51 protein-coding genes and 1 pseudogene (2 of these 52 cut by a window edge) are annotated in these 57506 nt (G+C 72.0%); 32 read left to right on the plus strand and 20 right to left on the minus strand.

Features of this window, described 5'->3' with window-relative positions:
* Positions 1–368: the 5' portion of a DUF2975 domain-containing protein gene (locus KBY47_RS15270; RefSeq protein ID WP_210921644.1), read on the minus strand. The gene continues 124 nt to the left of window position 1, outside the view; only the first 368 of its 492 coding nucleotides appear in the window; it begins with the start codon at positions 366–368; its stop codon lies off the left edge, out of view.
* Positions 369–1111: 743 nt separating this feature from the next.
* On the opposite strand from KBY47_RS15270, the gene KBY47_RS15275 reads away from it, so the two are divergent.
* From KBY47_RS15275 to KBY47_RS15320, 10 genes are all read left to right on the plus strand, one after another.
* A complete protein-coding gene (locus KBY47_RS15275; protein ID WP_210921645.1) occupies positions 1112–2974 on the plus strand; it encodes an AfsR/SARP family transcriptional regulator in 1863 nt (620 codons plus the stop codon).
* A gap of 101 nt (positions 2975–3075) precedes the next feature.
* Positions 3076–5289: a TOMM precursor leader peptide-binding protein gene (locus tag KBY47_RS15280; protein WP_210921646.1), complete on the plus strand. Its 2214-nt coding sequence runs from the start codon at positions 3076–3078 to the stop codon at positions 5287–5289.
* Positions 5279–7204 (plus strand): TOMM precursor leader peptide-binding protein, encoded by a 1926-nt coding sequence (locus tag KBY47_RS15285; RefSeq protein ID WP_210921647.1) that lies wholly within the window; start codon positions 5279–5281, stop codon positions 7202–7204. The genes KBY47_RS15280 and KBY47_RS15285 overlap by 11 nt, the downstream gene beginning before the upstream one ends.
* A gap of 53 nt (positions 7205–7257) precedes the next feature.
* Positions 7258–8844, plus strand: coding sequence for a nitroreductase family protein (locus KBY47_RS15290; RefSeq protein ID WP_210921760.1), 1587 nt, complete (start codon positions 7258–7260; stop codon positions 8842–8844).
* 12 nt (positions 8845–8856) lie between these two features.
* Entirely contained in the window at positions 8857–11586 is a 2730-nt protein-coding gene (locus KBY47_RS15295; RefSeq protein ID WP_210921648.1) for a lantibiotic dehydratase, read from the plus strand.
* Positions 11574–12629 (plus strand): lantibiotic dehydratase C-terminal domain-containing protein, encoded by a 1056-nt coding sequence (locus KBY47_RS15300; protein ID WP_210921649.1) that lies wholly within the window; start codon positions 11574–11576, stop codon positions 12627–12629. The genes KBY47_RS15295 and KBY47_RS15300 overlap by 13 nt, the downstream gene beginning before the upstream one ends.
* Before the next feature lie 17 nt (positions 12630–12646).
* Positions 12647–13741 (plus strand): site-2 protease family protein, encoded by a 1095-nt coding sequence (locus KBY47_RS15305; RefSeq protein WP_210921761.1) that lies wholly within the window; start codon positions 12647–12649, stop codon positions 13739–13741.
* A 29-nt stretch (positions 13742–13770) separates the two neighbouring features.
* Entirely contained in the window at positions 13771–14769 is a 999-nt protein-coding gene (locus KBY47_RS15310; protein ID WP_210921650.1) for an ABC transporter ATP-binding protein, read from the plus strand.
* Positions 14766–15521: an ABC transporter permease gene (locus KBY47_RS15315; protein WP_210921651.1), complete on the plus strand. Its 756-nt coding sequence runs from the start codon at positions 14766–14768 to the stop codon at positions 15519–15521. The genes KBY47_RS15310 and KBY47_RS15315 overlap by 4 nt, the downstream gene beginning before the upstream one ends.
* Positions 15518–17449: a TOMM precursor leader peptide-binding protein gene (locus KBY47_RS15320; protein WP_210921652.1), complete on the plus strand. Its 1932-nt coding sequence runs from the start codon at positions 15518–15520 to the stop codon at positions 17447–17449. Before KBY47_RS15315 ends, KBY47_RS15320 begins: the two co-directional genes overlap by 4 nt.
* A 71-nt stretch (positions 17450–17520) precedes the next feature.
* Here the strand turns inward: KBY47_RS15320 and KBY47_RS15325 are convergent, their stop codons facing one another.
* Positions 17521–17697, minus strand: coding sequence for a thiazolylpeptide-type bacteriocin (locus tag KBY47_RS15325; protein WP_053760578.1), 177 nt, complete (start codon positions 17695–17697; stop codon positions 17521–17523).
* Between the two features lie 167 nt (positions 17698–17864).
* Between KBY47_RS15325 and KBY47_RS15330 the strand changes: the two genes are divergently transcribed.
* Genes KBY47_RS15330 through KBY47_RS15340 form a run of 3 tightly spaced genes read left to right on the plus strand, consistent with a single transcriptional unit; the run spans position 17865 to position 20245 of the window.
* A complete protein-coding gene (locus KBY47_RS15330) occupies positions 17865–19169 on the plus strand; it encodes an amidohydrolase (protein WP_374103082.1) in 1305 nt (434 codons plus the stop codon).
* Positions 19170–19196: 27 nt separating this feature from the next.
* Positions 19197–19532, plus strand: coding sequence for a helix-turn-helix transcriptional regulator (locus KBY47_RS15335; protein ID WP_210921653.1), 336 nt, complete (start codon positions 19197–19199; stop codon positions 19530–19532).
* Between the two features lie 2 nt (positions 19533–19534).
* Positions 19535–20245, plus strand: coding sequence for a cation transporter (locus KBY47_RS15340; RefSeq protein WP_210921654.1), 711 nt, complete (start codon positions 19535–19537; stop codon positions 20243–20245).
* Positions 20246–20340: 95 nt separating this feature from the next.
* Here the strand turns inward: KBY47_RS15340 and KBY47_RS15345 are convergent, their stop codons facing one another.
* The 11 genes from KBY47_RS15345 to KBY47_RS15395 form a co-directional block, all read right to left on the minus strand.
* Complete coding sequence (locus KBY47_RS15345; RefSeq protein ID WP_308405165.1) at positions 20341–21324, minus strand: sugar kinase; 984 nt, start codon at positions 21322–21324, stop codon at positions 20341–20343.
* Positions 21321–21998 (minus strand): bifunctional 4-hydroxy-2-oxoglutarate aldolase/2-dehydro-3-deoxy-phosphogluconate aldolase, encoded by a 678-nt coding sequence (locus KBY47_RS15350; protein WP_210921655.1) that lies wholly within the window; start codon positions 21996–21998, stop codon positions 21321–21323. Before KBY47_RS15350 ends, KBY47_RS15345 begins: the two co-directional genes overlap by 4 nt.
* Positions 21999–22183: 185 nt before the next feature.
* Positions 22184–22963, minus strand: coding sequence for a polysaccharide lyase family 7 protein (locus KBY47_RS15355; RefSeq protein WP_210921656.1), 780 nt, complete (start codon positions 22961–22963; stop codon positions 22184–22186).
* Between the two features lie 47 nt (positions 22964–23010).
* Positions 23011–24087, minus strand: coding sequence for a nitrous oxide reductase family maturation protein NosD (locus KBY47_RS15360; protein ID WP_210921657.1), 1077 nt, complete (start codon positions 24085–24087; stop codon positions 23011–23013).
* On the minus strand, positions 24084–24671 hold the full coding sequence (locus KBY47_RS15365; RefSeq protein ID WP_210921658.1) for a hypothetical protein: 588 nt from the start codon (positions 24669–24671) through the stop codon (positions 24084–24086). Before KBY47_RS15365 ends, KBY47_RS15360 begins: the two co-directional genes overlap by 4 nt.
* Positions 24672–24680: 9 nt before the next feature.
* Complete coding sequence (locus tag KBY47_RS15370) at positions 24681–26723, minus strand: heparinase II/III family protein (protein WP_210921659.1); 2043 nt, start codon at positions 26721–26723, stop codon at positions 24681–24683.
* Between the two features lie 8 nt (positions 26724–26731).
* Positions 26732–28486, minus strand: coding sequence for a heparinase II/III family protein (locus tag KBY47_RS15375; protein WP_210921660.1), 1755 nt, complete (start codon positions 28484–28486; stop codon positions 26732–26734).
* Positions 28474–29241: an SDR family NAD(P)-dependent oxidoreductase gene (locus KBY47_RS15380; RefSeq protein WP_210921661.1), complete on the minus strand. Its 768-nt coding sequence runs from the start codon at positions 29239–29241 to the stop codon at positions 28474–28476. Before KBY47_RS15380 ends, KBY47_RS15375 begins: the two co-directional genes overlap by 13 nt.
* Before the next feature lie 98 nt (positions 29242–29339).
* Positions 29340–30266: a carbohydrate ABC transporter permease gene (locus KBY47_RS15385; protein ID WP_247694741.1), complete on the minus strand. Its 927-nt coding sequence runs from the start codon at positions 30264–30266 to the stop codon at positions 29340–29342.
* Positions 30256–31071: a sugar ABC transporter permease gene (locus KBY47_RS15390; protein WP_308405166.1), complete on the minus strand. Its 816-nt coding sequence runs from the start codon at positions 31069–31071 to the stop codon at positions 30256–30258. The genes KBY47_RS15385 and KBY47_RS15390 overlap by 11 nt, the downstream gene beginning before the upstream one ends.
* A 179-nt stretch (positions 31072–31250) precedes the next feature.
* A complete protein-coding gene (locus tag KBY47_RS15395; protein ID WP_210921663.1) occupies positions 31251–32540 on the minus strand; it encodes an ABC transporter substrate-binding protein in 1290 nt (429 codons plus the stop codon).
* A gap of 183 nt (positions 32541–32723) precedes the next feature.
* On the opposite strand from KBY47_RS15395, the gene KBY47_RS15400 reads away from it, so the two are divergent.
* The 7 genes and pseudogenes from KBY47_RS15400 to KBY47_RS15430 all read left to right on the plus strand — a co-directional run bounded on the left by KBY47_RS15400 (position 32724) and on the right by KBY47_RS15430 (position 41709).
* Complete coding sequence (locus tag KBY47_RS15400) at positions 32724–33761, plus strand: LacI family DNA-binding transcriptional regulator (protein WP_308405174.1); 1038 nt, start codon at positions 32724–32726, stop codon at positions 33759–33761.
* A gap of 255 nt (positions 33762–34016) precedes the next feature.
* The gene (locus tag KBY47_RS15405) at positions 34017–35372 is read left to right on the plus strand and encodes an MFS transporter (RefSeq protein WP_210921665.1); all 1356 of its coding nucleotides are present in this window, start codon (positions 34017–34019) and stop codon (positions 35370–35372) included.
* Positions 35373–35966: 594 nt separating this feature from the next.
* Positions 35967–36226: pseudogene (locus KBY47_RS15410) on the plus strand (TetR-like C-terminal domain-containing protein); the annotation flags it as partial.
* Positions 36227–36553: 327 nt separating this feature from the next.
* The gene (gene uppS / locus KBY47_RS15415) at positions 36554–37237 is read left to right on the plus strand and encodes a polyprenyl diphosphate synthase (protein ID WP_247694764.1); all 684 of its coding nucleotides are present in this window, start codon (positions 36554–36556) and stop codon (positions 37235–37237) included.
* Positions 37234–38709, plus strand: coding sequence for an oxygenase MpaB family protein (locus KBY47_RS15420; RefSeq protein ID WP_210921667.1), 1476 nt, complete (start codon positions 37234–37236; stop codon positions 38707–38709). Before uppS ends, KBY47_RS15420 begins: the two co-directional genes overlap by 4 nt.
* Positions 38710–39649: 940 nt before the next feature.
* A complete protein-coding gene (locus tag KBY47_RS15425) occupies positions 39650–40453 on the plus strand; it encodes an alpha/beta fold hydrolase (RefSeq protein ID WP_210921668.1) in 804 nt (267 codons plus the stop codon).
* Positions 40453–41709, plus strand: coding sequence for a PP2C family protein-serine/threonine phosphatase (locus KBY47_RS15430; RefSeq protein ID WP_210921669.1), 1257 nt, complete (start codon positions 40453–40455; stop codon positions 41707–41709). Before KBY47_RS15425 ends, KBY47_RS15430 begins: the two co-directional genes overlap by 1 nt.
* 30 nt (positions 41710–41739) lie before the next feature.
* Here KBY47_RS15430 and KBY47_RS15435 read toward each other — a convergent pair whose 3' ends face one another.
* Both KBY47_RS15435 and heR read right to left on the minus strand, forming a co-directional pair.
* Entirely contained in the window at positions 41740–42753 is a 1014-nt protein-coding gene (locus tag KBY47_RS15435; protein ID WP_210921670.1) for an MHYT domain-containing protein, read from the minus strand.
* Positions 42754–43023: 270 nt separating this feature from the next.
* Entirely contained in the window at positions 43024–43806 is a 783-nt protein-coding gene (gene heR, locus KBY47_RS15440; protein ID WP_308405167.1) for a heliorhodopsin HeR, read from the minus strand.
* A 504-nt stretch (positions 43807–44310) separates the two neighbouring features.
* Between heR and KBY47_RS15445 the strand changes: the two genes are divergently transcribed.
* Positions 44311–44481: a DUF5670 family protein gene (locus KBY47_RS15445; protein WP_011113206.1), complete on the plus strand. Its 171-nt coding sequence runs from the start codon at positions 44311–44313 to the stop codon at positions 44479–44481.
* A 144-nt stretch (positions 44482–44625) separates the two neighbouring features.
* Here KBY47_RS15445 and KBY47_RS15450 read toward each other — a convergent pair whose 3' ends face one another.
* The 4 genes from KBY47_RS15450 to KBY47_RS15465 all read right to left on the minus strand — a co-directional run bounded on the left by KBY47_RS15450 (position 44626) and on the right by KBY47_RS15465 (position 46679).
* Positions 44626–45072, minus strand: a complete 447-nt coding sequence (locus tag KBY47_RS15450) for a multidrug efflux SMR transporter (RefSeq protein ID WP_210921671.1) — start codon at positions 45070–45072, stop codon at positions 44626–44628.
* Positions 45073–45114: 42 nt separating this feature from the next.
* Positions 45115–45438, minus strand: coding sequence for a multidrug efflux SMR transporter (locus KBY47_RS15455; protein ID WP_210921672.1), 324 nt, complete (start codon positions 45436–45438; stop codon positions 45115–45117).
* A 96-nt stretch (positions 45439–45534) separates the two neighbouring features.
* Positions 45535–46191 carry a DsbA family protein gene (locus KBY47_RS15460; RefSeq protein WP_308405168.1) on the minus strand — a complete coding sequence of 219 codons (657 nt, stop codon included), beginning with the start codon at positions 46189–46191 and terminating at the stop codon, positions 45535–45537.
* The gene (locus KBY47_RS15465) at positions 46188–46679 is read right to left on the minus strand and encodes a nucleoside deaminase (RefSeq protein ID WP_247694742.1); all 492 of its coding nucleotides are present in this window, start codon (positions 46677–46679) and stop codon (positions 46188–46190) included. Before KBY47_RS15465 ends, KBY47_RS15460 begins: the two co-directional genes overlap by 4 nt.
* 332 nt (positions 46680–47011) lie before the next feature.
* Here KBY47_RS15465 and KBY47_RS15470 point away from each other — a divergent pair, with 332 nt between their 5' ends.
* The 10 genes from KBY47_RS15470 to KBY47_RS15515 all read left to right on the plus strand — a co-directional run bounded on the left by KBY47_RS15470 (position 47012) and on the right by KBY47_RS15515 (position 56516).
* On the plus strand, positions 47012–47458 hold the full coding sequence (locus tag KBY47_RS15470) for a MarR family winged helix-turn-helix transcriptional regulator (protein WP_210921673.1): 447 nt from the start codon (positions 47012–47014) through the stop codon (positions 47456–47458).
* A 351-nt stretch (positions 47459–47809) separates the two neighbouring features.
* Positions 47810–49288: an AMP-binding protein gene (locus KBY47_RS15475; protein WP_308405169.1), complete on the plus strand. Its 1479-nt coding sequence runs from the start codon at positions 47810–47812 to the stop codon at positions 49286–49288.
* Complete coding sequence (locus KBY47_RS15480) at positions 49285–49542, plus strand: acyl carrier protein (protein ID WP_210921675.1); 258 nt, start codon at positions 49285–49287, stop codon at positions 49540–49542. Before KBY47_RS15475 ends, KBY47_RS15480 begins: the two co-directional genes overlap by 4 nt.
* A 113-nt stretch (positions 49543–49655) precedes the next feature.
* Positions 49656–50030 (plus strand): ectoine synthase, encoded by a 375-nt coding sequence (locus KBY47_RS15485; RefSeq protein ID WP_210921676.1) that lies wholly within the window; start codon positions 49656–49658, stop codon positions 50028–50030.
* Between the two features lie 91 nt (positions 50031–50121).
* On the plus strand, positions 50122–51285 hold the full coding sequence (locus tag KBY47_RS15490) for an acyl-CoA dehydrogenase family protein (RefSeq protein WP_210921677.1): 1164 nt from the start codon (positions 50122–50124) through the stop codon (positions 51283–51285).
* Positions 51286–51303: 18 nt separating this feature from the next.
* On the plus strand, positions 51304–51990 hold the full coding sequence (locus KBY47_RS15495) for a transglutaminase family protein (protein ID WP_210921678.1): 687 nt from the start codon (positions 51304–51306) through the stop codon (positions 51988–51990).
* 45 nt (positions 51991–52035) lie between these two features.
* Positions 52036–52845 carry a maleate cis-trans isomerase gene (locus KBY47_RS15500; protein WP_210921679.1) on the plus strand — a complete coding sequence of 270 codons (810 nt, stop codon included), beginning with the start codon at positions 52036–52038 and terminating at the stop codon, positions 52843–52845.
* Entirely contained in the window at positions 52842–53078 is a 237-nt protein-coding gene (locus KBY47_RS15505) for a DUF6253 family protein (protein WP_210921680.1), read from the plus strand. The genes KBY47_RS15500 and KBY47_RS15505 overlap by 4 nt, the downstream gene beginning before the upstream one ends.
* Positions 53079–53321: 243 nt before the next feature.
* Positions 53322–54995, plus strand: a complete 1674-nt coding sequence (locus KBY47_RS37055) for a helix-turn-helix transcriptional regulator (RefSeq protein ID WP_210921681.1) — start codon at positions 53322–53324, stop codon at positions 54993–54995.
* A gap of 135 nt (positions 54996–55130) precedes the next feature.
* Positions 55131–56516 (plus strand): FAD-binding oxidoreductase, encoded by a 1386-nt coding sequence (locus tag KBY47_RS15515; protein WP_210921682.1) that lies wholly within the window; start codon positions 55131–55133, stop codon positions 56514–56516.
* A gap of 33 nt (positions 56517–56549) precedes the next feature.
* Here the strand turns inward: KBY47_RS15515 and KBY47_RS15520 are convergent, their stop codons facing one another.
* Entirely contained in the window at positions 56550–56996 is a 447-nt protein-coding gene (locus KBY47_RS15520; RefSeq protein ID WP_210921683.1) for a helix-turn-helix domain-containing protein, read from the minus strand.
* Between the two features lie 144 nt (positions 56997–57140).
* Here KBY47_RS15520 and KBY47_RS15525 point away from each other — a divergent pair, with 144 nt between their 5' ends.
* On the plus strand, positions 57141–57506 hold the 5' end (the start) of the coding sequence (locus KBY47_RS15525) for an aldo/keto reductase family oxidoreductase (RefSeq protein ID WP_210921684.1). Its footprint extends 507 nt past the window's final position; only the first 366 of its 873 coding nucleotides appear in the window; the start codon lies at positions 57141–57143; its stop codon lies beyond the right edge, outside the window.

Raw genomic sequence — 57506 nt, forward strand, 5'->3', positions numbered from 1 at the left:
CCGCCCATGATGAGGGTGACGCCCGGGTCGTCCTGCTGGCCGGGCGCGTTCAGGGTCGTGGCCGCGAACCAGGCGAGAGCAGCCGCGACGATCGCTCCGATGGTGACATCCACGTACCGGAAGGCGGCGTGGGAGAACACAGTTCCGCGTCGCACCATCGTCACCAGTCGCCACACACAGACCAGGGCGACCTGGGCCGCCCCGATGCCCAGGATCGTGATCACGCGCAGCGGGGTCAGTGGGAGCGCCCCGTCCTCCGGGTCGCTCCCACTGACCAACGCCCAAACCATCACCGCCTGTACGAACACGGTACCGGTGAGCACCGCTACGAGCACGGCGCGGAGCGCGCCCACCGTCAGCTTTCCCACACCTAGTCCTCCCATCGAGTCGCGATCGGAATCTATCGACTCTCGATAGATCACGCAAGCGTCGAAGGGGCGGGCGAGCAACGGCCTCCGCACCACGGCAGGATGCCGTCACCCCCCTCCCACCGCATGGCGCGCCGGATCGGACACCATGCGAATACGGCGAATTACCGCCCGACAGCATGGGCCACCCGCGCACGGCCAAAGACCGGCTTGCCATTCCAGGCAGCTCACGGAGAATTAGCGCGTCGCAATGCCGTCGCACGGTCACGGCGGTAATGAAGCGGAGCTGTATTCGCGTTTCCGTTTCCAGCGAGGCGCTGCCGGCCGGGGCGGCAGCGAGCGGCGGCAGCACCGAGGGACGGGTCATGTCCGCAACTTCCCTCTGTTTGCGGGGACTTCATAATCTCCAAGACAGGCGGGACAAACGGATCAAGGTGCGGCATTCGAGGAATGCGACATAAATCCGGCGCCCGCTTGAATTTCCCTCAGGCGGGGATCGACGTGGCCGGAGGCCGTCACTAAGGTGTCCGCTGGCACCTGCACGGCACCCCAAAAGGTGGCCTGATGTCTGGTGCCGCAGAGTCGTCCCCGTTCCGCGTTTCCACTCTGGTCATCGAGCGTTCAAAAAAGGCCGTCAGCACCCCCAAGACCTCGCACACTCGTATTCCTGACCGGTCCCGGCAGCGAGCTAGACCAGCCGCCCGCCCGTACCGTCAGCAGACAAAGACGGAGCGATAAAGAGGATGCGGTTCCAGCTGCTCGGGCTGCTCAGCATCGCCGATGGCGAGCATGCCGCCGTCCTTCAGCCGTCCAAGCCGACGAGCCTGCTGGCGGCCCTGCTCATCCACTCCGGCGCGGCCGTGTCGACCGAGTACCTGGTGCGCGCCGTCTGGGACACCGAACCCCCCGCCACGGCGCGGGCCGCGCTGCAGAGCTGCGTTCTGCGGCTCCGGCGGATCTTCGCGAAGTACGGGGTCGCGAACGACGCGATCGAGGCGGTCCCGGGCGGATACCGGATGCGCATGGACCGCGAGAGCCTGGACCTGGTCCGCTTCCGCGACCTGGTCCGCTCGGCGGATGCCACCGGTGACGCCGAGACGGAGTCGTACGTGCTGAAGGAGGCGCTCGCGCTGTGGCACGGGCCGGTACTGGCGAACGTGTCGTCGCAGCTGCTGCACCGCGACGAGGCACCCCGGCTGACCGAGGAACGGCTGAGGGCACTGGAACGCCTGTGTGACATCGAACTGGCGCGCGGGCGGTGCCGCGAGGTGCTGGCGGAGGTCTGGGAGGCGGCGAGACGCCACCCGGAGCGGGAGCGGTTCTCCGAGCAGCTGGCCGAGGCTCTTTACCGGACCGGCCGCCAGACCGAGGCCCTCGCGGAGATCAGGGCCGTCAAGGAGCGGCTCAAGGAGGAGTTCGGGATCGACCCGGGCGCCAGCCTGCAACGCCTGGAACTGGCGATCCTGCGCGGTGAGCAGCTCGGTGTCCCTCAGGTCCCCGCCGTCGCCGCGATCGCGGCGGCCCGCCCGCGGGCGGTGCTCCCGCCGGGCGAGACGGGTGCGCGAAGACCAAAGGCGCCGCTGCCCGCCGCCGCGTCACGGCTCCCCGCTCCCCCGGCGCGGGCCCCCGCCCCGTCGCCGGCGGCGGTGCCCGCACGGCCCGCGGTGCCGGCCGCCGCGGTGGCCCCGGTCCCCTGCTTCACCGGCCGCACGGAACAACTCGACGCCGTACGGCGTGCGCTGACCGCGGACGGTCCGGGAACCTGGCCGGTGGTGATCTCCGGAGCCCCCGGGATCGGCAAGACCGCTCTCGCCCTGCAGGCCGCCCACCTGGCCCGGGACGCGTTCCCCGGCGGCTGCTTCACGCTCGCCCTGACCCGCGCGGACGGCAGTGCCCTCGGCGCCGCCGAGGCCCGGGCGCAGCTTCCGCCCCCCGACGGGGCCGGCCGCCGCCTGCTCGTCCTCGACGACGCGGTGGGCTCGGAACAGATTCGCCCCCTGCTCCCCTCCCCCGGCGAGGGCGTCGCGGTGGTGACCAGCCGGCGCGGCCTGGCCGGGCTGATCGCCACCCACGGCGGGGCCGTGCACCGTCTGGACACGCTCACCCCGCAGGAGTCGCACCAGCTGCTGATCAGCATCCTGGGCGCCGAGCGGGTCGCCCGGGAGCCCGAGGCGGCCCGTGAACTGGCCCGGGTCTGCGGTCACTTCCCGCTGAGCCTGCGGATCGCCGCGGCCCGTCTGCTGACGCGGCCCGGCCTCGGCATCGGCGAGGGCGCCGCGTGGCTGGCCGCGGACCTGCCGGCCAGGCTCTCGCTGGCGGACGAGCCGCTGATGTCCGTGCCGCACGTGTTCGAGGCGGCGCTGCGCCGGCTCAGCCCCGAGCTGCGGGAGGCGTTCGTGGTGCTGGCCCTCCGGGGCGAGGGCCAGCGAACCGCCCGTGCGGCGCCGGAGGTGCCGGAGGAGGTCCTCGAACAGCTGGCGGACGCCGGATTCGTCGAGGAGGGCCCGCCCAAGCCGTACCGCATCCACGAACTGCTCAGGGTCTACGCGCGTCAGCGGGGGGCGGTCCCGCCGCCGCGCACGGGCGCCACGACGGCCCCCGGCTGACCACCGCGACCACCCGCCGACCAGCGCTCTCACCCGGCCCCGTCCAGACCAGACGCCCGGCCGTCCCTCCCACCCGGCCCCCACCCAGAGGTGACACCAGCATGCCCACCGCACGGTACGAAGCAGTCGCGGCGTCCCGCCCCCGCATCCGGCGCGACGTCCTGTTCACCGAGACCCCCGACGGCGTCCTCTTCCACAACGCCGACGGCGGCTTCCGTCTGACGGCCAGGTCGGCGTACCGCTTCGCCACCCTGCTCGTGCCGCACCTCGACGGTGACCACACCGTCGCCGAGATCTGCGCCGGGTTCGGCGACCGGCAGCGGGCGATGGTCGGCGAACTCGTCAGCACCCTGTACGAGCGGGGCTTCGCCCGCTCCGTCGCGCCCGGCTCCTCGCCGCGGGCGTTCGACGGACCCGAGCCGTCCGAGGACGTGGCGCGGCGCTACGCGGCCCAGATCGCCTACGCCGACCACTACGCCGACGATGCCGCGCGGCGCTTCCAGCGCTTCCGCGACACCCGGGTGGCCGTCGTCGGCAGTGACCTCGTGGCACGGTGGTGCGTGCTGAGCCTGCTGCGCAACGGCAGCGCCGCCATCGGCGTACTGCCGCAGCTCGGCCTGGAGGGGATCACCGCGGAGGCGGCGGCCGCCGGCGCCGACGGATGCCCCGTCGACATCGGCGAACTCGCCGCCCGCGCGCCGCTTTCCTGGGCCGCCTTCGAGGGATACGACGTGGTCGTCGTCACGGGCGGACCCGAGGCGGGCCGCGGCGTGTTCGAGCTGCTGCGGGCCGGGGTGCCCGCGGGCCGCACCCTCCTGCCGGCCTGGTCGTTCGGCCGCCACGCCATCGTCGGTCCGCTGATGTCGGCGCAGACCACGGGCTGCTGGGCGTGCGCCGTGCTGCGCCTGGGAGCGGGCGACGGCGCCGCGCCCGCCGCAGACGTGTGGAGTGCCCTCGCCCTGGACCTGCCGGCCGCGGCGCAGGCCCCCGCGGCCCGCCCCGGCCGGCCGCTGGCCGCGATGCTCGGCAACCTGCTGGGCTACGAGGTGTTCAAGACGGCGACGGGGGCGCTGCCCGCCGAGACGGCCGGGCAACTGGTCATCCAGGACGTGGAGTCCCTCGACGTCATCTCCGAACCCCTGCTGCCCCACCCCCGGTGTCCGTGGTGCGCGGACGCCACCGAGGCGGACCTCACCGGCATCGACCTGGCCCGCCCGGACACCGGCGGCGGCGCGCTGGCGCTGCCCACCGTCGACACCGCCCGCGAGGCGGACGCCCTGGTGGAGGAGCTCGACCGGCGCTCGGTGCTGCTGCGGCCGCACACCGGTGTGTTCACCGGCTACGACGACGAGACCATCACCCAGACACCGCTCAAACTCAGCGTCGTACGGCTCGGCCTCGGCCACGGCCGCGCCCGCCGCGTCGGCGCCGCCGACGTCCACCACGTGGCGGGCGCCCGGCTGCGCGCCCTGCACCGCGCCGCCGAAACCTACGCCGAGCACGTCGTCCCGCACCGCGGCACCAGCGCGCCGGAGCCGGCCGTCCGCCTGGACCCGGCGGTGTTCGGCACCTGGAGCGGCGCCGGGGGCGCGCGTGGCGACGTGCGCGGCTGGGCCGCGGCCACCTCCCTGCTCACCAAGGAGCGGTTCCTGGTGCCCGGTGAGGCGGTGCGCCCGTTCGGGGACGGCAACCGCGACCGCCTCTTCGAGGCCACGAGCGCCGGTATGAGCGCGGCGGCGAGCGCGGCCGACGCCGCCGCGCAGGGCCTGCTGTCGGCCCTCGCCCACGACGCGCTGCGGCGGGCCCTGCGCGGCTCCGGCGTGCCGGAGATCGCCGTCACCGCCGACGCCGACGAAGCCGGTCCCGAACTCGTCTTCCTGCTGCGCTCCGCCGCCCACCTCGGCGTCGAGGCGGAACTGCTGGACCTCGGGGAGCGGGAGCGTACCGGGGTGGCCGTGGTGCTGGCCCGGGCCGGGGCCCGCTGGACGGTCGCGGCCGACCTGTCGTACCCGGCCGCGGCCTCGGCGGCGCTGCGTGACCTGCTCGGCCGGGTCCAGCTGGAGCGGCAGGGCCTGGCGGGAGAGATCTCCTGGGGTGATCCGCTGCTGGGCGACCTCGACCCGCGGGCGCTGGCCGTCCGGGGCAGCGTGACCGCCCAGGGGGCGAGCGCCCCGTCGTGGGCCGGCGTGCTGCGCCTGCTCGGCGACCAGCGGCGGGACGCCCTGGTGGTGCCCACGGGCTCCGCCGACCTGGAGCGTGCCGGTGTCCACGTGGTGCGCGTCCTGCTGACGTCGGAGGCCCGGCATGCCGACTAGCGTCACGGACCGGAGAGCCGTCCACGAGCCGGGGGCGGTCCGGCTGATGACCGGCCTGCTGCGAACGGCGCTGCACGGTCAGGGCCAGGGCGGCATCGCCGTGTCGGTGAGCGCGCTCGGCTTCGGTGACGCGTTCGCCGAGGGCGGCGGCCCGCTCCCGCCGAGCACCGTCCCGGTGCACCTGTACGGGCGGCAGGCCGTCGTCGGTCCCCTCACTCCCGGCGCCGGGGCGCCGTGCCCGCGGTGCCTGGCCAGGCGCTGGCAGGCGGTGCGCTCGGTGGCGCTGCGCGACGCCCTCGAACTGGGCGGCGGCACCGAGGAGGCGGGGCCGTGGCCGTACGCCGTCCCGTTCACCGGTGAGGCGCTCGCCTCGCTGGTGGCGCGGGCGCACGCGGCCCCGGTGCGCGGGCCCTTCCCGGACGTGCACGTACTGGACCTTCAGACGCTGTCCGTGCGCAGCTACCCCCTCGTGCCCGACCCCCAGTGCCCGGCCTGCTCCCGGCCCGTGCCCGACACGCCCGAGGAGGCCCGTCTCGCCCTGGCTGCCGCGCCCAAGCACGCGCCGGGGACGTTCCGGCTGCGGGGCATCGAGGCGTACGGCATCGACGTGGCGGCGTTCGCGAACCCGCTGTGCGGTGCTCTGGGGCCGTCCGTCGTCCACGACGTGTCGTCCACGTCCACGTCGGCGGCCATCGGCTGCTTCTCGATGCGCTCCGGACCGTACCTGCGCGAGACCTTCTGGGGCGGGCACGCCGGCTCGTTCGCCGCCTCGGCGCGCATCGGGGTCCTCGAAGGACTGGAGCGGTACGCGGGCATGCGGGCGCGGAGCAAGCGGACCACGGTGCGCGGATCGCTGGAGGAGTTCGGCGCCCACGCGGTCGACCCCAGGCGGGTGGGCCTGTACTCGGACGCCTTCCACCGGGAGAACCCCCACATCGTGCCGTTCGCCCCCGACCGCGAGATCCCGTGGGTGTGGGGCTACTCCCTGCGGGACCGCGAGCCCCGGCTGGTGCCCGAGGTCCTGACGTACTATCACGCGCCTGGTCTGGAGAACCGGTTCGTCCAGGAGAGCTCCAACGGCTGCGCGTCGGGCGGCTGCGCCGAGGAGGCGGTCTACTTCGGCCTGATGGAAGTCGTCGAACGCGACGCCTTCCTGCTGGCCTGGTACGGGCGGCAGCCGCTGGCGGAGATCGACCCCGCCACCAGTGCCCGGCCGGCCACCCGGCACATGGTGGACCGGCTGGCGATGTACGGCTACCGGGCCCGCTTCTTCGACACCCGCATCACGTTCCCGATCCCCGTCGTCACCGGCGTCGCGGAGCGCACCGACGGGGGCCTGGGCCGGATGTGCTTCGGCGCGGGCGCCGGGCTCGACCCGGAGTCCGCGCTGGACGCGGCGCTGTGCGAGATCGCCACCGACGCGGTCAACCTGCCGGGCAGGTCACAGCGCGAGGAGGCACGGCTGCGCGCCATGGCGGCGGACTTCTCCCGGGTGACCGCGCTGCACGACCACCCGCTGCTCTACGGCATCCCCGAGATGGGTGTCCACGCCGACTTCCTGCTGCGTGCCCCGGCCACCCGGCCGCCGCTCGCGGTCGGCGACCTCCAGTGGCCGGATGCCAGCGGCGCGCCCTGCTCACCGGATTTGCGGGAGGACCTGGAGCGCTGTGTCGCCGCGGTCGCCGCCGCCGGCTTCGACGTGGTGGTCGTCGACCAGACCCTGCCCGAGCAACGGCTGCTGGGACTGCACACCTTCAGCGTGCTCGTTCCCGGCCTGCTGCCGATCGACTTCGGCTGGTCGCGGCAGCGGGCGCTCGGCATGCCCCGGCTGCGCACCGCCCTGCGCGAGGCGGGACTGCGGGAGAAGGACCTGGAGGCCGCCGACCTCAACCCGGCCCCCCATCCGTTCCCGTGACCGCGCCCGCCCGCACCGCCGCCCGCCCCCACGCCAGACAAGAGGAGACCTCCGTGGGCTACGCCCATGAATACGCGACGGCCATCATGCACCGGGGCCGCATCCCGATGGAGCCGGCCGACTTCGTGCCCGACTGGGCGGACCGGCCGCGCAAGGCGAAGTACTACCCGGGCGCCGAGTCGTTCCCGCTGCCCGACACCCCCTACCCCGCGCACGCCACCGTCGCGGCCGGCTGCCTGCCGGACGGCCCGCCGCCCACGGCACAGCCCTTCACCCTGCCCCTGCTGTCCGGCATGCTCCAGGACTCCTACGGGCTGGTGGGCAGGCGCCTGGGCGTCCAGGCCAACACCGACCTCGCCGCCCTGCCCCACTACACCCAGGCCAACTGGTCCCGGGGCACCGCCTCCGGCGGCGGCCTGTACCCGGTGAGCGTCTACTGGGTCTCGGGCCCGTCCGGGCCGCTCACCCCCGCCGTGCACTACTACTGCCCGCCCCGCCACTGCATGCAGCGGCTGCTGGCGGGCGACGTCAGCGGCGAGGTGCGCGCCGCGCTGGGAGCGTACGGCCCGGCGACCGACCAGTACCTGGTGCTGGGCGTGAAGTACTGGCAGAACGCGTTCAAGTACAACAGCTTCTCGTTCCACGCCGTGAGCATGGACGTCGGAGCGCTGCTGCAGACCTGGCACATCTGGGCGCGCGCCCGCGGGCTGCGCCTGGCGCCCGCCCTGTGGTTCGACGAGGCACGGCTGGCCCGTCTGCTGGGTCTGGACGGGGACGAGGAAGGGCTGTTCGCCGTCGTACCGCTGCTCTGGGACACACAGCGGGCCGCCTCGACCACATCCGCGGCGGAAGGTGCCGCGGTGCGCCGACGGGAGGTGGAGCGGTCGCGGACCGTGCTCGCCTTCGACACCCTGCACCGCATCCACCGCGCGACGGCCGGGCACACGGGCGACCGGCCGGCACCGGGCGCCCTCGGCCCGTGCGCGCCGGCCGCCCGCACCGGGGCCGCCGCGCCGGTCACGCTGCCGCCCGCCGCGTTCCCCGAGGTCGACGTGCGCACCGCCCTGCGCTCGCGCCGCAGCAGCTTCGGCCGCTTCGACGCGACCGTCCCGGTGACCGCGCGGCAACTGGCCGCCACGCTCGCCGCGTGCGCCCGGACCCGGATCGGCAGTGACGCCGAACCCGAGGGCACCCCCGCGCTGGCACGGCTGTACGCCTTCGTCAACCACGTCGAGGGCGTCGAGCCGGGCGCCTACGCCTACGAAGCCGGCACGCACACCCTGCGGCTGGTGACACCGGGCGCGCCGGGCTCGTTCCTCCAGGACAACTACTTCCTGTCCAACTACAACCTCGAACAGAGCGGGGCGGTCATCGTCCCCGCGGTCCGCACGACGGCCGTTCTGGACGCCGTCGGGGACCGGGGCTACCGCCTGGTCAACGCCACGGTCGGCGCGATCGCGCAGACCTTCTACACCGCGGCGGCCGCGCTCGGCCTCGGCGCGGGCGTCGCCCTCGGCTTCGACAACATCTCCTACACCGAGCGGCTCGGTCTGGAGGACACCGGGGAAGCACCCTTGCTGATCATGCTGCTCGGCAACGAGCGGCCGCACCCCGCCGACTTCCACTGCGACCTCGTCTGACCGGGAGCTGCCATGACACCGACAACCAGCTGGCAGCCCGGCCGGCGCTTCCTGCTGCGGGTGGCCGGGCTGCCCGTGGAGAGCGTGCACGGCCTGCGCTGCCCCGACAGCGTCCGCTGGGCCGAGGACGTGCTGGGCGCCGAGGAGCACCTGCGCACCAAGGGCCGGGAACTGAGCGACGTACTCCACGCGCTCGTCCCCGCCGCCGAACGGGCCTTCGACAGCGACGGCGGCGGGGCGCGCCGTGGTCTGCTCGCGCTGCGCCGGGACGTGTTCAACAACCGGCTGCCCCGGCCGGACGCGTCCGCACTCGGCCTGATCGAGGCGCTGGACGCCACCGCGGCCGAGGGGATGCGGCAGTGGCTGGACGGCCGGCGCGCGCTGGAGGAGCTGTACCGGCGGGGGGCCGCGCTGCTGGACGGGGAACTCGCCCGCACGCGCGCCGCGCTGCGTGCGCTGCTGGAGGAGGACCGGCTGCGGGCCGGGCTGCTGCTGGCGTCGCCGACGCTGGAGGCACGCCTGGAGCCGTACGCGCGCCTGGGCCCCGGGACGCGCCCCGACAAGCGGCTGCGGAAGGTGGAGCGTTCGGTGCTGTCGTACCTGTACCGCACGGCCTGCAAGACCAGCCCGTTCAGTACGTTCACCGGCGTCGCGCTGGGCACCTTCGACGAGGGTGACGGCGCCGGGGTGCGCCTGCGCGGGCGGTGGCGGGGCCGGGTACGGCTGAACGTCGTCGTGCTGGCCCGTTTCGCGGAGCAGATCCTCGCCTCCCCGGCGCTGCGCGCCGACCTCCCCGTCCGGCTCGCCCCGGGCTGGGGCGGCGACGACCAGCGCGTGCGGTACGTGCGCCGCTGGGTGACCGCGGGCGACGACGACGCGGCCGTCACCTTCGACGCGGTCAAGGACCGGCTGTTCTTCCTGCGGCGCAGCGGGGCGCTGGACCGGCTCCTGGGGCTGCTGAGCGAACGGGACCTGCGCTACGGCGAACTGGTGGACTGGCTGTGCGCCGAGTACGGCGCGGACGGGGAGGACACCCGGCTCGGTGAGTCGTACGTGTCGGCGCTGGTGCAGCTGGGGATGATCCGCGTGCCGTGCCTGGACACCGACGTGCACGCGGCCGACCCGCTGCGCGGTTTCTGCGACGCCCTGCGGGAGCTGGAGCGGCCGTGGGCGGCCCGCCTCGGCGCGGAACTCGGCGCCGCCGCCTCCCTGATCGACGCCTACCCGGACGCGGCCACCACGGAACGCAGGCACCTGCTGCGCCGGCTGCGGGCCTGCCTGGGGGATGCCCAGCGGCTGCTGGGCGCACCCGAGGTGTCGCTGCCGCAGACCCTGCTCTATGAGGACGCCGACGCCGGCGATGACATCTCCTGCGGGCTGGGCGCCTGGACCGGCGCGGACGGGGGTGCGCTGCGCTCCGTGGAGCGGATCCTCCCGGCGTTCGACCTGACCCTGCCGCAGCGGCTGACGTTCAGGGGTTTCTTCCTCGCCCGCTACGGCAGGGGCGGCCGGTGCGACGACCTGCTCGGCCTCGTCCACGACTTCCACGAGGACTTCTTCGAGCAGTACCTGTCCTTCACCGCCAAGCGTGTCCCCTTCGACGCGGACGGCGAGTACGTGCCGGAGGAGAACTGGCTGGGCCTTGCGGAGATCAGGGCCGTGGACCGGGGCCGGCGGGCGTTCATCGGCCGGATGCGCGCGCTGTGGGCGCGGCACACCGGTGAGGCCGAGGTGGTCCTTGAGGACGCGCACCTGGCCGAGGTGGCGACCGAACTCGACCAGCTGGCGGCCCCGTTCACCCCGCAGAGCCACCACCTGCAACTGGCGGCCGGGGACGGTGAGCCGCTGCTCGTGCTCAACCGCTCCTACGGCGGGCTGTCGTTCCCCTTCAGCCGCTTCACGCACGTGTGGGACGAGGGCCCCGGACCGGGCGTCGCGGACCTGCTGCGCGAGCAGGCCGCGGCTCTGACCCCGCCCGGAGCGGTCCTGGCGGAACTCACCGGCGGCCCGGTGACCAGCAACCTCAACCTCCACGGGCGCCTGACCGACTACCAGATCGTCTGTCCCGGTGAGACCAGCAGTGTTCCCGAGGAGGACCGCATCCACCTGGACGACCTGTACCTGCGGCACGACGAGGCGGAGGACCGCCTGGTGCTGCGCTCCACGCGCCTGGGCCGCGAGGTCATCCCCGTCTACCTGGGCTACCTCGTGCCGCTCGCCCTGCCGGAGACCGCGCGCACGCTGCTGCTGCTGTCGCCGACGTCGATGGCGCCGCTGGACGTGTGGGCCGGGGTCCCGCACGGCCCGGCGCACCAGGGCGTCACCCGCCGCCCGCGGGTGCGGCACGGCAACCTGGTCCTGGCCCGGCGCTCCTGGTCCACGACCGCGGCGTCCCTGCCGGTCCGTCCTGCCGGTGCGCCGCAGGAGGAGGTGTTCCTGGCGTGGCGGCGCTGGCGCCGCGAACACGGCCTGCCCGCCCGGGTCTTCGCCACCGTCTCCCACGGTCCGCGAGGTGGTGTGGGCGCCAAGCCGCAGTACGTCGACTTCGACAGTTTCCTGTCGCTCACCGCTTTCGAGGCGCTGGTGAAGTCGCGGGACGACCGGGTCGAGCTGCGCGAGATGCTGCCCGCGGAGAACGCCCTGCACGTGGTGTCCGGGCGGGGCCGTCATGTCGCCGAACTCGCCGTCGAGACCTTCACCGCCACCCGACGCACCGAGGAGGACACCTCATGTCCGAGCTGACCCGCTCCCCGGGCGCGTGGCAGGCCCTGCACGTCTTCTACGCCGCCAACCCCCAGCCCCTGCTGGTGAAGTGTGTCGGGCCGCTGGTCGCCGACCTCGACGGCGACGGGCTGCTCGCCGGTCACTTCTTCATCAACTACTGGCTGGAGGGCCCGCACGTGCGGCTCCGTCTGAAGCCCGCCACCGAGGAGGCGGCGCCCGAGGTACGCCGCAGGGCGGAGGAGGCCGTGGACGCCTTCCTGCGCGGCCGGCCGGCGCTCTACGAGGTCGACTCCGGTTTCCTCAACGAGTTCTACAACACGCTCTTCCAGATCGAGTTCCCCGAGGGCGACCGCGGCGACTTCATGGCCGAGGACGGCCGGATGCGGCTGCGCCCGAACAACTCCCGCTCCTGGGAACCGTACGAACCCGAGTACGGCAAGTACGGCGGTCCGGCGGGCGTCGCCCTGGCGGAGTGGCACTTCGCGCACTCCAGCGACCTCGTCATCGACGCCCTGGGCACCATGAACCTGCACCTGCGGACCGTGCTGCTGGGGACGTCGGCGCAGCTGATGATGGTCATGGCGAGCTGCTTCCTGACCGACGACGAGGAACTCGCCGGCTACCTCCAGCGGTACTACGAGTTCTGGCACCGCGCCTTCCCCGGCACCGGCTTCATCGGCTCTGCGGAGTACGACCGCCACTACGCCGAGATGGCGCCCCGCCTCGGCCGCCGCTTCGGTGAGATCCGCCGGGCCGTCGCCACCAACCGGCTCGATGCGCTGCCGGCCTTCCTGCGCGGCTGGGCGGCGCACTGCCTGGAGCTGCGCCGCAGGGCCGCCGCCCTGGCCGAGGCGGGCGAACTGGTCTTCCGCTCCTGGGACGGCAGCCGTGACGAGCGGGTCAGCGACCCTGCCCTCGCCCTGCCGCTGCTGCTGTCGCCGTACATGCACATGACCAACAACCGGCTGCATGTGACGATCCGCGACGAGGCCTACCTCTCCCACATCCTCGGGCGGGTCCTGCGCTCCGGCACAGCCGGCGCCACGGAGGCCGCCTCGTGAGCGCGGAGAGGACCGGGATGCCGTTCACCCACCGTCCCCGGCTGCGGCCGGGCATCCTGCTGAGCGCGCCGGTGCTGCGCGGCCCGGCCACCGTGCACCTGATCAGGGACCCCGCGGACGGGTCCGCCTTCGAGGTCGGGCCGAAGGAGTACTTCCTCATCTCCCGGCTGGACGGGGCCAGGAACCTGGAGGAGATCGGCGAGGAGTACGCCCGCGCCTTCGGGCGGCGCCTGGGAGAGGCGAACTGGCGGCAGTTGCTGGGGCTGCTCGGCACCAGGGGGCTGCTGGTCGGCGCGCCGCCGCGCCAGGCGCCGGCCGCGCCGCCCGCGCCGCCGCGGACCGGCAGCCTGTACCGGGGCAGCTGGCGCCTGGTCGCCGACGCCGACGCGCTGACCGCGCGGATGCACCGCGCGCTGCGCCCGCTGCTGCGGCGGCGGGTCGTGCTGCCGCTGCTGGCGGCCTGTCTGGCCATGGAGGCGGTCCTGGCCGCGCAGCTGGGCACGCTGGTGCGGGACACCGGGTGGCTCTTCCACCAGCCGGTCGCGCTGCTGGCCGTGTTCACCCTGCTCTGGCTGAGCACCGGCGGCCACGAACTGGCGCACGGTGTCGCGGCCCGGCACCACGGCGGCACGGTGAGCGAGATCGGCCTGCGCTGGCGGCTGCCCGCGGCGATCATGTACTGCCGGGTCGACGACTACCGCTTCCTCGGCAGCCGCCTGCACCAGCTGGCGGTCGGCGCGGCCGGCGCCTTCGCCAACCTGCTGTTCCTGCTGCCCTTCGCCCTCTGGTGGGCGGCGCTGGAGACGGGCGATCCCACCCGCCGGGTGCTGTCGGGGCTGCTGCTGCTGGGCAGCGTCCAGGCACTGGTCAACCTGCTGCCGCTGCCCCCGCTGGACGGGTACACCATGCTCTCCCACGTGCTGGGCGTGTCCCACTACGCCCCGGAGAGCGGGCGCTACCTGCGGCTGCGGCTGCGTGACGGGCGGGCCGCGGCCGGCTACCCGCGCCGGGCCCGGGTCCTGTACACGGCCTACGGGATCGGCTCGTCCGTTCTGGTCCTGCTGATCGCGGCCGCGGCGGTCACGGCCGCGCTTGTCCTGCTCACCCCCTGACGGGCCTGTTTGTTTCGAGGAGTCGTTGCATGACGGAGACGGAAACCGTGCCGGCGGACCCCGGCGACCGGGCGGGGGACGCCGCCATCCACGTCAAGGGGGTGAGCAAGCGCTACGGGAGCCGCCAGGCGCTGGACGGCGTGTCGCTGCGCGTCGCCCGGGGCGAGTTCTTCGGCCTGCTCGGACCCAACGGCGCGGGCAAGACCACCCTGGTGGAGATCATGGAAGGCCTGCGCCGGGCCGACTCGGGCACCGTCGGCGTACTGGGCGCCTCCCCCTGGCCGCGCGATGCCGCGCTGCTGCCCCGGCTCGGTGTCCAGACCCAGTCCTCGGCGTTCTTCGTGCGCCTGACGGCACAGGAGCACCTGGCCACCGTCGCCGCCCTCTACGGCGCGGGCCGCGCGGCGGTGGAGCGGACGCTTCAGGCCGTGGCCCTGACCCAGCAGCGCGACACGCGCGTGGAGGACCTCTCCGGAGGGCAGCGCCAGCGGCTGGCCATCGCCTCCGCCCTGGTCCACGACCCCGAGCTGATCTTCCTGGACGAGCCCACCGCCGCACTCGACCCGCAGGCCCGCCGCGACCTGTGGAACGTCCTGCGCGCGCTGAAGGAGGCGGGCCGCACCATCGTGTACACCACGCACCACCTGGACGAGGCGGAAGCCCTCTGCGACCGGGTGGCGATCCTGGTGGACGGCCGCGTCGCCGCGCTGGACTCCCCCCGGGGGCTGGTCGGCGCCGCGGGCGCGGCGACCTCGGTGCTGCTGCCGCCGGACCGGATGACCGTGGCGCAGGCGCAGGAGGTCGAGGGCGTGGACCGCGCCGTGCTGAGCGGCGGCAGCCTCGTCCTGGAGACGCGGGTGTCGGGGAAGGTGATGTCGGCGCTCGACGCGCTCGGCGGGCTGGACGGCGTGCAGACCCGCACGGCCACCCTTGAGGACGTCTACCTCAAGCTCACCTCCCCCGCCGCGGACGGCGCCCGGCACACCCCGCAGACCCCGCAGACCCCGGACAGGGAGCACCAGACATGAGCGCATACGGGGCACTGACGGCGGCCGGCTACCGCTCCCAGGTCCGCGACGCCTCCGCCCTCTTCTTCACCTTCGCCTTCCCGCTGGTCTTCCTGGTGGTCTTCGGGCTGATCTTCAGCGGTCAGGAGGTCGAGGAGACCGGCCGGCCCTACATCTCCTACATCGCGCCCGGCGTGCTGTCGTGGGGCGTGGGCAACGCGGCGGTGTTCGGGATCGCGTTCACGCTGATGCAGTGGCGCCGCGACGACCTGCTGCGCCTGATCCGCATGACGCCGACGAGTCTGCCGACGGTGCTCGCCTCCCGCTACGTGCTGGCGCTCGCCATCGGCGCCGCCCAGGCCGTGGTGTTCGTCGCGGTGGCGCTGCTGCCGCTGTTCGGGCTGGAACTGGGCCCCCGCTGGCCGCTGGCGCTGCCCGTGCTGCTGTTCGGCATCACGGCGTTCCTCTCGCTCGGGGTCATCATCGGCTCGTACGCCGACACGCCCGAGGCGGTCGCCGCCATCGCGAACTTCCTGATGGTGCCGATGGCGTTCCTGTCCGGCTCGTTCCTGCCACTGGACATGATGCCGTCCTGGCTGCAGACGCTGTCGCGGGTGCTGCCGCTGCGCTACTTCAACGACGCCGTCTCCGCGTCCCTGACCGGCAGCGGCGGCCTCGGTGAGGTGGCCGCCGGATGCGGCGCCCTCGCCGCCTTCACCGTCGTCTTCGCGGCCGTGGGCCTGAAGACCTTCCGCTGGAGCAACCGGCCATGACGACCACCCTGGCACATCAGGGCGTGCCCCTTCAGGAAGCCGGGCGGCGGCTGCGGGCGGCGCTGGCCGAGCGGTGCGCCCCCGGCCCGGGCCCCGAGGTGGTGCTCCTGGGATCGCGGGACGTGCGCGAGGACCCGCAGGCCCCGGTGCGGCCCGCCGCGCTGGTGCACCTGACCTCCCGCGAGGTGCTGGTGGGGCCGTGGGGCGGCGACGCGGACGCCGCGGCGTGCGGGACCTGCCTGGCCATGCGCTGGCAGCGGCTGCGCTCCCGTACCGAGCGGGACGCCCTGGAGACGGGCACGCCGTGGAGCCTCGCCCCGCACTGGCCGCGGCACCCGGCGTTCGTCGCGGACGCGGTGCACGCCCTGTACGAGGCAGTCACCGGCTCCCCGGCACCGGTGCCGCCCGGACCGACGCCCGCTGACCGGGCGCTGCCGCAGGTGTCCCGCCTGGACGTGGCGACCCTGACCGTGCGCACGTTCCCGCTGTACGCCGACCCGCTGTGCCCGCACTGCGGGCCCGGCGGCACGGACAGCCCCCAGCAGGCCGAACTCGCCCTGCACAGCAGGCCGAAACCGGCCGGGGACGGCTACCGGCTGCGGCCGGCGTCCTCCTACCCGCTGGCACCGGCGGCCCTGGCGAACCCGGTCACCGGCCTGCTCGGCGCCGGGACCTGGCTCAACGTCACCTCGCCGACCACCGCGCCGGTCGCCGGCAGCGTGTTCATGCGCGGCTACGCGGGCCTGACCGACGTGACCTGGAGCGGCCAGGCCAACGCCTTCGCCGCCAGCCGCGACCTGGCGTTCCTGGAAGGCCTGGAGCGGTACGCCGGCACCCACCGGCGGCGCGGGCCGAAGCTGCTCCACGCCTCGTACAACAGCCTGGGCGAGACCGCGCTCAACCCCGCCGACTGCGGCTTCTACACGGCGCGGACCTACCGCGACGACCCGCTCGTCGACCCCTTCGACCCCGACCGGCCGATCCCGTGGGTGTGGGGCTACTCCCTGCGCGACGAGCGTGCCCTGCTGGTCCCCGCCCGCCTGGTGCACTACAGCGCCGGGGTGGCCGCGGACAACTTCGTCTTCGAGTGCTCCAACGGCTGCGCGATCGGCGGCTGCCTGGAGGAGGCGGTGCTGGGCGCGCTGCTCGAACTGATCGAACGGGACGCCTTCCTGCTCGCCTGGTACGGCGGCACCCGGCTGACGGAGATCGACCTGGCCACGGCCGGCGACCGCACCGTCCGAGCCATGATCGACCGGGCCGCGCTCCAGGGGTACGACGTGCACGCCTTCGACAACCGGATCGACCTGGCCGTGCCGGTGGTGACCGGGCTGGCGGTACGCCGCGACGGCGGGCCGGGCCGGTACTCCTTCGGCGCCGGCGCCTCGCTGGATCCCGCCTCCGCGCTGGAGGGGGCCCTGTCGGAGGTGCTGACGTACATACCGCACCTGCCGGGCCAGGTGCGCGAGCGGCAGGGCGAACTGGAGGCGATGGCCGCCGACTTCAGCAGGGTGCTGCACCTGAAGGACCACGCCCAGCTGTACGGCCTGCCCGCCATGGCGGTGCACGTGGCGCCGTACCACGAGCCCCGGGCGGTGCGGCCGATGGCGCAGGTGTACGCGTCGTGGGAGGGCTCCGGCCGGCCGCGCACCGGCGACCTGGCCGACGATGTGGCCTTGTGCCGCGACGAGTTGGTCCGGGCCGGGCTCGATGTGATCGTCGTGGACCAGACCACGCCGGAGCAGCGGCGCATGGGGCTGCGCACGGTGTGCGCGCTGGCTCCCGGGCTGCTGCCCATCGACTTCGGCTGGTCGCGGCAGCGCGCGCTGGACATGCCCCGGCTGCGCACGGCGGCCCGTCGCGGCGGGCTGCGCGACACGGACCTGGAGGAGGGGGAGATCCGCCGGGTGCCGCATCCGTTCCCCTGACCCGTCGCACGGTGACGGCCGGGCGCGCTCCCGGGGGACGGAGCGACGCCCGGCGCGCCGGGGCCCGGCGGTCAGGCGCTGCAGGAGGTGGTGCTGGTGGTGGAGGAGCAGGTCGAGGTGGAGGAGCAGCTCGTGGAACCGGCGAGGACGACCTCGCTGGCGTCCGAGTAGTCCGAGATCTCGAAGGTCTCCGACTCCAGTTCCAGGATCTCGTCGGCGAGGGCGGCGAGAGTCGACTTGTCGGCCATGGTCACTCCTGAGGTGAGGTCACCCCCGGGCGGGTCCCGGGGTGTTCGGCCCCTTCATTGCAGCGGTCGCCGCTGACGCATCCGGGTGCCGTCCGCTGTCAGGGCGCTGTCGTGCGGTGACAGCGCCCTGACAGCGGACGGTCACCGGGACGCCGGAGCATGTCCGGGTGAACACAGCGGCGGCCCTTCCCCCGGACACGTACGGCCTGGTCCTGCGGCAGTTGGACGCCGCGGTACTGCGCCCGCTCACCGTCTTCGCGATGGACCTCCACCAACATCCGGAGCCCTCCGGTGAGGAGGTGCGTACCGCGGCCCGCCTCGCCGACGCGCTGGCGGCGCAGGGGTACGCGGTGACGCGGGGTGTCGGCGGTCACGGTGTGGTCGGCGTCCTCACCAACGGCGAGGGTCCGCGTGTCTACCTGCGGGCCGAACTGGACGCCTTGCCGGTCCGGGAACGGACCGGCCTGCCCTACGCCGCCCAGGGCCCCTGCATGCACGCCTGCGGGCATGACCTGCATACGGCCGCGCTGCTCGGCGCCGCGACGCTGCTGGCCCGGGCGCGGGCGCACTGGCAGGGCACGGTGGTGGCCGTCGGCCAGCCCGCCGAGGAGACGCTGACCGGCGCGCGGGCCATGCTGGAGGACGGTCTCTACGCCCGCTTCGGCCGCCCCGACGCGGTGCTCGCCCAGCACAGCGCCCCGCTCCTGGGCGGCATGGTGGCCCACGGGTACGGGCAGCCCCTGCTGGCCGGCAGCGCCGAACTGGACGTCACCCTGCACGGCCGGGGCGGGCACGCCGGGGCGCCGCACCTGACCGTGGACCCGGTACTCGCCGCGGCGGCGGTGGTCCTGCGGCTCCAGGGCATCGTGTCCCGCGAGAGCGCACCCGCGGAGCAGACGACCGTCACCGTCGGCCGGCTCCAGGCCGGCGCGCACAGCGGCGTCGTACCGGACAGCGCCTCGCTCGGCATCACCGTCCGCGCGCTGCACCCGGCCTCGGTGGAGCGTCTGGTGGCCGCCGTCGAGCGTGTCGTACGGGCCGAGTCGGCGGCGTCGGGCTGCCCGCGGGACGCCGGGATCACGGTGGTCTCACGCTCCCCCGCCCTGCTCCCGGACCCGGAGGTGACCGCGCTGGCGCGCGAGGCCCACCGGCAGGTGCTGGGCGCCGAGCGGGTCGTGCCGTGGGCGCCGTCGATGGCGACGGAGGACTTCGGCCTCTACGGCGACGCCGGCCGGGAGATCCACGGCTGCGCCGGGGTCCGTCTGGGCTACTGGATGGTCGGCACGGTGGGGCCCCGCCAGTGGGCCGCCACCAGCGGCACGAGCACCGCCGAACGGCTCGCGTCCCTGCCCCCGAACCACTCCCCCGCCTTCGCCCCGCACCTGCCGCTCGCCCTGCCCTCGGCGACCAGGGCCCTGACCACGGCGGCGCTCGCCGTGCTTCACTCCGACACATGGTCCATGGTTTCCTGAATTCAGGATCTCGTGTACTTTCGGGGGATGCTGACCGCTGCCTCCGACATCGAGGTGCTGGCCCGGTTCGGGCGCGCTCTCGCCGACCCGATCCGCTGCCGCATCCTGCTCGCCCTGTGCGAGAACCCCGCCTACCCCGCCGGCCTCGCCGACGCCATCGGCATCTCCCGCACCCGGCTGTCGAACCACCTGGCATGCCTGCGCGACTGTGGCCTGGTCGTCACCGTCCCCGACGGCCGCCGCATCCGCTACGAACTCGCCGACGCACGCCTCGGCCGCGCCCTCGGCCACCTGCGCACCGCCGTGGTCGCCGTCGAGACCGACCGCGCCTGCCCGGACGCCGGCGAGAAGGGCTGCTGCTGACCATGACCGCCGAGACAACGGTGTTCCCCGGCCCCGCCCCGGCCCGCCGTGAAGCGCTCACCCGCCGCATACGCCTGCTCGTCGCGGCCACCCTCACCTACAACATCGTCGAGGCGGCCGTCGCCCTCACCGCCGGCACCCTCGCCTCTTCCACCGCACTGATCGGCTTCGGCCTCGACTCCGTCATCGAGGTCTCCTCCGCCGCCGCGGTCGCCTGGCAGTTCTCCGCCTCCGACCCCGCCCTGCGCGAGGCACGCGAACAGGCCGTCCTGCGGATCATCGCCACCTCCTTCTTCGCGCTCGCCGTGTACGTCACCGTCGGCGCGGTCCGCGCGCTGGCCGGGAGTGGCGAAGCAGAACGCTCCCTTCCCGGCATCGTCATGGCCGCCCTGTCCCTGGCCGTCATGCCGTTCCTGTCCGCGGCCCAGCGCCGCGCCGGGCGCGAACTGGGTTCCGCCAGCGCGGTCGCCGACTCCAAACAGACGCTGCTGTGCACGTACCTGTCCGCCGCGCTCCTGGCCGGTCTGGTTCTCAACGCCGCCCTCGGCTGGTCCTGGGCCGACCCCGCCGCCGCCCTCGTCATCGCCGCCGTCGCCGCCAAGGAGGGCCGCGACGCCTGGCGGGGCAAGGGATGCTGTACGCCGTTGACAGCCGCCTCCCCCCACCGGCGGCGCGGGACGGACACCGGCTGCCGCCAGAGCCGCGCCTGCTGACTTCACTCAAGAGCTTGGTGGGAGACAGGAGCAGGTTCACTGCCGTACAACGGGCCGCCGGGCCGCTCAGCAACGCCAGCAGCCAGGCGGCACGCTCACCGCAGGACGTCTCCGGCCGCCAGGAACGTCTCCAGTTCGCCGCGCGTCGGCAGCAGTTCGCAGTCGCCCGGCACAGACACCGCGTAGGCGCCCATCGCGCAGGCCGTCCGCAGGCGCTGGACCCCATCGGCGCCTCTCAGGCGTTCGGCGAGGTATCCGGCCACGAAAGCGTCACCAGCTCCGACGGTGTCGACGACGGCGGAAACAGGCAGTGCCGGCTCGGCGTACATCGCGTCTTCGATGCGGGCGGTGCATCCTCGGGAGCCGGTCTTGACGACAGCCTCCCCCGGCCCCATCGCCGCGAGGCCCAGAGCCAGGTCCTCGGGGGTTTCGGCGGGTGAACCGAGGACGAGTTGGGCCTCCTCGACGCCGGCGAAGACGATGTCCGCCTCCGCGACGAGCCGTTGCAGCTCACGCCGGGCGGTGTCACGGTCCCAGAGCTTGCTGCGGTAGTTCACATCGACGCTGACCGGGACGTTGTGCGCCTTCGCCGTGGTGACGGCGTGCCAGGTGGCCTGGCGGGCGGAGGCGCTGAGGGCCGGCGTGATGCCGCTCAGGTGCAGGATCGCGGCTCGCTGGACAGCCTCGGCGGGAATGTCACGGGGGGTGAGACGGGAACCTGCCGATCCGGTGCGGTGGTAGTCGACGTGGACCACGCCCGCGGCCCGGTGGTGACGGATCATAAGGCCGGTGAAGGAGGTGTCGCGGACCGCGAAGGTCCGGACACCCTCAGCACGCAGACGGCGTCCGACGAGGTCTCCGGCCGCGTCGCTTCCCACGCGGCCGATCCAGGTGACCGGGGCTCCCAGGCGCGCGGCGCCGACGGCCGTGTTGCTCTCGGCACCGCCGATGCCGAAGGTGAGATCGCGCGTGTGCTCCAGGGTGCCGATCGTGTTGGCGGTGATCAGCCCCATCGTCTCTCCGAACGTGAGCAGGCCACCCGGGGTCTGCGGGGTGTGCGCGGTGCGGTGCTGGGTCACCGCACTGTCCTGGCTTCGCAGACACCCGCGAGAGCACGGCGGCCACGGTCCGCGAGGCCGCCGTCGACGCCCTCTGCCGCTGCCGCGCCGATGAGTGGTGTGCCAAGGCCCACGGCGGACGCTCCGGCCGTGATCCACTCCGGGATGTCGGTCAGCGAGATCCCTCCGGTGGGGATGAGGGGTATGCCGGGGAGCGGGCCGTTCAGGTCCGAGAGGTACCGGGGCGAGACGGCCGAGGCGGGGAAGAGCTTCACGGCGGGCGCTCCGGTGCGGTAGGCGGCGTGGATCTCGGTGGGGGTGAGCGCGCCAGGGTAGGCGGCCATGCCCGCGGCGCGGGCGGTCCGCACGACGTCGGGTGCCGCGACGGGTGAGACGACGAAAGCGGCGCCGGCGTCAGCGCACTCCTGCGCCTGGCTGCCGGTCAGGACCGTTCCCGCACCGATGAGGGCGTCCGGGCCGTAGGCGGCCGTGAGGTCCCGTATGCAGCGCAGAGCGCCGCGTGTGGTGAGGGTTATCTCAAGGGCGTGGATGCCGGCGTTGAGCAGTGTCTCGGCGATCGCCGGGAAGTGCGCGGCGGTGGGGGCCCGCAGGATCGCGATCACTCCGCGGGTGACTATCTTCTCGGTGATCGGGCAGTGCGGCTGCGCGGGCGTGGGAGTGGGAGCACCGGTCACTTGGGGTTCGTGTCCTGTCTGTGGTGAGGGGCGGGGTGCCGTCCCCCTGCGGGAGGGCGCAGGGGGACGGCACCGGCCAGCGGGCCCGTGGCCCGGGGCGGGGCCGTGGCGGCGGCTGCCGGTGGTGGCTGTAGCGTGCTGTGAGGTGCCGGGCCCCCTACTCCGGGGCCCGGCACCGTCCTGGGTCAGGAGTGGCTGACCTGGAGCTTGTAGACGCTCACCTGTCCGTAGTTGGTGCTGCTGCACGGGGAGGAGTTGCCGCAGTTGGCCTGGGTGTAGCCGCCGGCCTTGAAGTAGTTCCCGGACGCGGTGTGCGGGATCGTGGTCTGCAGCACGCCGTTGTAGTAGACCTTGATCTGGCCTCCGCTGACCACGAACTTGCCCTCGAAGACCGTGTTCAGCTGGTAGTTGCTGGTCACCAGCTTGTGGTGGGTGTCGTCGCCCTTGGTGATGTAGAGGCTGGTGCCCTCCAGGCGGAAGACGGTGACGTCGTCGTCGCCGTCGTGGATCTGCGCGCCGACGACGTGCGGCTTGTCGTTGGGGAGCTTGTTGAACGCCTCCCGGAAGGTGAGGGTGTGGGTTCCGGAGGTGGCCGACCAGGAGGCGTTCTTGGTGCCGTTGTCGGTCATCTCCCGCAGTTCCGAGCGTCCGTAGCTGGAGTTGGGCGTCGTGACCGCGTTGACAGCCGACCGGAACTGGACGCCGGTGCACCTGGAGTTCACGGTGAACCAAGGGCTGGACGAGAAGGTCGCCAGCGCGGGCTGCTTGACCTCGGTGGGCGAGCCGCTCGATCCGGTCGGCAGCGTGACCTTCCAGTTGGTCAGGTCGAGCTGCTGGGCGGGATAGTCGCAGGGGGCTGCGGCGGTGGCGGTGCCCGCGGTGGCGAGCGGGACGGTCAGGGCGGCCAGGGCGGAGAGCGCGGCCACGCCTGCCGTGGCGAGGGTACGCTTTCGGGTGCGGCTCATGTCTGCTGCTTCCTTACGTCGGTTGTGTCGGGTTTCTTCTTCTGCGGTCAGCAGGGGCGCGACGGCTCGTACTCGTCCCCGAAGGTTCCTGTCGCGTCGCCGCCGGTGTTGCCGGCCAGGGTGTTGCCACACACCCGGCCCTGCGGGGTGGCTTCGAACTTGACGCCCCCCGCAGCGTTGGAGAGGAGGACATTGCCCACGATGTTGTTGCGCGTGCCGTCCGTGGGGGTGTCACCACCGACCCGGATTCCGGCTCCGGCGTTGTCGTAGGAGCGGTTGGCCCGGAAGGTGTTGCCGCTGCCGCGCGCGTCCAGTCCCGCGGAGTTGGGGTCGCGCTGCCCTGTGCAGTCGTTGTGCTCGACCAGGTTGGCGGTGGAGTTCTCCTTGATGTCCACGCACTCGTTGCCCTGGGTGTCGATCCGGTTGTGGTGGATCCAGTTGTCGCGGCTGATGTCCGGCCGGTCGTCAGGGGCACCGTTCAGGCCCTGCTGTTCGGGAGCCGTGCCGAGGTAGACGCCCTCGCCCACCTTGCCGCCGTCGGCGAAGCGGAAGTCCCACACCCCGCATCCGGTGATCCGGTTGTGGGCGACTTCGGCGCGGGTGACCAGGTAGCGCAGTCGTACGCACTCCTCGCCGGCATTGCGGAACGTCATGCGGGTGACGCGCAGACCGTCCACACCGTCTCCTGGTGTCAGGCTCATGACATACAGCAGTTTCTTGCGGTATCCGGACATCTCGGCAGCGTCACCCACCAGTCCGTCGAGGGTGAACCCCGTCAGCCGGACGCCGTCGTGCCGGATCTCCCCGATCGCGCGGCCCGCGCCCGTTCCCTGGACCACGGCGGACCGGGGCCCGCTGAGGGTCACGCCGGGCGCCCGGCTGACAAAGTCCTGGAGGTACCGTCCCGGCGCCAGGCGCACGGTCGTTCCGGGGCCCGCCACGTCCAGGGCCCGCTGGATGGTGGCGAAGGGCGCCTTGCGGGTGCCGGCGCTGGTGTCGCTGCCGCGCGGTGAGACGTAGACGTCGTGGCCGCCCCGGGGCACGGCGGCAAACGCGGCGGGCACGGACGCTCCCGTCACCGCGAGCAGCGCAGCCGCCAAGACGATGTACCGGGTGATTCTCATGCTGGTGTCCTCGTGGTCGTGGGTGCGTGCAGGGAGAGGGCCAGGAGCAGGGGGAGGGTGGGCCCGAGCAGCAGGGGGCCGAAGGGAACTGGCAGTACCGCCGGCGGCACGAGCACCACGGCGAGCAGGAGGGCCAGGCCACGCCGGGGTGAACCGAAGGCGAGGACGGCCGCACGGCGGCGGAGGCCGCCGTCGGGGTCGACCGCGGTCCCGGCGGCGAGCGACAGGGCGTACACCGCCACCGCCGCCAGCAGCACGAGCTGGACCGGGAGCAGGACGAACGCGGCCGGACCTCCCCGGCCGGCGAGGAAGAGGCAGTTCGTCACGAGGACGGCGGTCAGGGCGCTGGCGACGAGCCCGTCTCGCCACAGAGCGCGCCAGCAGCGCGGGAAGGCGCGCAGCGTCCCGGTGAACGGGCGGCCGCCACCGTCACGCCGCCAGTCCTGCAGTGCGACCGCCGCCGCGGCCAGCGCCGGGAGCCAGGTGACGACGCCGAGTGCCAGCAGGCAGAACGCCGCGCCCGCCAGCGCCGGCTGTGCGACGAACTCCATGGCGCGCAGCGCACCTCGCTCCCAGCCCTTCACGATCCGCTCCTATGCGCCGGCGGTCTGGACGGGCAGCACGCCTGTGAACGGCTCGTCACCCTGGAGTCCGACCGCGCCGTCGATCTCGACGCGGCGGGCCCGTACGGCGGCGACGCGCGTGCCGGAGAGGAGGACCGCCGCCGCGTCGGCGCTGACATGGTCCGTCTCGATGGTCCCCGTGCGGGGGGCGAGCAGGACGAGCTCGCGCTCGGTGCCCTGGCCGACGGACACCCCGTGTCCTTGGTCCGAGGGCACGAGCACGGCCGGGACCGGCTGCGGGTCCAGCGAACCCGCGCTGTCGAGAACCGTCAGGAAAGTGGCAGTGCGGGTTCTCGGTGTGGTGAGGCCCAGGGTGTGCAGCGTCTTGCCGACCTTGAGACTGGGAGTGCTGGAGGTGGGGTTCGCCTCCACCTCGGTGCGCCGCTGAGCGGGTGTGGCGTCGGTGGGCAGCAGCAGGGTGAGCCGAGCGCTGGCGGGACCGGACTCCAGGCGCCAGCCGTCGGGGGCCAGTTGTGTCGTGGGCCAGTCGGTGTGCAGCAGATACGTCCACTCGCGTGGTGCCTCGGCCTGGAGTTCGTCGAGGATGATCACGCGCCCCAGTGGCGTCACCACCAGTGTGCGGTCGACGCGTCGTACGCCGAGCCGTTCGGGGAACATCGCGGCGGACTCCGCCGTGGCGTGGGCGAACCCGTCCTGGGCGAGCACGTCACGCACCCGCGCACGGCGCTCTTCGGGTATCCCCTCGTACACGTGGTAGCGGCCCTCGTCCGCCCATCCTTCCCCGTCGACGAGGATGAGGTTGTGGTGTGCGGCGCGCTTGTGGTTGCTGTACCCCTCGTCCACGGCGAGGAAGGCGCCGTGCGAGTGGAGGACGAAGGCGCCCGCGTCGGGGTGGTGGTGGCCCGCGCTCATCGCGTCCCAGCCGCCCGCGGTCTTCAGCCGGTGCCCCTCGTCCCAGGCCCGGTGGCCACCCCCGGGTGCCGCCTTGAAGCTGACGCAGGTGGCGGCACGGTCCCATCCGGTGCGTGCGGTGATCTGCCCGAGGTCGGGGAAGTACGCGGTGACGGGCTCCTCGTCGGGTGCTACGGGGGTGACCCGCGGGTCGTACCAGAGCAGTTCGAGGAAGGCTTCGGGCATGACACCGGGGCGCACACCCGACTCGTACGCCTCACGCCAGAAGTGCCGCTCCGCCACCAGGTTCCCCAGCCACTGCGCGGTACCGTCCTGGTAGGCGGAGGCCAGGCGGTAGTAGAGGGCGACGCTGTGGCCGCTGCGCCGGTCATGGCAGTCGCCGTGGTCGATGATCTCCTCGAAACCCGGCACGCTCTGGTGCAGGCGCCAGCGCGTGGTGTTGCGCAGGAAACCGCCGGCCGACCACAGGTCGGCCTTCTCCTGGTGCTGCACGAGGTCGGTGTGGATGGCCAGCCAGGGCACGCCGTAGCGCCAGTACACCACCCCTTCGGAGTCCGAGCCGTCCTCGGGGAGCATCTTGAGGACTGTTTCGAGGTTCGCCCGCGCCGCCTTGGTCCATTCCGAGCGTCCCAGCGCGTAGCCCGCGGCGGCGATGCCGGTCCAGCAGATCCAGTTGTGGTTCTGCCAGTACGCGCTCGACCACCAGCGGCCGGTGGTCTCCTCGGCGAACGAGTGCAGCCGCTCCCCCTGGAGTTCCAGCTTGGCACGCAGGAGCTCACGCCGTTGCGGCTCCAGGTCCTCCCCGAGCCAGGAGTACGCCAGGGACAGGCCGTGCAGCAGCCAGCCGGCGTCCAGGTCGTGGTCGGGCATGTGGGCGCGGCCCCAGTGCGGGAACGCCGTACAGGTGGAGATCCAGCGCCATGCCTCCTCCAGGTACCCGCGCTGCCCGGTGAGCCGGTAGGCGAGGGCCAGGTTGGCGGCGGCGGGACCGAAGTAGGTGATGCTCGCCTCGGGGTGTTCCGTGGGCGGGTTCTGGCGGCGGTACCAGTCGCACTGCTCGTACAGCCTGCGCCACTGGGCGGCGTGTGTGCCGCTCAGCTCACCTCGCAGTGAGTCGAGTCGCCCCTCGAGAAGCAGCATGCGGTTTCTCACGCTCCGATGGGATGAGTGGCCACGGTTCCGTCGGCCAGATCTATGTGGACGGTGTGTTCCGACAGACTCACCCGGCGGACGGGTGGAGCCTCATCGGCGGACTGGTAGACGGAGGCGAACACGGCCCGCCGTCCGGTGAGGGACCAGTCGACGCCCTGACGGGCCCGCGAGGGGTCGTCGGCGGGACCGGGATGTGTGACGACGGTGAACTCCGCCGCGGGCCGCGCCACGTGGCAGCCCATCAGGACGGCGGACTCGCCGTCGCCCCAGACCGTACGGGCCCGGTCAGAGCCCTGAGCGGCCACGTCGAGATCGGTGGCCGGACGCAACTGGGCGGTGAGCCTGCGTTCGGTGTCGGCCTCCAGGACGAGGATGTCGAGCAGGTAGCACCGGCCCGTGACGATCCGCCGCCTCGCCGCCACCCCGTCGTACGCCTGATCGCACCGGCCGGTGTCGCCGTCCAGCACGGCGTCGCAGGGCCGCTGTTCGGCGTCGTCGACGCGGAAGGCGGGATGCGCTGCCGTACTCGCGTAGTACTTCCGCAGGCTCCGGTGCGCGTACGGGACCTGGCCGGGGTCCGGCTGCCAGGCGGTGCCGTCGTCGGCGTAGAGGTAGAGCGAGAGCTTGTCCTGGTGTCCGTGTCCGCCGCCGTGGGGTCCGGCGTCCAGCAGGGCGTGGACACCGGCGGAGCGGAAGACGGCGTACCCGGCGTCGGGGAAGGCACGCCGCGGCGGCGGCGCGGGCAGCGGGAAGCCGGGGAACCACCTGTCCAGGTCCGCGGGGAGCGGGGTGCTCGAGTGGCGTTCCGCGGCCTGCGCCACGGGCTTCAGCGGAGCGTCGGCGAAGAGCTGCCCGGCGAGCGCGGCCACTTCCCTGATCTCCGCCGCCTGTGCCGCACGCCGGTAGGGCCCGTCATGCAGGGCGGGCAGGGTTCCGTCCGGGGCGGCGACGCCCGCCAGCGCCGAGACCATCGCGCCCAGTACCGCCGTCATGTCGTCCGGCAGCTCCTGCGGCCGGGCACCGCGCAGTGCGAGCAGATAGGCGTGCAGGACGAAAAGGTGGTAGTAGGTACTCCCTTCCCACTCCCAGCCGTCCGCGTGGACCGCTGCCCCCATGTGGGCGCCGAGGCCGTGCTCCTGCGCGAGGCGTACGGTGTCGGTGCCGGCGCCGGAGATCACGTCGGCGGCAGCGCGGCAGGAGATCTCCGCGGCGGCGAGCCAGGCCGTGTAGTTCGAACGCGCCTCCCCTTTCCGGAGAAGCTCGCCCCGTGCCGTGCCGGCCGCCTTCTGGAGCGATGCGAGGAAGGGCACGAGCGTGTCCAGACCGGCAGCGGCGTCGTGGTGCGCGGCGAGCGTGCGGGCCGCGTGGGCGATGTTGACCGCCCAGATGGCCTCGGTCAGCGCCTGGTGGAAGAGCCGTCCGCGCAGCATCCAGTCCGCACCGCCGGTGTGCGTGTCCGGCAGTCCGGCGTAGAGCTGCGCGTACTGGTGCAGCACCGCGACGGCCTCGCGGCGTTCGGCGGCCGGCCCGGCGGCCAGGTGCCGCAGGCGCCGGGCCACCTCCTGGTGTGCCAGTACCGTCCGCGCGCCCCGTACGGCGTCGGTGTCCATACGGCAGCCGTAACGGCAGGGGGCACCCGTGGCGGGGAACGCGGCGAGCAGGTCACCGTGGCCGAGTTCGACACCGTGTGCCGGGCAGACGTAGGCGTGCCACCACCCGCCGGCCTCCCGCGGGACGGTCAGCGCGGCCATGCGCCGCCGCCGATGTCGAAGGTCGCTCCGGTGATGTACCCGGCCTCGTCGGAGGCGAGGTAGACGGCCGCGCCCGCGACGTCGTCCACGGTGCCCGCCCGGCCGATGGGCAGCTTCTCGATGATGCCGCGCTGCGCCTCGGGCGCGGTGAACGTGCCGTGGAAGGCGGTGTCGCCGATGTACCCGGGAGCGAGCGCGTTGACCGTGACCCCGGCACCGCCGATCTCCTTGGCCAGTCCCTTGGCGAAGCCGATCACGCCGGCTTTGGCCGCCGCGTAGGCGGCGGCGCCGGGACCGCCGCCGTCGTGCGCGGCCTGCGAGGCCATGAGGATGAACCGCCCCGCGGGTCCGGCCTCCCTGACGTGGGGCAGGGCGGCCCTGCAGGTGCGGAAGGCGGACAGGAGGTTGACGTCGACCACGCTGCGGAAGTGGTCCTCGCTCATGTCGGAGACGGGGACACGCCCGACGAGGTGCCCGGCGTTGGCCACGACGACGTCCAGGCCGCCGAGGAAGGCGACGCTCTCGTCGACGAGGCGGACGACGGCTGCCGCGTCCGTCACATCCGCGGCGACGGCGGTGGCCTTCCGTCCCAGCGCGTTGATCTCGGACACGACCCGCTCCGCCGGTCCTGCGGAGCGGCCGTGATGGACGATCACATCGGCGCCCGCGCGGGCCAGACCGCGCGCGACTGCGGCGCCGATGCCGTGGCCGGCGCCGGTGACGAGCGCACGGCGCCCTGTGAGGTCAAAAGGCATGAGTATTTCTCCGTGGATATGTCTGTGCCTGGATATGTCTGTGCCGTGGGTATGGTCAGGCGGATGATGCCGTGGATACCGCCAGGTGGGCGCCGGGCCTATTTGATGCCGGATGTGGCGAAGCCCTGCACGAAATACCGTTGAGCGAGCAGGAACAGCGCGACCATGGGGACGGTGGCGAGCGTCGTACCGGCCATCAGATAGGCCCAGGCGTTCTGGTCGGCCTGCTGGAAGGCCGACAGCCCCACCTGGATGACGCGCAGGTCCGTGTCGGTGGTGATGATCAGGGGCCACAGGAAGTTGTTCCAGCTGCTCTCGAAGGTGAGCAGACCGACGGTGGCGATGGCCGGTTTGACCAGAGGCGTCATCACCCGGGCGTAGATACCGAACTCCCCCATGCCGTCGATGCGGGCGGCCTCCTCCAGTTCACGCGGCAGCGAGAGGTAGAACTGGCGGAAGAGGAAGATGGCGAACGGGGTCAGTGCGCCGGGAATGATGAGTCCCCACCACGAGTCGAGCCAGCCGTGCCCGCCGCGCCCGAGATAGTCGTTGCCGCCGAAGAACGGGATGCCCTTGGCTATCAGGTACTGGGGCACGATCTTGGTGTAGGTCGGGATCATCATCGTGGCCAGGACCCCCATGAAAATCAGGGTGCTGCCGCGGAACGCGATGCGGGCCAGGGCGTATCCGGCCATGGAGGCCAGGGCCAGGTTCAGTGCCGTGTGGCCCAGGGAGATGAACAGGCTGTTGCGGAAGTAGGTACCGAAGGGCGCGTACTCCAGGGCCTCGGGGTAGTTGTCCCAGTCCCAGACCTGAGGCAGCAGGCGAGGGGGATAGGAGGCGAGGTCGGGGTCGGTCTTCAGGGAGGTGATGATCATCCACAGAAACGGGATGACCATCACCAGCGACACCGTGACGAGCACCAGGTGCAGCGCCCCGCGCCGCAGCCGCCGGGCGAGCAGTGGTCTGCTGGTCAGCGGATTCATCACGGTCACGCCGCCGGCGGAGAGCTTCTCAGCGGACATCGTCTTCCTTCCCGGTGAGACGCCGGCTGATCAGCATCAGCACCAGCAGGAACGCGAACAGCACCACGCTCTGCGCACAGGCCGCGCCCATGTTGAACTCCTTGAACGCCGTGCGGTAGATCTCGTACGTCATCACGGTCGTCGAGTTGCCTGGCCCTCCGTCGGGCGTCAGCACGTACAGCTGGTCGAACGCCTGGAAGGAGTCGATGATCGACACCACCAGGACGAAGAACGTCGCCGGTTTCAGCAACGGCAGAGTGATCGAGAAGAACTGCCGCACCTGCGACGCACCGTCGATCCTCGCAGCCTCGTACACGTCGTCCGGCATGGCCTGCAGGGCGGCCAGGTAGATGAGCATCTTGATGCCGATGCCCTTCCAGATGCTCACCACGATCACGGCGGCCAGCGCCCAGTCCGGGTCAGCCAGCCAGGCCGGTCCGTCGATGCCCGCCCATCCCAGCATCGTGTTCACCACACCCAGGCGGGGTTCGAACATCCACATCCAGACCAGGGCGATCGCCACGGTCGCGGTGACATGAGGCATGAAGACGGCCGTCCGGTACCAGGCCGCGCCCCGCATCTTCACGTTGAGCAGGAGCGCCAGGACCACGGCGATCGCCATGGCCACCGGCACGGTGAAGAAGGTGAAGACGACGGTGTGCCAGATGGAGGAGTTCCACGTCGGATCGCTGAAGATCTCCTGGAAGTTGTCCAGGCCGTTGAAGTCGACCGTGCCCGCGAGGATGTCGTAGTCGGTGAACGCCAGGGCGAAGGTGGCGACGACGGGGATGCCGATCCACCACACAAGGTGGATGACCGAAGGTGCCAGCAGAAGGAAGGCAACCCGGCGCCGCTCATGACCGAACTTCCGCCTGCGCCGCGGACGTTCACTGCGGCGCTGCGACGCCGTCGGACCAGTGGATCGATGCACCGATGTGTCGGGGCGCTGTGCCGTGTCCACGGCCGGATGCCTGGCCACCGGAGTCACGCCCCCTTGGCGATGATGCCCTCGGCCGTGTCGGCCAGCCCCCGCAGGGCATCGGCCGCGCTCGACGAGCCGAGCAGGGCACTCTCCAGGGCGGGCTTGAACTCCTCCCGGATCTCCAGCCAGGTCGGCACCCCGCCCTCGGAGAAGGCGTGGTCGAGGTTGTCCACCGCGAACGAGACCAGCTTGTTGCTCTTGACGTACTCCGAGTCGGCCGCGGCGAGCACCGCCGGGATGTTGCCGCGCTGCTCGGCCGCCTGCGGTGACACCTCCTCCCCGGACAGGAACTCCACCAGGGCCTTGGCCTGTTCGGGGTGCTGCGTCTTGGACGACATCGTCGCCAGCGTGCCGCCCTGGAACAGCGCCGGGCGCTGCTGGCTCAGCATGAACCCGGCGACCTTGTCCTCGGCGATCAGCTCCGGCGCGCTCTCGGAGATCTGCCGCCACATGTCGTTGTGGCCGATCATCATCGCCGCCCGGCCCTGGACCAGGGGAGCGACGACAGCTCCCTTCTGGGTGAAGCCGTAGTCCTCGATCTTGTCGGTGCGGATGATGTCGACCATCCACTGGAGGGCGTCCACCGCCTGGTCCGAGTCGAAAACGGGCTTCCCGTCGGCGAACAGGTCCCCGCCGTAGGCCCACATGACCGGCAGGAACGTCTGACGCAGGTCGTTGCTGAGGATGTCCACTCCGGCCCGCTTGAGCTTGCCGCCCTCCCGGACGGTCAGCTCCTTCGCCATCTCCTTGAGCTCCGCCAGGTCCCTGGGCGGCGCGCCGATACCCGCCTCGGCCAGGATGTCCTTGCGGTAGATGCCCATGCGGGTGTCGAGCAGGATCGGGCGTGCATAGGTCTTGCCGTCGTAGATCCCGGGCTCCACCACCCGCGGGTTGTACAGGCGTTCCAGCTCGGACCGGCTCGTGCCGAGGTCGGCGAGCACGCCCTTCTCCACGAAGGGCGGGATCCAGCCGACTCCCATGAGCATGACGTCGTAGGGCCGGCCTCCCACGATCGAGGTGGCGAGCTTCTCGTTGAGCTTTCCGTACTCGGTGTAGTCCACCTGGACACTGACGCCGGGGTGGTCCTTCTTGAAGTCGGCCAGCAGCGAGGTGAGCAGCTTCTGCCCGTCGGCCCGGTCGAAGATCGGGGTGAGCAGACGCAGCGAGGCGTCACCGCCGCCGCCCTCCTGGGGCGCGGGGCCGCCGCAGGCGGACAGTGCGGTACCCGCTGCCGCTGCGGCGCCCAGCCCCAGGAGCCTTCTTCTGGACAGGGGTGAGGTACGTGTGCGCATAGGGGACTCCCGGCGACGAGGTACGTGCTGAACGGGCGGCGAGCTTGCAATCTGACCAGTGCATCGATTTACTGGTGTTTCGATGCACGAGACTAGGAACGGCAGTACGGGCTGTCAACATCTCGGAAACATTCGGTTTCCATTCACAGGGAGAAGTCAGTGGCCGGGGTAACGATCTACCAGGTGGCTCGGGAAGCGGGAGTGTCCCCGAGCACGGTCTCCAACCTGCTCAACGGCCGGACCGGCAAGATGCTGCCCGAGACCCGCTCCCGGGTGGAGTCGGCGATCCGGCGCCTCGGTTACCGTCCCAACCGCGCCGCCCAGCAACTGCGCACCGGACGAATCCAGATGCTCGGGCTCATCGTGCCGTCGGTGGCCAACCCGTTCTGGGGCACGTTCGCCCGGCACCTCGAAGCGGCGGCTCTGGCAGAGGGGTTCTACATGCTCCTGTGCAACAGCGAACGCGACCCGGACCGGGAGCGGCGTTACGTCGAGGAGCTGTGGGGCGACGGCATCGGCGGCGTGGTCCTGTGCTCGTCGCTGCCCTCTCTGGACCATGTGAAACCGACCGTGGAGGCGGGGCTCGGACTGGTGGCCTTCGACCGCACCGCCCAGCCCGGGGACCCGCACCGCGTGGTGAACATCGGAACCGACAACGTCCTCGGCATGCGCCTGGCAACAGAGCACCTTCTGGAACTGGGGCACACCCGCCTGGCCTTCGTCTCCGGCTCGATCGGGAGCGTCAACCGTGCCGAGCGGTACAGCGGCTTCCGGCAGGCCCTTGACTCCGCCGGCCTGCCCAGGTCAGCCGGCCTCGTGTGGTCGGGAGCCGACACGGTGGACTTCGACGACCGCGACACCGCCGAACTCGGTCGCGTCGCGGCCCGGGAGATCCTCTCGGTTCCCCGTCCGCCGACCGGGATCGTCGCCATCAACGACATGTGCGCGCTCGGCATCATCGCGGGCGCGAGGGAAGCGGGGCTGGTGGTCGGCCGCGACGTCTCCGTGGTCGGCTACGACGACATCATGCTGGCAGGAATGGCCATGCCCGCCCTGACCACCGTGCGGCAGCCCGTGGCCAAGATGGCGGCGACCGCGTTCGCCAGACTCCGGCAGGTCATGGACGGCGACAGCGGCGACGCCGGCCACTCGATCCTGCACCGGCCCACCTTGGTGGTGCGCGAGTCGACCGCGGCGCCCTTCACACCACCGGCGGCATAGGCGGGCCTGCCCCCTCTTCCGGGCTCGACCGAGAGGACGCTGGCGGCCTTCGCGGCGTGCCGGCTGCCACTGGCCCGTGGCGGCTGGAACCCTGCGCAGCGCGAGCCCGGGGACGACTCTCGCGAGCCCGGCCACCGCCGTCGCGCGTCCGTCCAAGACGAGACCGCCGGACGCTCCCGGGCGGGACCCCGCACCGCCAGCCGAACAGGTTCCCCCGCCCGCGCGCACCGGACGACGACCAGGAGGCGAACTCCCTTGCACACGGAACCCGGAACCGGTTCCGCCCCCGCACCCCGCACCCGCCGCTCAGCCGGCTCTCCCACCCCCAAAGCCGCGTTGCTGTCCTCGCTGAAGGTCAGGAACTACCGGCTGTTCTTCCTCGGACAGGTCGTCTCCAACAACGGCACCTGGATGCAACGCATCGCCCAGGACTGGCTGGTACTCACTCTCACCGGTTCCGCGACAGCCGTCGGCGTCACCACCGCCCTGCAGTTCCTGCCCCTGCTGCTCTTCGGCCTGTACGGCGGCGTCCTGGTCGACCGCCTGCCCAAACGCCCCATACTGGCCGCCACCCAGGTCGCCATGGCCCTGGCCGCGCTCGTCCTCGCCGCTCTGACCCTGACCGGCCGTGTGCAGGTCTGGCACGTGTACGCCGCCGCCTTCGCGGTCGGGGTCGCCACCGTGCTCGACAACCCCGCCCGTCAGTCCTTCCTCTCCGAGCTGGTGGGCCCGCACCTGCTGCGCAACGCGGTCGGCCTCAACTCCGCGAACTTCCAGTCCGCCCGTCTGATCGGCCCGGCCGTCGCGGGACTGCTCATCACGGGCGTGGGGACAGGGTGGGCGTTCCTCCTCAACGGTGTCTCCTTCGCCGCACCCCTGACCTGCATGATGCTGATGCGCTCCCGGGAGCTGTACGCCGTGGAGCGCGCTCCCCGCGGGAAGGGGCAGCTGCGCGAAGGGCTGCGCTATGTCGCCGGACGCCCGGAACTGCTGTGGCCCATCGTCCTGACCGGCTTCTTCGGCACCTTCGCGCTCAACTTCCCGGTCCATCTCTCCGCCTTCGCGGACGAGGTCTTCGAGGCCGGGGCGGGCGCCTTCAGCCTCTTCAACACCCTCGTCGCGGCAGGCTCCCTGGCCGGGGCTCTGCTCGCCACCCGCCATGAGGCCGCCCGCCGAAGAGTCCCCTTCGCCGCCGCACTGTGCTTCGGCGCCCTGCAGACCGTGGCCGCCGCCGCGCCGTCGCTGTGGAGTTTCGCTCTGCTCATGGTCCCCCTGGGCCTGTTCGCCATGGTCGTCAATGTCACCACCAACGCCACGATGCAGACCTCCACCGCCCCGACCGTACGCGGCCGGGTCACCGCCCTGTACATGATGGTGCTTCTGGGCGGCGCGCCTCTCGGCGCCCCGGTAGTCGGCTGGACCACCGACACCTACGGCGCACGTGCTGGCCTCGCGGCGGCCGGAGCCGTGGCGGTGGCCACCGCCACGGCGACCGGGCTCCTCCTCCTCAGGGCGGGCAGCCACCGTGTGGCCGTCGGGTGGGACAACCGCCGCCCACACCTCCGTGTCATGCCACGCGAGCCGGACAGCAGGCCGGGAGCACCGTCGTGATCCGGAAACGGAGCCTTCTGCGACCGCCGGACCGTCTCTCGCACCCGGCCGCTGAGGAACACCTGGCTCATTCGTCGTCAGGCTCGTCAGGAAAATCCGGCGAGATCCCGAAAGCGACCAGAGCCAGGCCACGTGGGGATGCCGGGGACCAGGGAAAAGTCCCCCGTACAGCCAGCTCGACGCGCCGCCGCGCGATCGCACTCCTTCGCCCGGTTCGCCACGGCCGTCGATCTCGCCTCCGGCCGCTGGGACCTGGCCCGCCTGCATCTGTTCACGCTGTCCGACGGGACCCGGGTCAGCCCCCTGGACTGGTGGGACGACGAGGCCCGGACGGCACCATGGATGGCCGTCCCACCAAGCTGAGCAGGCTGCGGGCTGGCGAGGAGTTCGCCTACGTCTTCGGCATGGGCGGCGGCTGGACCCGCCTCGGCACGTGACGGATGCGCGCATCGGGCCCCCTCGACGAACTCGGCGAACTGCCCGACCGCCCGGTTCCCTACTGGGGCTGGGGCAGCCCCCCGGACCAGGAAGCGTCCCGTGCTGAGCTGAGCACTGCGGACCCATGCCCGTGGTGCGGGTCAGAGCAGTCCTGGGACGGCCGAGGCCCTGCACGAGTTCTGCGGCATCCGCGTCAAGGAACGGGCGCCCTGCGTCCAGCAGGCCGTCGACCGGGGCGAGGTGCCCGCGGACACCGATGCCCACGCGGTCATCCGCGCGGTCTCCGCCCCCTCTACTACCGCCTGCTCACCACCGGCGACCGCCTCGACGAAGCCGCCGCACTCCAGGCCGCCGAGGCCGCGGCTGCGGCGGCGCGCGCGGGGGCGTACCGGCGGGGCGGCGAAGAGCGCGGGTAGGCGCGGATGTCCGGGCGATGCCCCGCACGGCGTTCCGTCGCCGTCAGATGTGCGGTGCGGTGGCTGGACTGCCGCGCTCTTTCGTACGTACGAGCCACGGGTGACGCTCTCCTGATCGGCCGGCCGGGGGGCCTTTCGCGCTGCCAGACTCACCGGAGGGAACACGTCGGCGGGGCGTGGACGGGGCGGGAGCGGCGAGGCAGGGTGGGCGGGACGGAGTACGGTACGGCGGGCCGTGCCGCGCCGGAGGGGACGGGACCGGGAGATGGCGGTCCCGGCGGGCCGAAGCGGGCGGCGGGTGCGGGGCCGCGGCACGTGGCCTGTGTCATGGACGGCAACGGCCGTTGGGCGCAGCGGCGTTCCCTTCCCCGTACGGAAGGGCACCGGGCCGCGGAGAGCGCCGTGGTCGACGTCATCGAGGCGGCCCGGGGCGCCGGGGTGGAGTGGCTGAGCCTGTACGCCTTCTCCACCGAGAACTGGAAACGCCCCGGCATCGAGGTCGAGTTCCTGATGCGTCTGGTGCGCCGGGTGGTGCGCAAGCACGCGCCGCTGCTGCTCGCGCGCGGCATCCGCTGCCGTTTCCTCGGGGCCGCCGATCCGCGAATCCCCCGCGGTCTGGCCGAGGACCTGAACGACCTGGCGGAGCTGACCGCCGGCAACCGGGGGATGACCCTGACCGTCGCCTTCGGCCACGGCGGACGCCGGGACATCGTCGAGGCCGCACGCTCCCTGATCCGCAGCGGGACGCCCGCCGACGAGGTCAGCGAGCAGCTCTTCGCCAGTCATCTGCCCTTCCCCGACACCCCGGACGTGGATCTGGTCATCCGCACCAGCGGCGAGCAGCGCATCTCCAACTTCATGCTCTGGCAGGTCGCCTACGCCGAGTGGGTCTTCCCCGAGGTGCTGTGGCCGGACTTCCGGGCCCCCGACTTCATCGCCTGCCTGCACGCCTACCGCAACCGTGACCGCCGCTTCGGCGGCACCCCCGACCGGACGAACGGAGCCCCGTGACGACCACCGACACCGCGCGATCCGCCGAAGCCGCCCCCGACGCACCCCTGTTCGGACCGGACTCGCGGTTCAGCGCCTTCTTCGACGACCCGCGCTGGGCGCTGGCCATCATCCGCGCCACCGTGCTGGAGGCCGCCCACCCGCAGATCGGCGCCGCCCTCGTCGACAACTCCACCTTCGTCGCCCACCCCTGGCGCCGGCTGCGCAACACCTTCCTCAGCATGCGCCGCATGTTCGGCGCCGACCCCGCGCTGCGCGAGCGGGAGGCCGCCCGGCTCAACCGGCTGCACGCCCGGATGAGCGGCTCCGACTCCCGCGGCCGCGCCTACGACGCGATGGACCGCGCCACCCGCGCCTGGGTGGTCGCCACCCTCTTCGAGAGCGCCGTCACCATGTGCAGGCTGAGCGGCCAGCCGCTCGACCAGGACACGATGGAGCGGATGTACGCCGAGTACCGGGCGTTCTTGGCCGCGCTCGACGGCGACGCCTCGGAACTGCCCGAGGACCTGCACGACTTCTGGCCGTACTTCGACGGGGTCGTCGCGCACGAGCTGGAGAACACCGACGCGGCACGCGTCATCCTCTACCGGCTCTTCGACCACCTGCCCGCGCCCGCGCTGCTCGACGGCGCCCCGGCGCTGTGGGCGGCCGGACGCGCTGTCGTCGGCCCGCTGCTGGGCGCCATCACCGTCGCCTCGCTGCCCGAGCCCTACCGGCGGCGGGCCGCACTGCCCGACATGCCCGGCGCCACCACCCTGATGCAGGGCGCCTACCTCGCCGCCGGGCTCGCCCGGTTCCTGCCCGAACGCTGGATCAACGCCGAGACCATCATCGAGACCCTCTCGCTGGCGCCCGGCAGCGACGACCCCCGCGCCCACACCGTGACCGCCCTGCGCGCCCGCATGAAGCGGGCCTCGGCCCTGCTGCGCCTCCTCACCCCGCTCGGCGGCGAGGACGGCCCGGACCCGGCGCCTTCGGCCGACGCACAGGAGAACCGGCGCTCGGCCCGGGAGTTCTTCCGCAAGGTGCTGGACCAGACCGGCGACGGCCACCTCGACTGGCCCGACCTGGCCGCCATGGCCCGCGAACTCGCCACCCGCCTCGACCTCGACGAACCCGAGGAGAACCGGCTCTACGACGCCTTCGCCGCCTGGTGGCGCGAACTCCAGGGCGCCCTCGACACCGACGGCGACGGCCGCGTCAGCGCCGAGGAGTACGCCGCCGCCGTCCCCGCCCTCGCCGGGCCCGCGCTCATCCGGGTCGCCGAGGTCCTCTTCGACGTCACCGACAAGGACGGCAGCGGGAGTATCGACGCCGACGAGTACCGGGCCCTGTTCCGCACCGCCTTCCGGCGCGACCTCGACACCACCGGCGGCACCCTGGGCCGCAGCGCCTTCGTGGGCGACTTCCTCTCCTTCATGGCGGGCCGCCGCACGGGCACCGCCTACGATCCCCTCCTCGCCGATTCCTGAGAGCGTGACCGTCCCGTTGCGGCGGACAGCGGGGAGAGACGCTCGTCGAGCGCACCGGCCTCCGAGGAGCGAGGACCACCACGGGCTCTCGCTCTTCCGGTCACCTTCAACGTCACGCACACGGCAGGCGGTGTCACCTGACGCCAGCCCGGCCGGAGTGTCATGACGCGCTCAGCACGCTCTGGCTGAGATGCCCGAGGGAAGGGCGGGCGGCCCGACCCGTACGTACGACAGGGGACCTTTGGGCTTCGTTGCCGTCGCCTCCCGGCAGCGACACTGGGCGCATGGACACGACGGCCACCGCTCCCCTCGCCGAGGTGCTGCGGGACGGCTACCGCAGCCGACTGCTTGAGCGCTTGCAGGAACGGGCCGGCCCCGTCGAGGGCAACGTGGACCTGCCACTCCACACCGTCTGGTCCGGGCGGACGAGCTACCGCCTGGACCGCCCCCTCTGGTCCTCACCGGCGGATAGGCCGTGCGCGCCCCCGGCCTGGTCGAACGCTCCAGCCGGGACCTCGACGTCGGTCTCAGCGCACGCGGACGGCGGATCACACACGTCCAGACCGATCCGCTCAGCGGCCGGGTTCCCCGTCACCGATCCGGACACCGGCGAGGAGTACGAGGCCGACGTCCTCAAGGAGGCGTTCCGGGCGCCCGGCCAGACCCCCTGCGGAACCCGTTCTCTTCCTCGACGACGTGATCGGCGCCACGGTCCGTGTCCTCACCGGCCGCGGCACCGTCCATTTCGCCGTCCCCAGGTTCAGGGACGGCAGTTCCTTCCGTACTGGCTCCCGGAACGCCGCTGCCGGGCGGAGCCGGCCCTGATCCCGGCGGTCACCGCCGCCTGCGTGCCCGGGGTCTCACGCCAGGGTGGAAAAGCCCGCCGAATTCCCGGGGTCCTGAACGACACGCCGCGAAGGGATTTGAGAGGGTGGGGAGCATGGATGTCGAACGCAGGAACAACATCACGATCACGGGAAACCCTCAGGGGCGTACGGTGATACTGGCGCATGGTTTCGGCTGCGACCAGAACATGTGGCGGCTGACCCTGCCCGCCCTGACCGACAGCTACCGTGTGGTGCTTTTCGACTACGTAGGATCAGGAAAATCGGATCCGTCTGCATTCTCCGAGGAGAAATACGCCTCGCTGGACGGATACGCCCAGGATGTCATCGACATCTGCCGGGCACTTGACCTGCGCGACGCGGTGTTCGTGGGGCACTCCGTCAGCGCGATGATCGGTGTACTGGCTGCCGCGGCAGCCCCGGAGCACATCGGCGCCCTGGTGATGGTCGCCCCGTCCCCGCGGTACATCGACGACGACGGCTACCGGGGCGGGTTCAGCGCCGAAGACATCGACGAACTCCTTGAGGCGCTGGAGTCGAACTACCTCGGATGGTCGGCGGCGATGGCACCGGTGATCATGGGCAATCCGGACCGTCCCGAGCTGGGTGAGGAACTCACTGCCAGTTTCTGCGCCACGGACCCGGACATGGCGCGCGTTTTCGCCCGGAGCACGTTCCTGTCGGACTCACGGGACGACCTGAGAAACGTGAAGGCGCCGACGCTGATTCTGGAGTGCGCCCATGACGTCATCGCGCCCCGGGAGGTCGGGGCCTTCGTCCACCAGACGGTTCCCGGTTCCCAGCTGGTGACACTGGACGCCACCGGGCACTGCCCCCACCTGTCCGCGCCGGAGGCCACCAACGGCGCGATAACCGCTTTCCTGGCGCGCCTGCAGTGATGTGCCCCGCCGGGCGGGAACCGGACCACACGGGTATCTCAGCCGCAGTGGTCGCCGCCCTGCTGGAGGAGAGCGCCGAGGAACTCTACGAAAACGCGCCATGCGGATACATGTCCACGCTGATGGACGGCACTATCGTCAAGATCAACGCCACACTGCTGAACTGGCTGGGCCTCCGGCGAACAGCGGTGGTGAACCATATGAGGTTCACCGACCTGCTGACCGTGGGCGGCAAGCTCTACCACGAAACGCATTTCGCCCCACTGCTGCAGATGAAGGGCGAGATAAGCGGTATAGCGCTGGAGATCAAACAGGCCAACGGCGGCCGCGTACCCGTACTCGTGTCCTCTGTCGTCAAGCACAGCGGCACAGGCGAGCCCTTGCTCATCCGCACCACCGTATTCGACGCCCATGAACGCCGCGCCTACGAGCAGGAACTCCTGCGAGCCCGCAAAGCGGCGGAACAGTCACACAAGGACGCCGAGACCCACCGCGCCCGCTTGCAGGACGCCCTGGCCGTGCTCCAGCAGTCACTGCTGCCCGCCACCCTGCCGCCGCTGCCGGGGATGGAGGCAGCCGCCCACTACCGCACCGCCTCCCCGGACCGGCTCGGCGGCGACTTCTACGACCTCTTCCCCATCGGCGCCGGGCGCTTCGCCTTCTTCCTTGGCGATGTCTGCGGCAAGGGACCCAGAGCGGCCGCCGTCACCTCACTGACGCGCTACACGCTGCGCGCCGCCGCCCTGCACAGCCCCGATCCGGTATCCGCCCTGACCACGCTCAACCAGGTACTCCACCACCACTACACCGGCGACGACCCACGCTACTGCACCGTCATCTTCGGCATCCTGGAGCCCGACCCCGCAACCGGTCAGGCGACCGTCCGTCTCGCCTCGGGCGGGCACCCTCCCTCCGTCGTCCTGCACGCCGACGGCACGGCCGCTTTCCTGCCCACTCCCGGCGGACTCCTCGTCGGCGCCCTGCCCGACGCCCGTTTCACCGCAGCGTCGGCCGTCCTCGGCCGAGGTGACACCCTTGTGCTGTACAGCGACGGTCTGACCGAAGCCCGCACCGGTGTCGGGCGCACCTTCTACGGAGACGAGGCTCTGCTCGAGTTCGCCACCGGCCACGCCGGCGAATCCCCCCGGGATGTGGTCCAAGCGCTGGCCGGTCTGCTGGACAGCTTCGGAAGCGGCCTTGACGACGACGCCGCCCTCCTCGCGCTCGGTGTCCCCGCTGCCAGCGGCCCGGCCTGATGCCGCTCGCACTCCTGGGACACCCATCCCTCACACCAGGAGCATCCGGTTCCCGGCTGCCGCGCAGGCACCGGCGAAAGGAGCCCGGAACCGGTGAAGGCCTCGGCGGTCCCTCAGCCCCTCTCCCCTACCGCTGCGGGCCCTGGTCCAGGGGGCGCCCCGGTCCGGCCAGGGACGGCCCGTCGCGCTCTCCGCTCCGGCCTGCGGATGGCCCGCGCTGTCGGACGCGGCGTGGTACCGCGGCCTGGGGGGCATGTCGCTGCGGCCCGGGGGTGCGGTGTCCGGCGCACGCTCCCGGCCACTGTCCGCGGTGTCGCCCGCGAGCAGGACGGGGTCCATCATGACCACGGCCGAGGCCAGGACGAGGAAGATGACCGGGCCCAGCAGCATGGGCAGCAGCAGGGAGGTCGGCGTGGCCCCGCCCGCCGTGCTGGAGGCGTTGTGGAGGTGGACGCTGACGGCTGCCATGCCGGTGTAGTGCATGCCGGAGATGGCCACGCCCATCACCAGGCTCGCGCCGAGGGAGGCGGCGAAGCCCCGGACGGACACGGCCGCCCACAGCGCGGCGACGGCGGCGCCGACGGCGATGGCCACCGAGACGGCGACGATCAGGACGTCGTAGCGGATGCTGCCCGCGAGGCGCATCGCGTACATGCCGAGGTAGTGCATCGCGGCCACGCCCAGGCCGGTGAGCGTCCCGGCCGACAGGAGGGTGGCGGTCCCGGCGCCCCGGTAGCCGACGACGAACACGCCGACGCCGACCACGACGATCGCGACCGCCAGACTCAGTACCGTCAGGCCGACGTCGTAGCGAATGGACGCCTCCCGCGCCTGGAAGCCGGTCATGGCGATGAAGTGCATCGTCCAGATGCCGCAGCCGAGGCACGCCGCCCCCAGGGCCAGCCAGCCCGGCTTCCAGCCCTGCCGGTAGTGCACGCACCGTGCCACGCAGCGCAGCCCCAGCGCGCTGCCGAGGACGGCCATCAGGTACCCGGCGACCGGCGTCACCGCGCCGTAGCTGAAATCGTTGATCGTCCCGTTCATGATCTCCCACAGACGTACGTCCCCCGCGGAGAGACCCTGGTTCACGCCCCCCCGGGCAGGAAACTCTGGTTCATCCGGGAGTGGAGTGAAAGGCCTGACAGGCGAAGATAGGTGAACGTTGTACTTATGTGATACTTAAGTGTCCGTCAGTTCACGGCTCCTCCACGAGCCGCCACCTGGTCATCTGACGCCCCCGACACCCCTGACTCGGCTCCCAGGCGCACGGCCCGCCGGTGCGTCCCGCGCCGCCCGTGCGCGGGTTGAGCAGGGTCAGCCAGCGAGCGAGCCGGTGAAGATCTGCCACGCCAGGAGTGACTTCGCCACGAGGCTGAGGACCAGGTAGGCCTTTTCACCGTATGCGTAGTCGGACCACCGTCCGGCTCCGCGGTACTGGAGCCATTGGTTGAGGCCGAAGCTGAAGAAGAGGACGGCCTGGACGAGAACGATCCCGTACACGAAGCCGGGGACGGTTTCGGCCGCGACGACGTTGTACGCGATCGAGATCCACGGTGTGACGCCGACCAGCGTCCCGAACCAGAACGGCAGCATCGTGGTCACCGCCCGCCCCGGCGGGTTCATCAACTCCTCGACCCAGCCGAAGAGGATCATCCCGGTGTTGGCGCCGACGACGGCGATGACGGCGCTGATGTTGGTGATGCCCGCGTAGAAGCCGATGAGGAGCACCATGAGGCCTGCGCTCAGCGCGTACTCCAGCCACCGGAAACGGTTGATGCCACGTCTGAGGTCGCGTTCGTAGACACGGCGGCACACCGTCGCTGTCACCAGGTGGTCCGCCGCCGCGAGGACGAGGAAGACGGCGACAGCCCAGCCGACCGGCACGTCGAACAGCGCTTCGGGGGCGGGCGCCTTTGTTCCCGGCGGCCCTTCCGGAGCGGAGGAGGTGACGGTGATCGAGAAGTCTCCGGCGAGGAGGACGATCGCCACGGCCTGGACCAGGTGCAGCAGCGCGAGTCCCAGATTCCACCTCCGGAGCCCGGCGAGGCGCCCGGGAGTGACACCGGCGGCCACCGGCGTGCCGTCCTCTCGCTTCACGGTTCCTCCCCAGTGGCCGACGCCGGATTGGTCAGCATGGTGGTACCGGCCCGGCCGGGAATCACGGCAGTCACGCCATCGCCCCGCCGGAAAGTCGCCCAAGTGGCGTCCAGGTCCGCCGTACCGCTGGCTTCCGGGACAGGCCCGCGGTCTCTTCTCGCCGGTCTCCCCAAAACGTGAGGCAGGAGTTCATTCATGGCCGGATCGGCTTCCGGCGGGAGCGGAAGGGAAAAGCCAGCGATACGTGAACCGGTTTCGGCGCTTGCCCCTGTCGGGGTCCCGGAGTTTTCCGGTGCGGCGGCGGGACCGACGGCAGTCCGGGCGATACGTCAAAGTCCCCAGCCCGCACGCTGTCCGGAGGAGCAGCTCAGGAAAGCGCGTCCGTGCGGCGGCACGGGTGCGGGAATCCGGTTCTCGTGCCCGCTGGAACGGCCAGGAAACCAGGGAATTCGCTTGCGTGTTCTCGCGGGCAAGGGGCACGAGAAGCGTCGGAGGTTGATAACTATGGTTCCCCTGCTTCTCGTCCTGCTGCTGGCTCTCATCCTGTTCGGCGCTGGCTTCGCGCTGAAGGCGCTGTGGTGGATCGCGGTGATCGTTCTGGTGGTCTGGCTGCTCGGCTTCGTCGTACGCACCGCGGACAGCGGCGGCCGGAAGGGCCGCTGGTATCGCTGGTAGGCGCGCTCGGCGCGCGCTGACCGGTCGCCCGGTGAAGCCGTGCCGGTGAACCGTCCGGCACGCTCACCGGACGGTTGCTGACCTGCGGCGTCGTCTCCCCCTGACGCGAGGGGGAGACGACGCCGCAGGTGTGCCTGGCCGCCACTAGCGGTGCGTCACGGGGGCGTCGGCTTGCGCGCCTCGGGGTTCCCGGGGCCGGGCGGCGGGGTCCTGGGCCGCGCGCGGTGCGGGCTTCTCGGGGGCGTCGGGCCTGTCGGCGAGCTTGAGCCAGACCACTCCGGCGATGACGAGGGCCAGCCACAGGGCCTTGGCTCCGGTGAGTGTCTCGTCGAAGAAGACGGGTCCCAGCAGTGCCGCTCCGGCCGAGCCGATTCCCGCCCAGACGGCGTAGCCGATGCCGACGTCGATGGTGCGCAGGGCCACGCTCAGCGCCCACAGCGTCAGCAGGAAGAACACGACGGCGACCAGCGACCACTGCAGGCGGGTGAAGCCGTGGCTTCCCCCGACGGAGAGTGCGTAGCCGATCTCGAATCCTCCGGCGAGGAGGAGCATGAGCCAGGAGTTGGCTGCCGGGCGGCCGTTGTCGGTCATGCGTGTGAGTCCTTTCCCGGGATGAGGAGGGGGCGGGGTGCGTCAGGCGGCGGCGCCGCTGAGCTGGAGGCCGACGACCCCGGTGATGATGACGGCGATGCCCAGTGCCTTGCGCCAGTTCAGACGCTGGCCGAACAGGAGCACACCGAGCAGGGTGATGCCGACGCCTGCGACGGATGTCCAGATGGCGTAGCCGACGCCCACGTCGAAGGTCAGCAGTGCCTTGCTGAGGAAGAAGGTCGCGATGGCGCCGCTGACCAGGGTCGCGGCGGTCCACTTGCGGTTGGTGAAGCCGGCCGCCTTGCCGGCCGAGATGGCGACGGTGATCTCGAAGAGGGTGGCGACGGCGAGGTAGAGCCAGTGCATGAGGTGTCCTTACGTCGTAGGTGGGTTGGTCGTGGGGCCGGCGCGGTGCGCTGTACGGCGGTGCGTCGCCGGGCGCGGCGGCAGAGCCGCGCCGGGTCAGCAGCCGTCGGTGCCGCAGGCCGCGCCTCGGGCGATCGCCAGTTCGGCCTGGGCGTCGAGTACGGCCCTGCGGATGTCCGCCGCGGCGGGGACGCCTTCGAGGCGGTGCCGTTCGCCGACGATGATCGTGGGAACGACCGAGATGCGGTGCTTCTGCGCGGTCCGCAGCGCCTCCTGGTGTGCCCGCGCGTAGGTTCCGGACTCGAGCGCCTCGGTGAAGCGGGCTGGGTCCAGGCCCAGTTCCGCCGCCAGGCCGGCCAGGACGTCCACGCGTCCGATGTCCTGGTTCTCCTGGAAGAAGGCCCGCAGGACCCGGGGGGTGTACTGCGCGGCCCTGCCGTGCTCGGCGGCGTACTGGTAGCCCTCGAAGGCCAGCCGGGTGTAGGGCTGCGGTGAGACGGTGGGCAGGGTGATGTCCACTCCCAGCCGGCGGGCCATGGGGTAGACCGAACGCGCCCAGACCGCCGGCAGGTACTCGTCCTCCGGCCGCAGCGTCGGGGTCGGATGAGGCCTCAGCTCGAAGGGCATCCATTCGATCGCGGCATCGAGGTCGTGGGTGGCCTCGTGCAGGGGTCCCTCGGCGAGCATGCAGAACGGGCACACGTAGTCCGACCAGACCCTGACGGTGACCTTGCCGGTCTCTGCCTCGGTCACATCTGCCTCCCGTGGGTGGAGAGATACTCTTCGAACGGTTTGGTCCCCCCGGGGACCTGCAGCGAGGTGACCTTGAGCGGCCAGGTCGCCGGGTCGCGGGCGAACAGGGAGTACGAGCCCGAGTAGTCGAAGCCGTACTGTGCGGCTGTCCTGCGGTCCACCGCGTAGACGACGTGGCTGACGCCGAAGTACAGCGCGGCCATGTAGCACAGGGCGCAGGGTTCCCCGGAGGCGATCAGCGTGGCCCCGGCGGTGGCATCCAGTCCGTGCGCCGCCGTGGCGGCGCGCAGCGCCACCACCTCGGCGTGCGCGGTGGGGTCGTTGTCCTCCCGCACCCGGTTGAAGCCGGTAGCGAGGACCTGCCCGCCGTTGACGACCACACCGGAGAACGGGATGCCGCCGTTGGTGACGTGTTGGTGGCTGACGCGGACCGCCTCACGGACGTAGTCGGCCAGCTCGTTTCCCTGGATCTCAAGGTGGGACATCATCGCTCCCCCTCTCGCCCTTGCGCCGCGGGCCGCACAGCCAGCGGCACCGGCCCCAACCGGGACTCGAAGGACCCGGCCACACGATGGCGGCGGGTCCTCCTGCTGCGCGCTGTGCGCCTCCGCCCGGTTCCCTCAAGGCATCGCCCCTCGGGAAGCGAGCGGCAGCGGGTGCCGCAGCGGCATGGGACATACCACTCTCGGAAGTCTTCACATTTGCTTGTACTTGCATATTAAATCCGGCTCCCGGGGACCCGGCCAGGGAGCTCGGCACGGCATTAAGCTTGCATGAGCATGTATCTTGTTGTCAACGTCCGCCCGAGAGGAAGCCGCCCATGAACTCGATCCCCCCCACGCCGGCCGCCTCGTCCGACCAGGCCATGTGGGCGAAGGTCCTCACCCTGCACGCGTACGTGGAGCGCCAGCTCACCCAGGCCCTGCAACGCAGGCACGGAGTCGGGCTCTCCGAGTTCCGCGCCCTGGAATGCCTCGTCCACGCCGACGAGGGCGAACTGCGCATGCAGGACCTCGCCGACCGGGTCGGCCTCGGGCAGAGTTCGGTGACCCGGCTGGTCGGGCGGCTCTTCGCGGCCGGCTTCGCCGTCCGCGACCTGTGCCCCGACGACAAGCGGGGCGTCTACGCGGTGATCACCGAGGACGGCAGGAGGCGCTACACCGACGCGCGCGCCACCTACGCCGACGTCCTGAGCGCCGCCCTGAACGCGGCGGGTGCCACCGCGGAACTGGCCCCCACCGTCCAGGCGCTGCGCAGCGCCCCGTGAGCGGCTCCCGCACCCCGCGCGCCCGGGTCAGGCGCGGGCGCGGCCCCGCGCGACACCGGCGCCGCGGCGGAACGAAGCGTTCAGTTCACCCGTCGGCCAGCCCCGTTCACCAGGCGGCCTCATCCCGTCCCTGACGTGAGGGACGTCACGCGAACCACTCCAGGTACATGCTTGACTAAGCATTGACTGACGGTACGGTTATTCGCGGCTCAACCACAGGGAAGCGAGCGGACCGGCCTGTCCGGCGACGGACGCCGGGCTCCGCGCTCTCTGCGGCGCCTGTTCATGCGGCGCCCCCTGAGCCCCCGCCCTGGTCATTTCCGCACGGACAGATGCATGATTGGGGGAGCTGTGCCCTCACCGCGCCTTCGCGAGGCGATAGCCGCACACGCCCGGCACCAGCCGGACCGGGCAGCCCTGGCCCACGGCGGCCAGCAGGTGACGTACCGTCAGTTAGACCGGCTGATCCAGGAGTTATCCGCCTCCCTGGACAGCCTCAGGCTCGACCGGCGGTATCCGCTGTGCGTCCCCGCCCACAAGACACCCGCGACGATCGCCCTGCTCATCAGTGCCTGGCAGGCCGGTTACGCGACACTGACACCCTCACCCGAACTGGGCCCCGCCGCCCGCACGGCACTCACCGCCCAGGCCCGGTGCTCCCAGGTGCTGACCACGGACAGCCAGGGGAACCTGCACGCCGTCCCCGTCCCGCGGGACGAGCAGGCCGCCCGCGGTTTCGACCCCGCGGACCCCGCCGTCACTCCCCTGCTGCTCACCACCTCCGGCTCCACGGGCACCCCCAAGATCGTCCCCGTCCCGGACGGCGCCTTCGACCGGTTCGCCGACTGGGCCACCGGGCACTTCGGACTCACCCGCCACGACACCCTGCTCAGCCACGCCCCCCTGAACTTCGACCTCTCCCTGCTCGACGTGTGGACCGCGCTGCGGCTGGGCGCCCGGAGCGTGCTCGTCGAACACGGACTGAGCACCGACGCCCGCCATCTGAGAGACCTGATCACCCGTCACCAGGTGACCTTCGTCCAGGGCGTGCCGATGCTGTACCGGCTGCTCACCGAGGACAGCGCCGCCAGCCCCGCCGTCCGCACCGTGCTCTTCACCGGGGAGACACTGCCGCCGGCGCTGCTGCGGCGGCTCGGCGCGGTCTTCCCCCGCGCCACGTTCCACAACGTCTTCGGCTGCACCGAGACCAACGACAGCTTCCTCTACGAGGCCGACCCCGGCCGGGCCGACGGGCCGGTCCCCATCGGCCGGCCGCTGCCCGGGGTCCGGGCTCTGCTGGTCGACGGCGAGGGCCGGGTGCTGGACGGTCCCGGCACGGGGGAACTCCTCGTCAGTACACCCTTCCAGACCTCCGGCTACCTGGAACGCGCCCGCAACGAAGGAGCCTTCGTGCCCGCCCCCGACGGCGGCGGGCAGGTCTTCTACCGCACCGGCGACCTCGTCACCCGGGACGCCGACGGCCTGTACCGGCTGCGGGGGCGCACCGACTTCCAGGTCAAGGTCCGCGGGGTGCGGACCAATGTGCAGGAGGTCGAGAGCGTCCTGGCGGCCCACCCCGACGTCGCCGAGGCCGCAGTGGTGGCGATACCCGACGCCGAGGCCGGACACCGGCTGCACGCCCAGGTGACCCGCCGGCCCGGCAGCTCGCTCACCTCCCTGCGCCTGCGCTCGCACAGCGCCGCGCACCTGCCCCGCCACGCCATCCCCTCCTCCGTGCACGTGAGCGACACCCCGCTGCCGCGCACCCCCACCGGGAAACCCGACCGAAGTTTCATCAGGGCATCACGACAGAAGGAGACAGCGGCATGACCGCCCTGGCAGACGAGATACGCGACTACATCGTCAGCGAGTTCCTGGACGGCGAGGACACCACGGACCTGACCGCCGACTTCGACCTGATCGGCAACGGAGTCGTCGACAGCCTGGGCGTGGTCCGGATCGTCTCTCATCTCTCCCGGACCTACGCGATCCCGGTCGACGACATCCCGCTGGCTCCGGACAACTTCCGCAGCATCGGAGCCATCACCGCGTTCGTCCAGAGCTCCGCCAAGACCGCCGCCTGACCCAGGCACACAGACCCAGCACCAGTCCCGCAGCAGACCGGAAGAGGCCTCCGGTCGGCCTGAGCCGCAGCGAGGACCTTCCGGCAGGGCCGGTAACACACGAGGAGACCGCCATGATCGTCCGCAGCACCAGCGAGATCGCCCCTGTCGAGTGGGGCAACGGCACCAGCCACCGCCTGCTCACCGAGGCAGACGGCATGGGCTTCACTGTGTGCGAGACCCTGGTCCGCAAGGGCACCACCAGCGCCCTGCAGTACCGCCGCCACCTCGAGGCCTGCTACTGCACGGGAGGCTCCGGCGAGATCGCCACCCTCTCCGGCGAGCGCTACAAGATCACCGAGGGAACCCTGTACGCGCTCGACGAGAACGACGCCCACTACCTCATAGCCTCCGACTACGAAGATCTCAGACTCGTGTCGGTGTTCAGCCCAGCCCTGCGCGGTGACGAGAAGCACACCCTGTCCGCCGACGGCTTCTCCCAGTACTGACTCCCCTCCTGCCCCGGGGGCCCTGTGCCGCTCGCGGCGGCGCCGGGCCCCCGGGCCCCGACCAGCCACGTACCGGAAAGGCCGCACCCTCATGACACCCACACCGCCCGCACCGCGGACCAGCACCCGGCCGGACCCCTACACCCTCACCGCCCCCTTCGCCGAGGAACTCAACCAGGACATCGAGGAATGGGACACCCGCGCGGCGTTCCCCTGGGACAAGTGGAAGACCCTCCAGCGCTGCGGACTGCTCACCGTCCCCTTCGAGACGCGGTACGGCGGCCGCGGCGGCACCCTGACCGACACGATGCGCGCCCTTGAGGGCCTCGGGTACACCTGCCGGGACTCGGGCCTGGGCTTCTGCGCCTCCACGCAGATCGTCAGCGTCGGCGTCCCCTTGCAGGCCTTCGGCTCCGAGCAGCTCAAGTCCCGCTTCCTGCCCGGGATCGTCTCCGGCGACCTGGTCACCGCCCACGCCATCACCGAGCCGGACCACGGCTCCGACGCCCTGAACATCTCCAGCACCGCCACCCGCGACGGCGGCGACTACGTCATCGACGGCGGCAAGATGTTCATCACCAACGCTCCCATCGCCGACCTCTTCCTGCTGTACGTGCGCACCGGCCCGCCCGGCCCCTTCGGTCTGAGCGTCTTCCTCGTGGAGCGCGACACCCCCGGTCTGCGGGTCGGGGACCCGCTCACCACGATGGGACTGCGTACCTCTCCGCTGAGCCAGGTGACCTTCGACGGTCTGCGCGTACCCGCCACCCGGCGCATCGGCCAGGAGGGCGCCGGCTTTCTGATCCTCGACCACGTGATGAAGCGTGAGGTCCTTCTCTCCTTCTCCCTCACTCTCGGCGAGATGGAGCACCGCCTGGAGCGAGTACTGGAGTACGCGAAGAGCCGGCGCCAGTTCGGCGAACCGATCGGCGCCTTCCAGAGCGTCGCGCACCGCATCGCGGACATGAAGATCTCGGTGGAGACCGCCCGCAAGTGGCTTGCCGACACCGGCGCCAAAGTGGAGGCGGGCCAGGACGCGGCCCTCGACGTCGCCGCGACCAAGACCGTGGTCAGCGAGGCGAACAAGCGCACCGCCCTTGACGCCGTCCAGATCTTCGGCGGCCAGGGCTATCTCGTCTCCACCGGCATCGAGCGGGACGTCCGCAACGCGATCGGCGGAACCATCTACTCCGGCACCAGTGAGATCCAGCGCAACCGCATCGCCTCCCTTCTTGGCCTCCAGGCCAAGAACTGACGGAAGGAGAAGACCGTCATGAAGACACCGACACCTGACGACGTTCACCGGCTCACCGCACCCACGAGCTTCCTCGACCACGACAGCGAAGCCGTCCAGTCCTTCATCGACGAGGTGGTAGACGACCGCGGCACCAGCAAGCGCCGGCTGGCCGTCGACCTGTACTACGCCGTCCGCGACGACGTCTTCTACGAGGTGTACGGAGCCGACCTGTCACCGCGCGGACTGCGGGCCAGCACCACCGCCACCACCCGCAAGGGCTTCTGCCTGCACAAGTCGGCCCTGTACGCCGCGGCCTGCCGCGCAGTGGGCATCCCCGCCCGCGTCCACTACGGCGACGTGCGCAACCACCTCGCCTCCGACCGGCTGCGCGCCCACATCGGCGGAGACGTCTTCTTCCACGGTTTCGCCTCTGTCCACCTCGACGGCCGTTGGGTCAAGGCCACCCCGGTCTTCAACAAGATCCTGTGCCGGCTGTACGGCATGAGGCCACTGGAGTTCGACGGCACCGCTGACAGCGTGCACCACCCCTTCGACGACCAAGGCCGCCAGAGCATGGAGTTCCTCGCCGACCACGGCGGCTTCGACGACGTGCCCTACCAGTTCGTGATGGACAGCATGCGCCGCAAGCACCCCGGCTTCCTGGACGCCTCCGGTACCGGCACCGTCCCGGGCGGCTCCCTGGCCGCCGAGGCAGCCGCCTGACCCGGCCCCCGCACACCACGGAGACCCCCACGAGGAGACACCGCGATGAACACCATCCGAGCCCGCAAGGACGGCTGGGAGGCGCAGGCCCGTATCGGCGTCGTCGTACCGCACGCGGACGTCGGCCCGGAGGCGGAGTTCCAGGCGATCGCTCCCGAAGAGGTGTCCGTGCACGGCTCACGCGTCCACTTCGGTGCCATGCGGGCCGGCGGCGAGATGGACCCGAAGATCCCGCACGACCCGGTCCGTGCCTTCGTCCAGCCGCCCCACATCGACGACGCGGTGGAACTGCTGGCCGCCTCCCCCCTCGACGCGATCGCACTCGGCTTCACCAGCTCCGCCTACGTTCTCAGAGCAAGCGGCGAGAAGTCACTCCTCGACCGGCTGGCGCGCCGTGCCCGCGGCATCCCGCTCACCTCCACCACCGTCGCCGCCGTCACGGGCCTCACCGCCCTGGGCGCCCGCAAGGTGGCCGTCGTCAACCCGCCGTGGTTCGACGACCAGCTCTCCCGGCTGGGCGCCGACTACTTCACCGAGCAGGGCTTCACGGTCGTCCACCACGGCCCGTGCGGCCTGCCCAGCGACCAGAAGCTCATCACCCCCCAGGCCCTGTCGGCGTGGATCCGCACCACCGTCGCCGGACACCGGCCCGACGCCGTCCTGGTCGCCGGGAACGGCATCCGCGCGGTCGGTGTCATCGACGCCCTGGAGCAGGACCTGCATCTCGCCGTCCTGACCGCCAACCAGGTGCTCTTCTGGCACGCCCTGCACCTGGCCGGCGCCAGCCGGACCGCCCGGAAGATCACCGGTTACGGACAGCTCTTCGACACCGAACCCGGGAGCGCCGCCTCATGACGATGCTGCCCGCCGAGGGCTATCTCGCCCTCTTCGGCACCCTGGAGGAAGGCACCCGCAGCCTCCCGCTGGTCTGCTGGCGAGACGACGGACGGACCGTCCACGGTCTGGTCCTGCACCGCGGGGCACTGCGCCGGGCCGAACACCTGCCGGGCTTCCGCCGCTACGCCCGCGCCAACGAGACCGCCCCCGCCCGTGAGGAATCCGCCCGCTACGCCGACGCGCTGTGCTGAGACAGCAAGGCCCCGTCCGAAGGAACGGACCCTGTCACGCGGCACCAGCCGACGGCTGACCGGCTGTGCCGTGTCCACGGGCGCGTCAGCCAAGACGGCGCGCCCGTCGCAGCCGGACGGCAGCCACCTCCCAGTACCCCGACAGCCCTGGCACGCACCGGCAGAGCCGCCTTGGACGGGGCCGCATGACTATCCTGGGAAAGGGACGGTCCTGCTCGCGGCGAGCGAGAAGGGAGCCGCGTGGTGACTGGGCGGACGGCCGGCCGGACGACGGCAGGCGACCACACGCTCCGCCAGGCGCGGGCCGCTGCGGCCCGGGAGGCGTGGGCCGATGCCTACCGCCTGCTGCGCGGCCTGGACGCCGGCCTCCTCACCCCCGACGACCACGCCGCCTTCGCCGATGCCGCATGGTGGACGAGCCGCGTCGAGGAGTCGGTCGTCCAGCGGACGCGGGCGTATGCGGGGTACGTGGCGGCGGGTGCCGCGCGGCGGGCGGGCCTCATGGCCTGGCTGCTGTTCTACGAGCACCAGCTCGCCGGACGCACGGCCGTGGCGGCCGGCTGGCTGCACCGGGCCCGAGGACACCTGCGCGGTGAACCGGAGTGCGTCGAGCAGTGCTATCTCGCCTGGGTCGACGCGGAGGAGGCCCAGCGGCGCGGCGCCTACGACGAGGCGATGGCCGCGGCCCGCCGCATGGCCGCCGTCGCCCGGCGCTGCGGCAGCCCGGACCTGCACACCATGAGCGTCCAGGCCGAGGCCGCCGTACTGGTGGCCCGGGGCCGGGTCGCCGACGGCCTCGCCCTGCTGGACGACGCGATGTGCTCGGCCACCGCGGGCGAACTCAGCTCCTTCTTCACCGGCTGGATCTACTGTCTGGGCCTGCAACAGTGCATGGCCTGCGCCGACCTCGAACGGGCCGCGCAGTGGACGGACGCGGCCATGCACTGGTGCGCCGCCATGCCGGCGGAGAACAACTTCCGGGGACTGTGCCGGGTGCACCGCGTGCAGGTCCTGGAACTGCGCGGCGACTGGCCCCGGGCCGTGTCCGAGGCCGTGCGGACCTGCGAGGAACTGCTGCCCTACGAGCGGCGGGCGGCCGCCGAGGCGGTCTACCTGACCGGCGAGATCCAGCGGCGGCGCGGCGACCTGGCCGCCGCCGAGGAGTCCTACGGCCAGAGCCACCGCCTCGGCCTCGATCCGCAGCCCGGACTGGCCCTGCTGCGGCTGGCCCAGGGCAGGCCGGAGGCCGGTGCCGCGGCGCTGCGGCGGGCCCTGGCCGGTGCCACGGACCGGCTCGGGCGGTGCCGGCTGTGCGCGGCCCAGGTGGAGGTCTGCCTGGCACTGGGCCGGCTCGACGAGGCCCGCGCGGCGGCCGCGGAACTGGAGTCCCTGGCCCGGCAGTGGCAGCGGCTGCGCGGCTCGCACACCACCGTGCTGCACGCCGGTGCGGCGGCAGCGGGCGGCGCGGTGGCGCTGGCGGAAGGTGACCTCCCGCGCGCGCTGGACCTGCTGCACCGGGCGCTGGCGCTCTGGCTGGAGCTGGCGGTGCCCTACGAGGCGGCCCAGGTGCGCATGACGCTGGCGGCCGCCGACCGTGCCGCGGGCGACGAGGAGGGGGCGCGGATGGAGCTGCGGGCCGCCCGGCAGACCTTCGGGCAACTGGGCGCCGTACCGGACACGCGCCGGGCGGCGGCCCTGCTCGCCGATGCGCGCCAGGCGCGGCCGGGCGGGCTCACCACGCGGGAGATCCAGGTGCTGCGGCTGGTCGCGGCGGGCCGCACCAACAAGGCGATCGCCGCGGAACTGGTGATCAGCGAGCACACCGTGGCCCGGCACCTCAACAACATCTTCGCCAAGCTCGGGGTGTCCTCCCGGGCCGCCGCCACGGCCTACGCCTGCACACACGCCCTGACCTGAGGCGCATGGGCCGTTTTGCCCATGCCCGGCCCACCGCACATGGGCACTTCGGGCGATGAGCGCACCCCGGCCGGCGGCGTAGACCTGGAGTCGTACCCCCTGCCGCGGTGCGGGAAAGAAAAGGCGGTGGCGGCCATGACCACCTACACACCGACCCTCGACCACCAACTGCTTCAGCGGCTGCGCGGTGCCGTACGGGGCGACATCGTCGAGCCCGGGGACGCGGACTACGACCAGGCGCGCCGGGTCTACAACGCCATGCACGACAAACGGCCCGCGCTCGTCGTCAGGGCCGCCGATGTCGGCGACGTCGTCGCCACGGTGGGCTTCGCCCGCGACCAGGGCCTGCCGCTCGCGGTGCGCGGCGGCAGCCACAGCGTGCCCGGCTACGGGACCTGCGAGGGAGGCGTCGTCCTGGACCTCGTGACGATGCGCGGCATCCGCGTCGATCCCGGGGCCCGCAGGGCACGGGTGGAGGGCGGCTGCACCTGGGCGGACGTCAACCACGCCGCGCACGCCTTCGGGCTGGCCACCACCGGCGGCATCGTGTCCACGACCGGTGTGGGCGGGCTGACGACGGGCGGCGGCATGGGACATCTGGCCCGGCGCTGCGGTCTGGCCTGCGACAACCTGGCCTCCGTGGACCTCGTGACCGCCGACGGCTCCTTCCTGACCTGCACCCAGGAACACCACAGCGACCTGTTGTGGGCGGTGCGCGGCGGGGGCGGGAACTTCGGCGTCGTCACCTCCTTCGAGTACCGGCTGCACCCGGTGGCCACCATCCTGGGCGGGCCCACGTTCTACCCGCTGGACGGCGACGTGATCCGCCGGTACCGGGAGCTGGTCACCGAGGCCGACGAGCGGCTCGGCGCGGTGTTCGTCGTCGGGCTGGGACCGCCGGTGCCGTTCCTGCCCGAGCGCTGGCACGGACGGCCGCTGTGCGGTGTGGTCGCCTGCTGGACGGGCCAGGAGGACGAGGACGACCGGATCCGGGACCGGCTGGCCGCCCTCGGGCCGGTGATCGGGCGGCACCTGGAGCGCATGCCGTACCCGGTGATCAACACCCTCTTCGACGACCTCGTGCCCGCCGGTCTCTTCCACTACTGGAAGGGCTCCTTCACCCAGGGCCTCCCCGACGGCGCCATCGACGCGTTCGTCGAGTACGGCACCACGACCCCCTCCATCCAGAGCGTGACGGTCGTCTTCCCCGTCGACGGCGCCTGCCACCGGGTCGGCGCCCGGGACACGGCGTTCTCCTACCGGGACGCCGACTTCTCGATCGCGCTCAGCCCGACCCTGACCACCCGGGCGGACTGTGAGACGGCCAAGGACTGGGTCCGCGCCTTCCACCGGGCGCTCGCACCGCACTCCATGGAAGGCGGCTACGTCAACTTCATGGACGGCGACGACCAGGACCGCGTACGGGCCAACTACCGGGACAACTACACCCGTCTGCGAGCCCTGAAGCAGCGCTACGACCCCGGCAACCTGTTCCGCCTCAACCACAACATCGCCCCCTGAGGAAGCGCGCGCGGGCTCCCCGGCGGCGCGGGGTCAGGGGGTGCGGGCGTCATGGTCCTCGCGGTGGGCGAGGACCTCGTCCATGTGGGTCTGGGCCCAGCTCCTGAGTCCGCGTGTCATGTGGTGCAGGGAGAGACCGAGGCCGGTCAGCTCGTAGGAGACGGTGACGGGCACGGTCGGCGTCACGGTACGGGTGAGCAGGCCGTCGCGTTCCAGCGACCGCAGCGTCTGGGTGAGCATCTTCTGGCTGACCCCGGCCAGGAGCCGGGAGATCTCCGAGTAACGCATCGCCGCGGGCGTGTTTGTGGATGCCGCGCCGGGCCGGCCGGGGCCGTGGTCGCCGCCCAGCGCGCACAGGACCAGGACGACCCACTTGTCCGAGATCCGGTCGAGCAGCTGTCTGCTGGGGCACTCGGCCAGGAACGCGTTGTACTCCGCCTTGGCCCGCGCCCTCTTCTGGGCCGCTGTCCTCGTCGTCAAGGGTCACACCTCTCACCGGTAGGCGGGTAACGCACTCGAAGGTGCCTGCTTCCCGCTGGGGAGCTTCTCTCCCATGCTGGTGCAGGGAGGCCACCGGGCGCCACTCCTCCCCCCCTCCCTCGAGTTCACGACGAAAGGCACCGCATGAGCACCCCCTCCCCCACTCTTCCCGGCGGCACCTGGACCCTGGGCGACCTGACCGTCACCCGGTTCGGCTACGGCGCCATGCAACTGGCCGGTCCCTGGGTCATGGGGCCGCCCGCCGACCGCGACGGCGCGCTGGCCGTGCTGCGCGAAGCGGTGCACCTCGGGATCACCCACATCGACACCAGCGACGCCTACGGGCCGCGCGTCACCAACGAGTTGATCCGCGAGGCACTGCACCCCTACCCCGCCTCGCTGCACATCGTGACCAAGGTGGGCGCCACCCGCGACGAGCAGGGCGGCTGGCCCGTGGCCCGGCGGCCCGAGGAGCTGCGCCGCCAGGTCCAGGACAACCTCACCTCGCTG

Source organism: Streptomyces sp. B93 (genome assembly GCF_018070565.1).
Taxonomy (GTDB): domain Bacteria; phylum Actinomycetota; class Actinomycetes; order Streptomycetales; family Streptomycetaceae; genus Streptomyces.

Bases quoted from the DNA above. Each gene is read 5' to 3' on its own strand.
- KBY47_RS15465 (WP_247694742.1), bottom strand. From the start codon at position 46,679: ATGATGTCCCACCTTGAGATCCAGGGAAACGAGCTGGCCGACTACGTC.
- KBY47_RS15280 (WP_210921646.1), top strand. From the start codon at position 3,076: ATGCCCACCGCACGGTACGAAGCAGTCGCGGCGTCCCGCCCCCGCATC.
- KBY47_RS15495 (WP_210921678.1), top strand. From the start codon at position 51,304: ATGAAGACACCGACACCTGACGACGTTCACCGGCTCACCGCACCCACG.
- KBY47_RS15325 (WP_053760578.1), bottom strand. From the start codon at position 17,697: ATGGCCGACAAGTCGACTCTCGCCGCCCTCGCCGACGAGATCCTGGAA.
- KBY47_RS15370 (WP_210921659.1), bottom strand. From the start codon at position 26,723: ATGCTGCTTCTCGAGGGGCGACTCGACTCACTGCGAGGTGAGCTGAGC.
- KBY47_RS15485 (WP_210921676.1), top strand. From the start codon at position 49,656: ATGATCGTCCGCAGCACCAGCGAGATCGCCCCTGTCGAGTGGGGCAAC.
- KBY47_RS15445 (WP_011113206.1), top strand. From the start codon at position 44,311: ATGGTTCCCCTGCTTCTCGTCCTGCTGCTGGCTCTCATCCTGTTCGGC.
- KBY47_RS15450 (WP_210921671.1), bottom strand. From the start codon at position 45,072: ATGACCGACAACGGCCGCCCGGCAGCCAACTCCTGGCTCATGCTCCTC.
- KBY47_RS15505 (WP_210921680.1), top strand. From the start codon at position 52,842: ATGACGATGCTGCCCGCCGAGGGCTATCTCGCCCTCTTCGGCACCCTG.
- KBY47_RS15435 (WP_210921670.1), bottom strand. From the start codon at position 42,753: ATGAACGGGACGATCAACGATTTCAGCTACGGCGCGGTGACGCCGGTC.
- KBY47_RS15385 (WP_247694741.1), bottom strand. From the start codon at position 30,266: ATGTCCGCTGAGAAGCTCTCCGCCGGCGGCGTGACCGTGATGAATCCG.
- KBY47_RS15305 (WP_210921761.1), top strand. From the start codon at position 12,647: ATGCCGTTCACCCACCGTCCCCGGCTGCGGCCGGGCATCCTGCTGAGC.
- KBY47_RS15470 (WP_210921673.1), top strand. From the start codon at position 47,012: ATGAACTCGATCCCCCCCACGCCGGCCGCCTCGTCCGACCAGGCCATG.
- KBY47_RS15310 (WP_210921650.1), top strand. From the start codon at position 13,771: ATGACGGAGACGGAAACCGTGCCGGCGGACCCCGGCGACCGGGCGGGG.
- KBY47_RS15355 (WP_210921656.1), bottom strand. From the start codon at position 22,963: ATGAGCCGCACCCGAAAGCGTACCCTCGCCACGGCAGGCGTGGCCGCG.
- KBY47_RS15380 (WP_210921661.1), bottom strand. From the start codon at position 29,241: ATGCCTTTTGACCTCACAGGGCGCCGTGCGCTCGTCACCGGCGCCGGC.
- KBY47_RS15315 (WP_210921651.1), top strand. From the start codon at position 14,766: ATGAGCGCATACGGGGCACTGACGGCGGCCGGCTACCGCTCCCAGGTC.
- KBY47_RS15335 (WP_210921653.1), top strand. From the start codon at position 19,197: ATGCTGACCGCTGCCTCCGACATCGAGGTGCTGGCCCGGTTCGGGCGC.
- KBY47_RS15295 (WP_210921648.1), top strand. From the start codon at position 8,857: ATGACACCGACAACCAGCTGGCAGCCCGGCCGGCGCTTCCTGCTGCGG.
- KBY47_RS15430 (WP_210921669.1), top strand. From the start codon at position 40,453: ATGTGCCCCGCCGGGCGGGAACCGGACCACACGGGTATCTCAGCCGCA.
- KBY47_RS15375 (WP_210921660.1), bottom strand. From the start codon at position 28,486: ATGGCCGCGCTGACCGTCCCGCGGGAGGCCGGCGGGTGGTGGCACGCC.
- KBY47_RS15340 (WP_210921654.1), top strand. From the start codon at position 19,535: ATGACCGCCGAGACAACGGTGTTCCCCGGCCCCGCCCCGGCCCGCCGT.
- KBY47_RS15500 (WP_210921679.1), top strand. From the start codon at position 52,036: ATGAACACCATCCGAGCCCGCAAGGACGGCTGGGAGGCGCAGGCCCGT.
- KBY47_RS15455 (WP_210921672.1), bottom strand. From the start codon at position 45,438: ATGCACTGGCTCTACCTCGCCGTCGCCACCCTCTTCGAGATCACCGTC.
- KBY47_RS15360 (WP_210921657.1), bottom strand. From the start codon at position 24,087: ATGAGAATCACCCGGTACATCGTCTTGGCGGCTGCGCTGCTCGCGGTG.
- KBY47_RS15300 (WP_210921649.1), top strand. From the start codon at position 11,574: ATGTCCGAGCTGACCCGCTCCCCGGGCGCGTGGCAGGCCCTGCACGTC.
- KBY47_RS15275 (WP_210921645.1), top strand. From the start codon at position 1,112: ATGCGGTTCCAGCTGCTCGGGCTGCTCAGCATCGCCGATGGCGAGCAT.
- KBY47_RS15480 (WP_210921675.1), top strand. From the start codon at position 49,285: ATGACCGCCCTGGCAGACGAGATACGCGACTACATCGTCAGCGAGTTC.
- KBY47_RS15285 (WP_210921647.1), top strand. From the start codon at position 5,279: ATGCCGACTAGCGTCACGGACCGGAGAGCCGTCCACGAGCCGGGGGCG.
- KBY47_RS15320 (WP_210921652.1), top strand. From the start codon at position 15,518: ATGACGACCACCCTGGCACATCAGGGCGTGCCCCTTCAGGAAGCCGGG.
- KBY47_RS15425 (WP_210921668.1), top strand. From the start codon at position 39,650: ATGGATGTCGAACGCAGGAACAACATCACGATCACGGGAAACCCTCAG.
- KBY47_RS15515 (WP_210921682.1), top strand. From the start codon at position 55,131: ATGACCACCTACACACCGACCCTCGACCACCAACTGCTTCAGCGGCTG.
- KBY47_RS15490 (WP_210921677.1), top strand. From the start codon at position 50,122: ATGACACCCACACCGCCCGCACCGCGGACCAGCACCCGGCCGGACCCC.
- uppS (WP_247694764.1), top strand. From the start codon at position 36,554: ATGGACGGCAACGGCCGTTGGGCGCAGCGGCGTTCCCTTCCCCGTACG.
- KBY47_RS15395 (WP_210921663.1), bottom strand. From the start codon at position 32,540: ATGCGCACACGTACCTCACCCCTGTCCAGAAGAAGGCTCCTGGGGCTG.